The organism is Streptomyces sp. NPDC007896 (assembly GCF_042959425.1).
Classification (GTDB): domain Bacteria; phylum Actinomycetota; class Actinomycetes; order Streptomycetales; family Streptomycetaceae; genus Streptomyces.
Genome location: NZ_JBIBKX010000018.1, coordinates 1 through 57,671, shown reverse-complemented (window position 1 = coordinate 57,671; position 57,671 = coordinate 1). Strand labels below are relative to the sequence as shown.

Annotated in this window: 46 protein-coding genes (1 of these 46 running past the window's edge); 12 read left to right on the top strand and 34 right to left on the bottom strand. The window is 70.6% G+C overall.

From position 1 onward, the window contains the following. The 6 genes from ACFZDJ_RS42525 to ACFZDJ_RS42500 form a co-directional block, all read left to right on the top strand. Nucleotides 1–862 carry the 3' portion of an alginate lyase family protein gene (locus tag ACFZDJ_RS42525; RefSeq protein WP_168511954.1) on the top strand. It extends 317 nt beyond the left edge of the window, so 862 of the gene's 1,179 nt are visible here — the last part of the coding sequence; its start codon lies beyond the left edge, outside the window; the stop codon is at nucleotides 860–862. An 86-nt stretch (nucleotides 863–948) separates the two neighbouring features. Further along, nucleotides 949–1,647: an ABC transporter ATP-binding protein gene (locus ACFZDJ_RS42520; protein ID WP_168511956.1), complete on the top strand. Its 699-nt coding sequence runs from the start codon at nucleotides 949–951 to the stop codon at nucleotides 1,645–1,647. 171 nt (nucleotides 1,648–1,818) lie between these two features. Then, on the top strand, nucleotides 1,819–4,356 hold the full coding sequence (locus tag ACFZDJ_RS42515) for an ATP-binding protein (RefSeq protein ID WP_384915849.1): 2,538 nt from the start codon (nucleotides 1,819–1,821) through the stop codon (nucleotides 4,354–4,356). After that, nucleotides 4,353–5,036, top strand: a complete 684-nt coding sequence (locus ACFZDJ_RS42510) for a response regulator (RefSeq protein ID WP_384915852.1) — start codon at nucleotides 4,353–4,355, stop codon at nucleotides 5,034–5,036. The genes ACFZDJ_RS42515 and ACFZDJ_RS42510 overlap by 4 nt, the downstream gene beginning before the upstream one ends. A gap of 117 nt (nucleotides 5,037–5,153) precedes the next feature. Continuing rightward, nucleotides 5,154–5,552 (top strand): OB-fold nucleic acid binding domain-containing protein, encoded by a 399-nt coding sequence (locus ACFZDJ_RS42505; RefSeq protein ID WP_079090087.1) that lies wholly within the window; start codon nucleotides 5,154–5,156, stop codon nucleotides 5,550–5,552. 3 nt (nucleotides 5,553–5,555) lie between these two features. Next, on the top strand, nucleotides 5,556–6,323 hold the full coding sequence (locus ACFZDJ_RS42500; protein ID WP_391067383.1) for a DUF3159 domain-containing protein: 768 nt from the start codon (nucleotides 5,556–5,558) through the stop codon (nucleotides 6,321–6,323). Between the two features lie 128 nt (nucleotides 6,324–6,451). Here ACFZDJ_RS42500 and ACFZDJ_RS42495 read toward each other — a convergent pair whose 3' ends face one another. After that, nucleotides 6,452–7,129, bottom strand: coding sequence for a TrkA family potassium uptake protein (locus ACFZDJ_RS42495; protein WP_054237132.1), 678 nt, complete (start codon nucleotides 7,127–7,129; stop codon nucleotides 6,452–6,454). Next, entirely contained in the window at nucleotides 7,129–7,800 is a 672-nt protein-coding gene (locus ACFZDJ_RS42490) for a TrkA family potassium uptake protein (RefSeq protein ID WP_054237133.1), read from the bottom strand. The genes ACFZDJ_RS42495 and ACFZDJ_RS42490 overlap by 1 nt, the downstream gene beginning before the upstream one ends. A gap of 381 nt (nucleotides 7,801–8,181) precedes the next feature. On the opposite strand from ACFZDJ_RS42490, the gene ACFZDJ_RS42485 reads away from it, so the two are divergent. Further along, complete coding sequence (locus ACFZDJ_RS42485) at nucleotides 8,182–10,233, top strand: APC family permease (RefSeq protein ID WP_190172397.1); 2,052 nt, start codon at nucleotides 8,182–8,184, stop codon at nucleotides 10,231–10,233. Between the two features lie 139 nt (nucleotides 10,234–10,372). After that, a complete protein-coding gene (locus ACFZDJ_RS42480) occupies nucleotides 10,373–11,701 on the top strand; it encodes a TRAM domain-containing protein (RefSeq protein ID WP_391067381.1) in 1,329 nt (442 codons plus the stop codon). Between the two features lie 27 nt (nucleotides 11,702–11,728). Here the strand turns inward: ACFZDJ_RS42480 and ACFZDJ_RS42475 are convergent, their stop codons facing one another. The 8 genes from ACFZDJ_RS42475 to ACFZDJ_RS42440 all read right to left on the bottom strand — a co-directional run bounded on the left by ACFZDJ_RS42475 (nucleotide 11,729) and on the right by ACFZDJ_RS42440 (nucleotide 20,786). Continuing rightward, nucleotides 11,729–12,127, bottom strand: coding sequence for a MarR family transcriptional regulator (locus tag ACFZDJ_RS42475; RefSeq protein WP_390936299.1), 399 nt, complete (start codon nucleotides 12,125–12,127; stop codon nucleotides 11,729–11,731). 153 nt (nucleotides 12,128–12,280) lie between these two features. After that, nucleotides 12,281–14,269 (bottom strand): acetoacetate--CoA ligase, encoded by a 1,989-nt coding sequence (locus ACFZDJ_RS42470; protein WP_391067378.1) that lies wholly within the window; start codon nucleotides 14,267–14,269, stop codon nucleotides 12,281–12,283. 38 nt (nucleotides 14,270–14,307) lie between these two features. Beyond that, a complete protein-coding gene (locus tag ACFZDJ_RS42465) occupies nucleotides 14,308–14,898 on the bottom strand; it encodes an alpha/beta hydrolase (protein ID WP_391067375.1) in 591 nt (196 codons plus the stop codon). Continuing rightward, nucleotides 14,895–16,178 carry an MFS transporter gene (locus ACFZDJ_RS42460; RefSeq protein WP_390936293.1) on the bottom strand — a complete coding sequence of 428 codons (1,284 nt, stop codon included), beginning with the start codon at nucleotides 16,176–16,178 and terminating at the stop codon, nucleotides 14,895–14,897. Before ACFZDJ_RS42460 ends, ACFZDJ_RS42465 begins: the two co-directional genes overlap by 4 nt. Nucleotides 16,179–16,276: 98 nt before the next feature. Then, the gene (locus ACFZDJ_RS42455; RefSeq protein WP_054237141.1) at nucleotides 16,277–17,191 is read right to left on the bottom strand and encodes a TauD/TfdA family dioxygenase; all 915 of its coding nucleotides are present in this window, start codon (nucleotides 17,189–17,191) and stop codon (nucleotides 16,277–16,279) included. Between the two features lie 47 nt (nucleotides 17,192–17,238). Beyond that, a complete protein-coding gene (locus ACFZDJ_RS42450) occupies nucleotides 17,239–18,213 on the bottom strand; it encodes a quinone oxidoreductase (protein ID WP_054237142.1) in 975 nt (324 codons plus the stop codon). A 155-nt stretch (nucleotides 18,214–18,368) separates the two neighbouring features. Next, nucleotides 18,369–19,421, bottom strand: a complete 1,053-nt coding sequence (locus ACFZDJ_RS42445; protein WP_391067372.1) for a 3-keto-5-aminohexanoate cleavage protein — start codon at nucleotides 19,419–19,421, stop codon at nucleotides 18,369–18,371. Between the two features lie 345 nt (nucleotides 19,422–19,766). Continuing rightward, complete coding sequence (locus ACFZDJ_RS42440; protein WP_054237144.1) at nucleotides 19,767–20,786, bottom strand: AraC family transcriptional regulator; 1,020 nt, start codon at nucleotides 20,784–20,786, stop codon at nucleotides 19,767–19,769. Between the two features lie 172 nt (nucleotides 20,787–20,958). Here ACFZDJ_RS42440 and ACFZDJ_RS42435 point away from each other — a divergent pair, with 172 nt between their 5' ends. From ACFZDJ_RS42435 to ACFZDJ_RS42425, 3 genes are all read left to right on the top strand, one after another. Continuing rightward, complete coding sequence (locus tag ACFZDJ_RS42435; RefSeq protein ID WP_391067369.1) at nucleotides 20,959–22,023, top strand: TauD/TfdA family dioxygenase; 1,065 nt, start codon at nucleotides 20,959–20,961, stop codon at nucleotides 22,021–22,023. After that, nucleotides 22,020–23,513 (top strand): long-chain-fatty-acid--CoA ligase, encoded by a 1,494-nt coding sequence (locus tag ACFZDJ_RS42430; RefSeq protein ID WP_391067366.1) that lies wholly within the window; start codon nucleotides 22,020–22,022, stop codon nucleotides 23,511–23,513. The genes ACFZDJ_RS42435 and ACFZDJ_RS42430 overlap by 4 nt, the downstream gene beginning before the upstream one ends. Nucleotides 23,514–24,255: 742 nt before the next feature. Then, entirely contained in the window at nucleotides 24,256–24,939 is a 684-nt protein-coding gene (locus ACFZDJ_RS42425) for a phosphatase PAP2 family protein (RefSeq protein WP_391067363.1), read from the top strand. Nucleotides 24,940–24,946: 7 nt separating this feature from the next. On the opposite strand, the gene ACFZDJ_RS42420 is transcribed toward ACFZDJ_RS42425, so the two are convergent. From ACFZDJ_RS42420 to ACFZDJ_RS42315, 22 genes are all read right to left on the bottom strand, one after another. Continuing rightward, nucleotides 24,947–26,281 carry a glutamate-1-semialdehyde 2,1-aminomutase gene (locus ACFZDJ_RS42420; protein ID WP_391067360.1) on the bottom strand — a complete coding sequence of 445 codons (1,335 nt, stop codon included), beginning with the start codon at nucleotides 26,279–26,281 and terminating at the stop codon, nucleotides 24,947–24,949. A gap of 7 nt (nucleotides 26,282–26,288) precedes the next feature. Then, nucleotides 26,289–26,840 carry a dTDP-4-dehydrorhamnose 3,5-epimerase family protein gene (locus tag ACFZDJ_RS42415; RefSeq protein WP_390936278.1) on the bottom strand — a complete coding sequence of 184 codons (552 nt, stop codon included), beginning with the start codon at nucleotides 26,838–26,840 and terminating at the stop codon, nucleotides 26,289–26,291. Continuing rightward, the gene (locus ACFZDJ_RS42410; RefSeq protein WP_391067357.1) at nucleotides 26,837–28,069 is read right to left on the bottom strand and encodes a polysaccharide pyruvyl transferase family protein; all 1,233 of its coding nucleotides are present in this window, start codon (nucleotides 28,067–28,069) and stop codon (nucleotides 26,837–26,839) included. The genes ACFZDJ_RS42415 and ACFZDJ_RS42410 overlap by 4 nt, the downstream gene beginning before the upstream one ends. Beyond that, nucleotides 28,066–29,013, bottom strand: coding sequence for a glycosyltransferase (locus tag ACFZDJ_RS42405; RefSeq protein WP_391067354.1), 948 nt, complete (start codon nucleotides 29,011–29,013; stop codon nucleotides 28,066–28,068). Before ACFZDJ_RS42405 ends, ACFZDJ_RS42410 begins: the two co-directional genes overlap by 4 nt. Further along, nucleotides 29,010–30,329, bottom strand: a complete 1,320-nt coding sequence (locus ACFZDJ_RS42400; protein WP_391067352.1) for a hypothetical protein — start codon at nucleotides 30,327–30,329, stop codon at nucleotides 29,010–29,012. The genes ACFZDJ_RS42405 and ACFZDJ_RS42400 overlap by 4 nt, the downstream gene beginning before the upstream one ends. After that, nucleotides 30,326–31,609 (bottom strand): DUF4910 domain-containing protein, encoded by a 1,284-nt coding sequence (locus ACFZDJ_RS42395; RefSeq protein ID WP_391067349.1) that lies wholly within the window; start codon nucleotides 31,607–31,609, stop codon nucleotides 30,326–30,328. Before ACFZDJ_RS42395 ends, ACFZDJ_RS42400 begins: the two co-directional genes overlap by 4 nt. Beyond that, nucleotides 31,597–32,622, bottom strand: coding sequence for an NAD-dependent epimerase/dehydratase family protein (locus ACFZDJ_RS42390; protein WP_390936266.1), 1,026 nt, complete (start codon nucleotides 32,620–32,622; stop codon nucleotides 31,597–31,599). The genes ACFZDJ_RS42395 and ACFZDJ_RS42390 overlap by 13 nt, the downstream gene beginning before the upstream one ends. Nucleotides 32,623–32,625: 3 nt before the next feature. Then, the gene (locus ACFZDJ_RS42385) at nucleotides 32,626–33,273 is read right to left on the bottom strand and encodes a PIG-L family deacetylase (RefSeq protein WP_391067346.1); all 648 of its coding nucleotides are present in this window, start codon (nucleotides 33,271–33,273) and stop codon (nucleotides 32,626–32,628) included. After that, a complete protein-coding gene (locus ACFZDJ_RS42380) occupies nucleotides 33,270–34,064 on the bottom strand; it encodes a glucose-1-phosphate cytidylyltransferase (RefSeq protein WP_390936262.1) in 795 nt (264 codons plus the stop codon). Before ACFZDJ_RS42380 ends, ACFZDJ_RS42385 begins: the two co-directional genes overlap by 4 nt. Then, nucleotides 34,061–35,296 carry a methyltransferase domain-containing protein gene (locus tag ACFZDJ_RS42375; protein WP_391067343.1) on the bottom strand — a complete coding sequence of 412 codons (1,236 nt, stop codon included), beginning with the start codon at nucleotides 35,294–35,296 and terminating at the stop codon, nucleotides 34,061–34,063. Before ACFZDJ_RS42375 ends, ACFZDJ_RS42380 begins: the two co-directional genes overlap by 4 nt. Further along, a complete protein-coding gene (locus ACFZDJ_RS42370) occupies nucleotides 35,293–36,534 on the bottom strand; it encodes a glycosyltransferase (RefSeq protein WP_391067340.1) in 1,242 nt (413 codons plus the stop codon). The genes ACFZDJ_RS42375 and ACFZDJ_RS42370 overlap by 4 nt, the downstream gene beginning before the upstream one ends. Before the next feature lie 2 nt (nucleotides 36,535–36,536). Then, nucleotides 36,537–37,826 (bottom strand): O-antigen ligase domain-containing protein, encoded by a 1,290-nt coding sequence (locus tag ACFZDJ_RS42365; protein WP_391067337.1) that lies wholly within the window; start codon nucleotides 37,824–37,826, stop codon nucleotides 36,537–36,539. A 1-nt stretch (nucleotide 37,827) separates the two neighbouring features. Beyond that, on the bottom strand, nucleotides 37,828–39,372 hold the full coding sequence (locus ACFZDJ_RS42360) for a right-handed parallel beta-helix repeat-containing protein (RefSeq protein ID WP_391067334.1): 1,545 nt from the start codon (nucleotides 39,370–39,372) through the stop codon (nucleotides 37,828–37,830). 7 nt (nucleotides 39,373–39,379) lie between these two features. Further along, nucleotides 39,380–41,326, bottom strand: coding sequence for a heparinase II/III family protein (locus ACFZDJ_RS42355; protein WP_391067331.1), 1,947 nt, complete (start codon nucleotides 41,324–41,326; stop codon nucleotides 39,380–39,382). Further along, nucleotides 41,323–43,509, bottom strand: a complete 2,187-nt coding sequence (locus ACFZDJ_RS42350) for a Gfo/Idh/MocA family oxidoreductase (RefSeq protein ID WP_391067328.1) — start codon at nucleotides 43,507–43,509, stop codon at nucleotides 41,323–41,325. Before ACFZDJ_RS42350 ends, ACFZDJ_RS42355 begins: the two co-directional genes overlap by 4 nt. Before the next feature lie 15 nt (nucleotides 43,510–43,524). After that, complete coding sequence (gene asnB / locus ACFZDJ_RS42345; protein WP_390936248.1) at nucleotides 43,525–45,459, bottom strand: asparagine synthase (glutamine-hydrolyzing); 1,935 nt, start codon at nucleotides 45,457–45,459, stop codon at nucleotides 43,525–43,527. Between the two features lie 3 nt (nucleotides 45,460–45,462). Further along, the gene (locus tag ACFZDJ_RS42340) at nucleotides 45,463–46,983 is read right to left on the bottom strand and encodes a Wzz/FepE/Etk N-terminal domain-containing protein (protein ID WP_390936246.1); all 1,521 of its coding nucleotides are present in this window, start codon (nucleotides 46,981–46,983) and stop codon (nucleotides 45,463–45,465) included. After that, the gene (locus ACFZDJ_RS42335) at nucleotides 46,980–48,350 is read right to left on the bottom strand and encodes a Wzz/FepE/Etk N-terminal domain-containing protein (protein ID WP_391067325.1); all 1,371 of its coding nucleotides are present in this window, start codon (nucleotides 48,348–48,350) and stop codon (nucleotides 46,980–46,982) included. Before ACFZDJ_RS42335 ends, ACFZDJ_RS42340 begins: the two co-directional genes overlap by 4 nt. Beyond that, nucleotides 48,347–49,612, bottom strand: coding sequence for a glycosyltransferase family 4 protein (locus ACFZDJ_RS42330; protein ID WP_385374144.1), 1,266 nt, complete (start codon nucleotides 49,610–49,612; stop codon nucleotides 48,347–48,349). Before ACFZDJ_RS42330 ends, ACFZDJ_RS42335 begins: the two co-directional genes overlap by 4 nt. After that, on the bottom strand, nucleotides 49,602–50,918 hold the full coding sequence (locus tag ACFZDJ_RS42325) for a nucleotide sugar dehydrogenase (protein WP_391067321.1): 1,317 nt from the start codon (nucleotides 50,916–50,918) through the stop codon (nucleotides 49,602–49,604). The genes ACFZDJ_RS42330 and ACFZDJ_RS42325 overlap by 11 nt, the downstream gene beginning before the upstream one ends. Nucleotides 50,919–50,991: 73 nt before the next feature. Then, the gene (locus tag ACFZDJ_RS42320) at nucleotides 50,992–52,491 is read right to left on the bottom strand and encodes an exopolysaccharide biosynthesis polyprenyl glycosylphosphotransferase (RefSeq protein WP_390936238.1); all 1,500 of its coding nucleotides are present in this window, start codon (nucleotides 52,489–52,491) and stop codon (nucleotides 50,992–50,994) included. 791 nt (nucleotides 52,492–53,282) lie between these two features. After that, the gene (locus ACFZDJ_RS42315; RefSeq protein ID WP_391067318.1) at nucleotides 53,283–54,035 is read right to left on the bottom strand and encodes a hypothetical protein; all 753 of its coding nucleotides are present in this window, start codon (nucleotides 54,033–54,035) and stop codon (nucleotides 53,283–53,285) included. A gap of 124 nt (nucleotides 54,036–54,159) precedes the next feature. Here ACFZDJ_RS42315 and ACFZDJ_RS42310 point away from each other — a divergent pair, with 124 nt between their 5' ends. Next, nucleotides 54,160–55,626 carry a WGR domain-containing protein gene (locus tag ACFZDJ_RS42310; protein ID WP_391067315.1) on the top strand — a complete coding sequence of 489 codons (1,467 nt, stop codon included), beginning with the start codon at nucleotides 54,160–54,162 and terminating at the stop codon, nucleotides 55,624–55,626. Between the two features lie 10 nt (nucleotides 55,627–55,636). Here ACFZDJ_RS42310 and ACFZDJ_RS42305 read toward each other — a convergent pair whose 3' ends face one another. Both ACFZDJ_RS42305 and ACFZDJ_RS42300 read right to left on the bottom strand, forming a co-directional pair. Continuing rightward, nucleotides 55,637–56,071, bottom strand: coding sequence for a hypothetical protein (locus ACFZDJ_RS42305; RefSeq protein WP_391067312.1), 435 nt, complete (start codon nucleotides 56,069–56,071; stop codon nucleotides 55,637–55,639). Nucleotides 56,072–56,347: 276 nt separating this feature from the next. Then, complete coding sequence (locus ACFZDJ_RS42300; protein ID WP_391067309.1) at nucleotides 56,348–57,526, bottom strand: histidine kinase; 1,179 nt, start codon at nucleotides 57,524–57,526, stop codon at nucleotides 56,348–56,350. Nucleotides 57,527–57,671: the final 145 nt, after the last annotated feature.

Genomic DNA, 57,671 nt, shown 5'->3' with positions numbered 1-57,671 from the left:
GTACACGGACGCCCTCGCCTGGTACATCACCCGCGACGACCGGTACGCGCAGAAGTCCATCGCCCTGATGGACGCCTGGTCGGCCGTGATCAAGGAGCACACCAACAGCAACGCGCCCCTGCAGACCGGCTGGGCCGGTTCCTCCTGGCCCAAGGCCGCCGAGCTCATCAAGTACACCTACACCGGCACCTGGGCCAACTCCGGCCGCTTCGCGACCATGCTGCGCACCGTCTACCTCCCTGAGGTCATCAACGGCTCGAACTCCAACGGGAACTGGGAACTGTCGATGATGGAGGCCGCCGTCGGCATCTCCGTCTTCCTCGAGGACCGGACGTCGTACGACAAGGCCATGGCGAAGTTCCGGACCCGTACGGCCGCGTACGTCTATCTCTCCTCCGACGGCGCGCTGCCCAAGACCGTGCCGAGCCAGAACCTCGACACCACGGCGAAGATCGTCAACTACTGGCAGGGGCAGTCCACCTTCGTCACCGGGCTCACTCAGGAGACCTGCCGCGACTTCACGCACACCGGGTACGGCATCTCGGCCATCTCGCACATCGCCGAGACCAGCCGGATCCAGGGCGAGGACCTGTACGGCACCGACGTCGGCGAGCGGCTGCGGCAGGCGCTCGGATTCCAGGCGAAGTACCAGCTGGGCGAGGCGGTGCCGAGCTGGCTGTGCGGCGGTTCCCTCACCCTCGGGCTGGGTCCCGTGACCGAGACCGGCTACAACGCCCTGCACAACCGCCTGGGCATCGCCATGACCAACACCCAGAAGCTGACCGAGCAGAACCGGCCGTCCGGCAGCAACAACCTCTTCGTCGCCTGGGAGACTCTCACCGACGGGGACAACCCCAACTGACGCCCTCTCCGGCCGGGCGCCCCGGTGTCGCCACCGAGGCGCCCGAACGGCGGGGGAGTGAATCGCCCGGCTGACCGGGGAGGGACATGAGCCAGGTCGAGGTCGCCACGAAGACCATGGTGCGCGTCGAGAACGTGCATCGCTGGTACGGCGGTGGAGCCGCCGTCGTACCCGCCCTGCGCGGCGTCTCCTTCGATGTGCCACGCGGCGAACTCGTCGCCCTCACCGGCCGCCCCGGGTCCGGCAGGACCACGCTTCTCAACCTGGTCGGCGGGCTCGACGAACCGGACGCGGGGCGGATCACCGTCGACGGGCTCGCACTGGACGGGCTCGGCGAGGACGGCCTGCTGGAACTGCGCCGGGACCGGATCGGCTTCGTCTTCCAGCCCCTCGGGCTCATCCCGCTGCTCACGGTCGCCGAGAACGTCGGTGTGCCGCTGCGGCTGCGCGGGGGCGCGCAGCACGCGCGCGAGGAGCGGATCGCGCGGCTGCTCTCGCTCGTCGGGCTCACCGACCACGCGGCGCGCCGGCCCGGGGAGCTCACCGGCGGGCAGCAACAGCGCGTGGCGATCGCGCGCGCCCTCGCGGGCGAACCCGCGCTCCTTGTCGCCGACGAGTTCGCGGCCGGGCTCGACGCCGGGACCGGCCGTGCCCTGATGGAGCTGCTGCACGTGATCGTCCGCGGCGAACAGGTGACGGCCCTGGTCGCCCCCTCCGGGGCGACCCCGCTCGACCCGGCCGATCGGATCCTGGAGCTGCGCGACGGAGGAATCGTCGAGCACTGAGCCGACCGCCGGGCCCAGCAGGGCCCGGACCAGCGCATCAGGGTTGTGCCGACCGGCGCATCAGGGTTGCGTCAAAGACGGCCGTCGGCCGACTCCCCGCCCCATTTGTCGAGATTGTTGGCCGTAAGGTCGACGCTGCGTATACAGCGGTGACAGGAAGACAATGGGGCCATGGGACGCGGCAAGCTTCGGATCTACCTCGGCGCGGCACCGGGGGTCGGCAAGACGTACGCGATGCTCTCCGAGGCGCACCGCCGCGTGGAGCGGGGCACCGACTGTGTCGTCGCCTTCGTGGAGCACCACAACCGGCCGCGCACCGAGGTGATGCTGCACGGTCTGGAGCAGGTCCCGCGCAGACAGCTCGACTACCGGGGCTCCGTCTTCACCGAGATGGACGTGGACGCCGTACTGCTCCGCGCCCCGGCCGTCGCCCTGGTGGACGAACTCGCGCACACCAATGTCCCCGGCTCCCGCAACGCCAAGCGCTGGCAGGACGTCGAGGAACTCCTCGCCGCCGGGATCGACGTCGTCTCCACCGTCAACATCCAGCACCTGGAGTCGCTGGGCGATGTCGTGGAGTCCATCACGGGCGTGCGGCAGCGCGAGACCGTACCCGACGAGGTCGTACGGCGGGCGGACCAGATCGAACTGGTCGACATGTCACCGCCCGCGCTGCGCCGCCGTATGGCGCACGGCAACATCTACAAGTCCGACAAGGTCGACGCGGCCCTGTCCAACTACTTCCGCCCCGGCAACCTCACCGCGCTGCGCGAGCTCGCCCTGCTGTGGGTGGCCGACCGGGTCGACGAGTACCTGACCGAGTACCGCAGCGAGCACCGGGTCTCGAAGATCTGGGGGTCGCGCGAGCGGATCGTGGTCGGGCTGACCGGCGGTCCCGAGGGGCGCACGCTGATCCGCCGGGCCGCCCGGCTCGCGGAGAAGGGCGCGGGCGGCGAGGTCATGGCCGTCTACATAGCCCGCAGCGACGGACTGACCTCCGCCTCGCCCAAGGAACTCGCCGTCCAGCGCACCCTGGCCGAGGACCTCGGCGGCACCTTCCACCACGTCGTCGGCGACGACATACCGGTCGCGCTGCTCGACTTCGCGCGCGGGGTGAACGCCACCCAGATCGTGCTCGGCTCCTCGCGCCGCAAGACCTGGCAGTACGTCTTCGGGCCCGGCGTCGGCGCCACCGTCGCCCGCGAGTCGGGTCCCGACCTGGACGTCCACATCGTCACCCACGACGAGGTCGCCAAGGGGCGCGGACTGCCGGTCGCCCGGGGCGCACGGCTCGGCCGCTCCCGGATCATCTGGGGCTGGCTGGTAGGCGTGGGCGGCCCGGTGGTGCTGGCTCTGCTGCTGAACACCATCGACCTCGGCCTCGCCAACGACATGCTGCTGTTCCTGACGGTGACGGTCGCGGCGGCGCTGCTCGGCGGCCTCTTCCCGGCCCTCGCCTCGGCGGCCTTCGGCTCGCTGCTGCTGAACTACTTCTACACGCCGCCGCTGCACCGGCTGACGATCGCCGACCCGAAGAACATCGTCGCCATCGCGATCTTCGTCGGGGTCGCCGTCTCCGTGGCCTCCGTCGTGGACCTCGCCGCCCGGCGTACGCACCAGGCGGCCCGGCTGCGCGCCGAGTCGGAGATCCTCTCCTTCCTCGCGGGCAGTGTGCTGCGCGGCGAGACCAGTCTGGAGGCCCTGCTGGAGCGGGTCCGGGAGACCTTCGGCATGGAGTCGGTCGCCCTGCTGGAGCGGGCCGGCGACGTCGCCCCCTGGACGTGCGCGGGCAGCGTGGGCCCCCAGTCACCGAAGCGCCCCGAGGACGCGGACGTGGACATGCCGGTCGGCGACCACATGGCGCTCGCGCTCTCCGGACGCGTGCTGCCCGCCTCCGACCGCCGGGTGCTCGCCGCCTTCGCCGCCCAGGCCGCGGTGGTCCTGGACCGCCAGCGCCTCCAGCACGAGGCCGACCAGGCCAAGGAGCTGGCCGAGGGCAACCGCATCCGTACCGCGCTGCTCGCTGCCGTCAGCCACGACCTGCGGACCCCGCTGGCCGCGATCAAGGCCGCCGTGTCCTCGCTGCGGTCCGACGACGTGGCCTGGTCGCAGGAGGACCAGGCGGAGCTCCTGGAGGCGATCGAGGAGGGCGCCGACCGCCTCGACCACCTCGTGGGCAACCTGCTCGACATGTCCCGCCTGCAGACCGGCACGGTCACCCCGCTGATCCGCGAGATCGACCTCGACGAGGTGGTCCCGATGGCGCTGGGCGGCGTACCCGAGGGCAGTGCCGAGCTGGACGTCCCCGAGACGCTGCCCATGGTCGCCGTCGACCCCGGTCTGCTGGAGCGCGCGGTCGCCAACCTCGTCGAGAACGCCGTCAAGTACAGCCCCGCCGACGAACCGGTCCTGGTGTCCGCGAGCGCCATGGCGAACCGGGTGGAGGTACGGGTGGTGGATCGCGGCCCCGGGGTCCCCGACGAGGCCAAGGACCGCATTTTCGCGCCCTTCCAGCGCTACGGCGACGCTCCCCGCGGCGCGGGCGTCGGCCTCGGCCTCGCGGTCGCCCGCGGCTTCGCCGAGGCGATGGGCGGCACACTGAACGCCGAGGACACGCCTGGCGGCGGACTCACCATGGTGCTCACGGTTCGGGCGGTGGACAGTCTGCCCGACCTGGCCACGGCAACAGCAGAAAGGCAGGCTTCATGACCAGGGTGCTCGTGGTCGATGACGAGCCGCAGATCGTACGTGCCCTCGTGATCAACCTGAAGGCACGGCACTACGAGGTCGACGCGGCGGCCGACGGCGCCGGCGCGCTCCAGCTCGCCGCCGCCCGCCATCCCGACGTCGTCGTCCTCGACCTCGGGCTGCCCGACATGGACGGCGTAGAGGTGATCAAGGGGCTGCGCGGCTGGACCCGGGTGCCGATCCTGGTGCTCTCGGCCCGGCACTCCTCGGACGAGAAGGTCGAGGCGCTCGACGCGGGCGCCGACGACTACGTCACCAAGCCCTTCGGCATGGACGAACTGCTGGCCCGGCTGCGCGCCGCCGTGCGCCGCGCGGAGCCGACCGGGGGCGGCGAGGACGACGTCGTCGTCGACACCGAGGACTTCACGGTCGATCTGGTCGCCAAGAAGGTCAACCGGGAGGGACGGGACGTACGGCTCACCCCCACGGAGTGGCACCTGCTGGAGGTGCTGGTGCGCAACACCGGCCGCCTGGTCAGCCAGAAGCAGCTGCTCCAGGAGGTGTGGGGACCGTCGTACGGCACCGAGACGAACTACCTGCGGGTCTACATGGCACAGCTGCGCCGCAAGCTGGAGGTGGACCCCTCGCATCCTCGGCACTTCATCACGGAGCCGGGGATGGGATACCGGTTCGAGAAGTAGTCCCTGCGGGAAGGGGTACAGGGCAAGCAGGGACGCAGAAAGGGCACGGGTGCGCGAAAGAGCACTGGTGGGCGCACTCGTTCATGCGACGTCAGCGCTCCCCGGTACGCTTTCGGTATGAGTGCTGTTCCTCGTTCCGAAAAGCCGGCGGGCCGGTTCCGGCGCATGATCGACCGGCTCTCCTCGTCCCAGGAGGACCTGGAGTCCGAGGAGCTGCGCGAGGACTCCGAGACCGCGGGCTGTACGCGGATCGGTGACTGCCACGACCGACAGATCGTCACGGTTACTGGTACCTTGCGCACGGTCACTCTGCGCCCACGGGCCGGAGTCCCGGCCCTGGAGGCCGAGCTGTTCGACGGTTCGGCCGCCCTGGACGTGGTCTGGCTCGGCAGACGCTCCATCGTGGGCATAGAACCGGGACGCAAGTTGATCGCCTCGGGCCGGATTTCGATGAGCCGGGGCCGTAGGGTGCTGTTCAATCCGAAGTACGAACTCAGACCCCTTGGACGGGAGTAGCCGGTGACGTCGCTCGACAAGCCGACCGAAGACGCCCAGGCCGCCCAGCAGAATGCGCGGGCGGTGACCGAGGCCGCACTCTTCGAGGCGTTCGGCGGCGTGCGGGGCATGGTCGAGACGGTGGTGCCCGGCCTGCTCTTCGTCACCATCTTCACGATCAACAAGAACCTGCACTGGTCGGCGATCGCCGCCCTCGGGGTGTCCCTGCTGCTGGTCGTGGTCCGCCTCGCGATGCGCGACACCGTCAAGCACGCCTTCAGCGGCGTCTTCGGCGTCGCCTTCGGTGTGGTCTTCGCGATGATGACGGGCAACGCCAAGGACTTCTATCTGCCGGGCATGCTCTACACGCTCGGCCTGGCCATCGCGTACATCGTCACGACCCTCGCGGGCGTGCCTCTGATCGGTCTGATCCTCGGCCCGGTCTTCAAGGAGAACCTCTCCTGGCGCACCCGCAACCCCGGCCGCAAGAAGGCGTACGCGAAGGCCAGTTGGGCCTGGGGCCTGATCCTGCTCGCCAAGTGTGCGATCCTCTTCCCGCTCTACTGGTGGGCCAACACCGCGCAACTGGGCTGGATCCTGATCGCGTTGAAGATCCCGCCCTTCCTGCTTGCCGTCTGGCTCACCTGGGTGTTCCTGGCAAAGGCCCCTGCCCCCATCGACGTGTTCGCCGAGATGGAGGCGGAGGAGCAGGCCGAGAAGGAGCGCAAGGCCGCCCGCGCGAACGAGTCCGGTGACGAGGCCACGGCCGGCCGTCACCGCCGCGACGCGTAGCGGTTTCCCGTACGACGTAGTTCCCGGTACCTCGTGGTTCCCGGTAGCACGTAGTTCCCCGTACGACGTCGGGGGCGCCCGGAGATCTCCGGGCGCCCCCGACGTCGTATCGCAGCTGTCGGAGCCGACTAGCTCGTCGCGTCGTCGCGGCGGACCGAGAGCAGGTCCTCGAGCTGTTCCTCGCGGGCCTGGGCGGCGACGAAGAGGAGCTCGTCGCCCGCCTCCAGGGAGTCCTCCTGGGAGGGCGTGAGGACGCGGGTGCCGCGGATGATCGTGACCAGGGAGGTGTCCTCGGGCCACTCCACGTCACCGACCTGCGTGCCGGCCAGGGCCGACTCCGGCGGGAGGGTCAGCTCGACCAGGTTCGCGTCGCCGTGGCTGAAGCGCAGCAGCCGGACCAGGTCGCCGACGCTCACCGCCTCCTCGACCAGGGCCGACATCAGACGCGGGGTGGAGACCGCCACGTCCACGCCCCAGGCCTCGTTGAACAGCCACTCGTTCTTGGGGTTGTTCACACGGGCGACGACGCGCGGGACGCCGTACTCGGTCTTCGCGAGCAGCGAGACGACCAGGTTGACCTTGTCGTCACCGGTGGCCGCGATGACCACGTTGCAGCGCTGCAGCGCCGCCTCGTCCAGCGAGGTGATCTCGCAGGCGTCGGCGAGCAGCCACTCCGCCTGCGGGACGCGCTCGACCGAGATGGCGGTCGGCGCCTTGTCGATCAGCAGAATCTCGTGCCCGTTCTCCAGGAGCTCGCCCGCGATGGAGCGACCGACGGCACCGGCACCGGCAATGGCGACCCTCATCAGTGACCGCTCTCCTCTTCGGGGCCCTCGGCGAACGACGCCTCGACCTTCTCGACGTCGTCCGTGCGCATCATCACGTGCACGAGGTCGCCCTCCTGCAGCACCGTCTGCGAGGTGGGCAGGATCGCCTCGCCCAGTCGCGTGAGGAAGGCCACACGCACCCCGGTCTCGTCCTGGAGGCGGCTGATCTTGTGGCCGACCCAGGCGGCGGAGGCGTGCACCTCGGCGAGCTGCACCCCGCCGGTGGGGTCGCGCCACAGCGGCTCGGCACCCGAGGGGAGCAGCCGCCGCAGCATCTGGTCGGCCGTCCAGCGGACGGTGGCGACGGTCGGGATGCCCAGGCGCTGGTAGACCTCGGCGCGGCGCGGGTCGTAGATGCGTGCCGCGACGTTCTCGATGCCGAACATCTCGCGGGCCACCCGGGCGGCGATGATGTTCGAGTTGTCACCGCTGGAGACAGCGGCGAAGGCGCCGGCCTCCTCGATGCCCGCTTCGCGCAGGGTGTCCTGGTCGAAGCCGACTCCGGTGACACGACGGCCGCCGAAGCCGGAGCCCAGTCGTCGGAAGGCGGTGGGGTCCTGATCGATCACAGCGACCGTGTGCCCCTGTTGCTCCAGGGTCTGGGCCAAAGCGGAACCCACTCTTCCGCAGCCCATGATGACGATGTGCACGACCGTCCTTCCGAATGTAAATGGTTACGGCTCAGGCTAAACAGGGTCTCAGACCGCCGCCCAAGCTACACACGCGCGGTCGATCAGGGGCACCCCTGTGCACGTTCGCCCGCGCGTTCCCGGCGATCAGCGGCGGTTGAAGCTGCGCACGCTGAGAAGAGTCAGGATTCCGAGGCCGACGAGTCCTGCGGTGGCGCCGATGAGCTCAGCGGTCGCGTGCATGGAACCTCCATAGTGGGATAAACAGGGGCTTTGTCATATAGGCATGCGGAAGTGTGCGGCCGCGGAATCCGCAACGGAGCCCCTCCCCGTTTTCACTCGGAGAGCAGATGTCGAGCGGCGGGTGGGCGACCCCCCGTTCGAACGCTTACGATCCTCTGCGTGTCCAAACTGACCGACGTGCCCAAACGGATCCTGATCGGGCGCGCACTGCGCAGTGATCGGCTGGGGGAAACCCTCCTGCCGAAGCGCATCGCACTCCCCGTCTTCGCATCCGACCCGCTCTCCTCCGTGGCCTACGCACCCGGGGAAGTGCTTCTGGTCCTCTCCATCGCGGGCGTGTCGGCCTACCACTTCAGCCCCTGGATCGCGCTCGCGGTCGTCGTGCTGATGTTCACGGTGGTCGCTTCCTACCGGCAGAACGTGCACGCCTACCCCAGTGGTGGCGGCGACTACGAGGTGGCCAACACCAACCTCGGCCCCAGGGCCGGCCTCACCGTCGCCAGCGCGCTGCTCGTCGACTACGTCCTCACCGTCGCCGTGTCGATCTCGTCCGGCATCGAGAACCTCGGCTCCGCCGTCCCCTTCGTCGTCGAGCACAAGGTGCTGTGCGCCGTCGTCGTCATCGTGCTGCTCACGCTGATGAACCTGCGCGGAGTGAAGGAGTCCGGAAAGCTCTTCGCGATTCCGACGTACGTCTTCGTCGCGGGCGTCTTCATCATGATCGCGTGGGGCGCCTTCCGTGGGCTCGTCCTGAACGACACCATGCGCGCGCCGACCGCCGACTACCACATCAAGGCCGAGCACCAGGGGCTCGCGGGCTTCGCGCTCGTCTTCCTGCTGCTGCGCGCCTTCTCCTCCGGCTGCGCGGCGCTCACCGGCGTCGAGGCCATCTCCAACGGCGTCCCCGCCTTCCGCAAGCCCAAGTCGAAGAACGCCGCGACCACTCTCGCGGCGATGGGCCTGCTGGCCGTCACCATGTTCTGCGGCATCATCGCCCTGGCCATGTCGACCAAGGTCCGGATGGCCGAGAACCCGGCCACCGACCTGATCCACAACGGCGTGCCGATCGGCTCCGGCTACGTCCAGAACCCGGTGATCTCGCAGGTCGCCGAGGCGGTTTTCGGCAAGGGCAGCTTCCTGTTCATCGTGCTCGCCGCCGCCACCGCGCTGGTCCTGTTCCTCGCGGCCAACACCGCGTACAACGGCTTCCCGCTGCTCGGCTCGATCCTCGCCCAGGACCGCTATCTGCCGCGCCAGCTGCACACCCGCGGCGACCGCCTCGCCTTCTCGAACGGCATCGTCCTGCTCGCGGGCGCGGCCACGCTCCTGGTCGTCATCTACGGCGCCGACTCGACCCGGCTGATCCAGCTCTACATCGTCGGCGTCTTCGTCTCCTTCACGCTCAGCCAGACCGGCATGGTCCGGCACTGGAACCGCCACCTGCGCACCGAGAAGGACCCGGCCAAGCGCAGCCACATGATCCGCTCCCGCGCGATCAACGCCTTCGGCGCCTTCTTCACCGGCCTGGTGCTGGTCGTCGTCCTCGTCACCAAGTTCACGCACGGCGCCTGGGTCGCCCTGCTCGGCATGGTGATCTTCTACGCGACGATGAGCGCGATCCGTAAGCACTACGACCGCGTCGCCGAGGAGATCGCCGCCCCCGAGGGGCCCTCCGACGACAGCGTCCGCCCCTCCCGGGTCCACTCCGTGGTCCTGATCTCCAAGATCCACCGCCCGACCCTGCGTGCCCTCGCCTACGCCAAGCTGATGCGCTCCGACACCCTCGAGGCGCTCAGCGTCAACGTCGACCCGGCCGAGACCAAGGCACTGCGCGAGGAGTGGGAGCGGCGCGGCATCGACGTACCGCTGAAGGTCCTCGACTCGCCGTACCGCGAGATCACCCGGCCCGTCATCGAGTACGTGAAGGGCCTGCGCCGGGAGTCCCCGCGCGACGCGGTCTCGGTCATCATCCCCGAGTACGTGGTCGGCCACTGGTACGAGCACCTGCTGCACAACCAGAGCGCGCTGCGGCTCAAGGGCCGGCTGCTGTTCACGCCCGGTGTGATGGTCACCTCAGTGCCCTACCAGCTGGAGTCCTCGGAGGTCGCGAGGAACCGGGCCCGCAAGCGGCAGGAGTGGAACGCGCCGGGTGCGGTGCGCCGTGGTCCGGCGGAGGAGCGCCCGAAGGAGTCCTCGAACACCAAGGGCTGACGGCCTTGCGACCGCGAGGGCCGACGGCTTCGTGGTGAGCGGCCGGGCAACGTCCACGTAGACTGGTGGGCTGTTGTCCGGCCGTTCGCGGTTCCGCGACCCCTTCCTCATCCCCTTTCGCATCTGGAGTCACCCCGCCATGCAGGCAGAACCGAAGAAATCGCTGGTGGGGGAGGAGTACGAGGTCGAGATCGGCCCCGTGGCCCATGGCGGGCACTGCATCGCCCGTACGGCCGAGGGCCAGGTCCTCTTCGTCCGGCACGCCCTGCCCGGCGAGCGCGTCGTCGCGCGTGTCACGGAGGGCGAGGAGGGCGCGCGCTTCCTGCGCGCGGACGCGGTGACGATCCTCTCGGCGTCCAAGGACCGCGTCGAAGCCCCCTGCCCCTACGCCGGCCCCGGACGGTGCGGTGGCTGCGACTGGCAGCACGCCAAGCCGGGCGCGCAGCGCCGCCTCAAGGGCGAGGTCATCGCCGAGCAGCTGCAGCGGCTCGCGGGCCTCACGCCCGAGGAGGCGGGCTGGGACGGCACGGTGATGCCCGCCGAGGGCGACAAGCTGCCCGCCGGCGAGGTCCCGGCCTGGCGCACGCGCGTGCAGTACGCCGTGGACGCGGACGGCAACGCCGGACTGCGCCGCCACCGCTCGCACGAGGTCGAGCCGATCGAGCACTGCATGATCGCGGCGACGGGCGTGAGCGAACTCGGTATCGAGGAGCGCGACTGGTCCGGCATGGCCTCGGTCGACGCGATCGCCGCGATCGGCTCCCAGGACCGCATGGTCATCCTGGAGCCCCGCCCCGGCGCCCGACTGCCCCTCGTGGAGCTCGACAAGCCCGTCTCCGTGATGCGCGTCGAGGAGCACGACGGCGGCATCCACCGCGTCCACGGCCGCGCGTTCGTGCGCGAGCGGGCCGACGGCCGTACGTACCGCGTCGGCAGCGGCGGCTTCTGGCAGGTCCACCCGATGGCGGCAGACACCCTGGTCAAGGCCGTCATGCAGGGCCTGATGCCGCGCAAGGGCGAGATGGCGCTCGACCTGTACTGCGGCGTCGGCCTCTTCGCGGGCGCCCTCGCGGACCGCCTCGGCGACAAGGGCGCGGTCCTCGGCATCGAGTCCGGCAAGCGCGCGGTCGAGGACGCCCGGCACAACCTCGCCGCCTTCGAGCGGGTCCGCATCGAACAGGGCAAGGTCGAGTCGGTCCTCCCGCGCACCGGCATCACCGAGGTCGACCTGATCGTCCTCGACCCGCCCCGCGCCGGCGCCGGCAAGAAGACGGTCGAGCAACTCTCCTCCCTGGGCGCCCGCCGCATCGCGTACGTCGCCTGCGACCCGGCGGCGCTCGCCCGCGACCTCGGGTACTTCCGCGACGGCGGGTACAAGGTACGGACGCTGCGGGCGTTCGATCTCTTTCCGATGACGCATCACGTGGAGTGCGTCGCGATCCTTGAGCCCGCTGAAAAGGGCCTCTGACCACTCTGACGCGTAAATAGGCGCAGGTCAGGGCGGTGGTGGGCTGGTCTGGGTGCCCGGTGACCGTTGTGGTCGCCGGGCTGCTTCGCTGTGTCGGGCGGCGGAATCGCGCAAGGTGGCGAGGGCGGGCGCGAGGTGGGCGAGCGCGCTCTGGGAGAGGGGTTTGCGCAGGTGGGTGTCGAGTTCTCGGTCGAACACGGAGCTGGCGGTCTCCAGCAGCCGCTTGCCGCTGGGGGAGAGGTCGACGAGTGAGGAGCGCCGGTCCGCTGGGTTGGGACGGCGCAGACAGTGGCCCAGTTTCTCCAGTCGGTCGACGGCCTGGCTCGCTCCGCCGACCGTGATCGCCAGTGCGCCTGCGATGTCCTGCACGCGGCAGGAGGGCGTGGTCGAGACGGCCAGCAGCACGCTCAGGCTCCCCAGGGGCACCCCGCACTCCTGGCGCAGGCGCGCGTCCAGCGTGTTCCATAAGATCGCCCGTATGCAGCCCGCCAGTTCCGCGTCCCGGCGTTGGTGCTCGGTGCGGCTGTCGGCGGCGGCGTTGCGAGGCAGCCGGTATCGCTGCGGCGGGTGCCAGTGCGCTCACCTGTCCGGCGCCGAACGGGCCGCGAAGTCCGCGAACCAGGCGAGCATCTCGGAGTGGGTGACTGATCCTTCGCTGCTGACGTCGATGACAGGGGAACCCTGCAGGATGCGCTTGACGGGTACTTCGAGCTTCTTGCCGGTGAGCGTGCGCGGGACGGCGGGGATCGGCACGATCACGTCGGGCACGTGGCGCGGGGACAATCGGCGTTTGATGACTGTGGCGATGTGCTCGCGCAGCGCGTCGTCGAGGGCGATGCCGCCTGCCGTCACGACGAAGAGTGGCATGAAGTAGCCGCCGTCCGGCTGTTCTACACCGATGACGAGGCTGTCGGCGACTTCGGGGAGCTGTTCGACGACGGCGTAGATGTCGGCGGAGCCCATCCGTACGCCCATGCGGTTGAGGGTGGAGTCGGAGCGGCCGGCGACGACGACCGACAGGTCTTCGTCGACGGTGACCCAGTCGCCGTGCCGCCAGATGCCGGGGTAGGTGTCGAAGTAGCTGGCCCGGTAGCGGGCGCCGTCGGGGTCGCCGACGAAGCGGAGGGGCATGGACGGCAGCGGCGCGGTCACCACCAACTCGCCCTGTTCACCTGTCAGGGGGAGCCCGTCGGGATCCCACGAGGCCAGCGCGACGCCGAGCGAGGGGCATGGGATACGGCCCACGCGTACGGGCAGCAGGGCAGAACCGCCGGCGAGCACCGAGCAGACGTCGGTACCGCCACAGATCGATTGCAGCCAGACGTTCGGTGCGAGCCGGTCGTAGACCCAACGCCATGTGCTGGGCGGTAGGGACGATCCGGTCTGGAGTATGGAGCGCAGCCGTCCGAGACCGAACTCGGCCACGGGATGCGTATCCGATTTCTCCACGGCGGCGAGATAGGCCGCGCCCACGCCGACCATGGTGGCGCCGGTCTGTTCGGCGATCCGCCAGGCCCCGTTGACGTCCGGAAAGGTGGGGCTGCCGTCGTACAGGATGATCGTGCTGCCATGCAGCAGGCCGCCGACCAGGAAGTTCCAGACCATCCAGCTCGTGGAGGTGAGGAAGAGGTAGCGGTCGGCGGCGCGCAGATCCGAGCCCAGGCCGAGTGCCTTGAGCAGTTCGACCACGATGCCGCCGTGACCTTGAACGATCCCCTTGGGTACTCCGGTGGTCCCCGATGACCACAGGATCCACAACGGGTGGTCGAAGGGCACGTCGGCGAATTCCAGTGGCGATTCGGCGGCCGGCAGCGCGGACCAGACGTGCTGTTCGATCCCGGGCCGCGCCGACCACGGCTCGGTCGGGGGCGTGAAGAGGTTGTCGACCGCGAGGATGTGACGGAGGGTGGGAAGCCCGTCCGCGAGCTCGGCGACCTGCGGGCGTCTGTCGTACGTCTTGCCGCCGTAGCGGTATCCGTCCGCGGCCACCAGGACGGCCGGCCGCGCCTGCCGCAGGCGGGCGAGCACGCTGGGCGTGCCGAAGTCCGGTGAGCACGCTGTCCACACGGCGCCGACGGCGGCCGTGGCCAGCAGGGCGACGACGGCCTGCGGGAGGTTGGGAAGGTATCCGGCCACGCAGTCGCCGGGCCCCACGCCCATCCGGCGCAGGGCCGCCGCGACGTCCCCGACCTGGATGCGCAGTTCCTGCCACGCGGTCTCCACGGGCAGGCCACCCTCGGTCACGCCGACCAGCGCCGGGCGGGCGTCAGTGGCCTGGGCGAAGCACCGCTCGGCGAAGTTCAGCCGGGCGCCGGGAAACCACTTGGCGCCCGGCATCGACGCATCGCCCAGTACCTCGTCGTACTGGGTGACCGCGTCCAGCCCGTAGAACTCCCACACCGCCGACCAGAAGCCGGGCAGGTCGGTGGAGCTCCACCGCCACAGCTCGGCGTAGTCGGAGAAGTGCAGCCCCCGCACCTCGCTCACCCATTCCATGAAGCAGGCGACGTTGGAGTCCTCCAGCTCACGGTGAGTGGGAGACCACAGCAGGTCGGAGTCGGTGTTCATCGTTGCCTTTCGCGGGGGCTGCATGGGGGGGGCGGGGCTCAGCCGAGCCCGGTTTCGATTTCGAGTTCGCTGAGCAGTTCGTCCGCGCGCGGCCAGGGGCCGTAGCCGGAGGCGGGGTTGAGGTGGCCGACCTCGCCGAGTTCCACCAGGCGTCCGCCCCAGCTGCGGGCCAGCTCGGCTACGCTCTCGACGCTGCCCAGGGGGTCGTTCGAGCTGGCCGCGACGATGGTGGGGAAGGGCAGCGGCGAGCGGGGCACCGGTGTCCAGCCGTTCTCGTCGAGCACCTCGGGAGTGGGGTAGCCCTCTGGCAGCGGTTTCTCGAAGTCCGGCGGCGTCACCAGCAGCGCCCCCTGTACCTGGGTTTCGTGCCACTGGGCCCAGTGGACGGTGGTGATCACACCGGCGCTGTGGGCGACCAGCACGACGGGCCCCGCGATCTCCGTGATCACCTTGTCCAGTGCGGCCACACGGGCCTCGCGGCTGAGCTGGTCCTGCGTCAGCGGGGGAACTGTGCGGACGGTACGCCCGCTCTCGGCGAGCCGGTTGGCCAGCAGGGTCTGCCAGTGCTTTTCGACGTGGTCGCGCAGGCCGGGAACGATCACGAGGACCGCCTCGGTGGTACGGCTCATGAGGACGGCTCCGGTTCCTTGGGCCGCGCCACGGGGGCGAGCCCGGTCAGGCGGCGCAGATCACGGTCGTAGTAGCGGCGGCCGATCAGGAATGCCACGGTGGCCGCGAGCGCCGTCAGCGGGACGATCCGCAGCGCGCCGAGCAGGCCCATGCTGTCCGCGAGCGCGCCGGTGGCCGCGGGCCCGGGAGCCAGTCCGAGCAGGCTGTTGGCCAGAGTGAGCGTGGCGAAGGCCGTCGCGGAGATGGACGCGGGGGTCAGATTGGCCACCATGGCGGCGGCGGGACCGGCCGTCCCGGCCGACAGCAGGGCTCCGGCCGCCAGCGCCAGCAACTGCGGCGGGCCGGCCGGCAGCCGGAACGCGGCCATGAGCAGGACGAACGAGCCGATGCTGCAGGCGATGGCGACGGCCCACTTCCGGATGGGGAACGCCCGCGCGATCCGGTCCGAGGCGATCCCGCCGGCAATCATGCCTATGCCGATGATCAGGACGAAGACTCCGGCGGTCGCGCCGGCCTTCGCGGTGGGCATGTCGTAGTAGCGGTTGAAGTAGCTGGGCAGCCAGGCCATGAGCGCGGCGGCGATGAACAGCTGGAGTCCGCTGCCGACGTAGGCGCTGATCACCGAGACCGAGGAGAACAGCTGCGGCAGGAGCGTGCGCAGGCCGCCGCGTCGGCCGGCGTCGCTCTTGACGTCGGAGGAACTCGCCTGCGGCGCCAGCCTCTTCTCCGTGACCACGCAGCCGTAGACCGCGGCCAGCACGAGGCCGAAGATGCCCATGGCACCGAACGCCCAGCGCCAGCCGAACTGCTGGGCCAGGGCACCGCCGACCGACACGCCCAGCACCGAGCCGAAGGCCCCGCCTGCGATGAAGGCACCGGAGAGAGTGGCCCGCAGGGTGAGCGGGAAGACGCTCAGGACGACGGCGATGCCGACGCTGCCGTATGCCGCCTCACCGATGCCGACGAAGAGGCGGCCGGTGAACATCTGGCCGTAGCTCGCCGACACCGCGCAGCCGAGGGTGGCCACGCTCCACAGCGTCGCCGCGAGCAGCAGGCTCCGCACTCTGCCCCAGCGGTCGGCCATGAGCGACATGGGGAAGGTGAGCAGGCCGACCATGAGGGCCACGATGCCGCTGAGCGAGCCCAGCCGGGCGTCGGAGAGCAGCCATTCGGCCTTCAGCATCGGGAAGACGGCGTTGAGCACCTGCCGGGACATGTAGTCGGACAGCAGCAGGCCGAAACTCAGGGCGAAGACCACCCAGGCATAGCGTCGGGACACGGGCCATCCGGACGAGACCTTCGTCTCTGTGTCCGGGATGGGCTCAGCAGTGGTGTGCAACTCCATTGTCATCACCTCACGTGCTTCTGAAGGAATGGTCAGAACGGTCTGTCGCCGACGATCCCGGCGCGCTCCATACGGCGGACGGCGGGCCAGTAGTCCTGGACGGCGTAGTGCTGGGTGGAGCGGTTGTCCCAGATGGCGACGCTGTTCGGCGTCCAGCGCCAGCGCACCTGGTACTCGGGGATCGCGGCCTGGCTGATCAGGTAGTTCAGCAGCAGGCCCGCACCGGGGGCGAAGTCCTGCCCGAAGCGCACGTTCTCGGGCGTGTGGTAGTTGACGAAGTGCGTGGTGAAGGCGTTGACGAAGAGGATCTGCTCGCCGGTCTCGGGGTGGGTGCGCACCACCGGGTGCTCCGCGTCGGGGAACTGTGCCTTCAGCGCGTGACGCTTCTCCTGCGGCATGACGGCGCCGAAGGTGGCCTCGATGCTGTGCCGCGCCCGCAGCCCCTGGATCAGGGTCTTGGTGTGCTCCGGCAGTCGGCGGTGGGCCTCGGCCATGTTGACCCAGATCGTGTCGCCGCCCACCGGGGGCGACACGACGCAGCGCAGTACGGCGCCCATGGACGGGTTCGCACGCCAGGTGCCGTCGGTGTGCAGCGCGTTCTCGTAGTGCTCCGGCGCGCTGTCCAGGTCCTTGTAGATGCGTACCAGGCCGGGGTGGTCGGGGTCGCTGCCGGCCACCGGGTGGTCCTCCAGCGGGCCGAAGCGCTCGGCGAAGGCGACGTGTTCGGCGCGCGTGATGTCCTGGTCCCGCAGGAACAGGACCTTGTACTGCAGGAGCAGGGCCTTGATCTCGGCGAACAGGTCGTCGTCGCGCGAGGCGTCGCCGAGGTTCACGCCGGCGAGTTCGGCGCCGATGGTGCAGGTCAGTGGTTCGACCTTGATCGAGCCGCGGGAGTGGGCGCGCACCAACGCGGGCGCGCCCTGCGCAGCAGCGAGAGTCTTTTCCATGGTGCTTCCTCCTGGAGAGGGTGGTGATGCGCGTGATCCAGCGGGACTCAGAGGACGAAGACGGACGAACCCGTGGTCCGTCCCCCCTCCAGCTCGCGGTGCGCCTGTACGGCGTCCTCGAGCGCGTACCGCTGGTTGATCTCGATGGCGATGCGTCCGGAGGCGACGTGGTCGAAGAGCTCGCCCGCGAGCTCTGCCCGCTCCGCGGGGTCGGCGATGTAGTCGGCGAGCGCCGGCCGGGTGACGAACAGGGAGCCCTTGACGGCCAGTTGCATGGCGTCGATGGGAGGGACCGGTCCGGAGGCCGTACCGAAGCAGACCAGCAGACCGCGGCGCCGGAGCGAGGCCAGCGAGGCGGCGTAGGTGGTCTGGCCGACGCTGTCGAAGGCGACCGGGACCCCGGCGCCGTCGGTCAGTTCGCGCACCCGCTCGGCCACGTTCTCGCGCTGGTAGTGGATGACGTGGTCGCAGCCGTGGGCGCGGGCGAGCTCGGCCTTCTCCTCGGTGGAGACGGTGCCGATGACGGTCAGCCCGAGCAGCTTGGCCCACTGGCAGACGATGAGGCCGACACCGCCCGCCGCCGCGGTCAGCAGGATCGTGTCCCCGGCCTTCAGCGGATGGATCCTGCGCAACAAGTAGGCGGAGGTGAGACCGCGCATGGTCATCGCGGCGGCGGTCTCGAAGCCGATGCCGTCGGGCAGCCGGATCAGGGAGTCGGCGGGCATGACCCGTTCCGTGCTGTGGGCACCGAGCGGGCTTCCGGTGTACGTGACCCGGTCGCCCTCGGCGACGTGGGTGACGCCCTCGCCCACCGCCTCGACCACACCCGCGGCCTCGACGCCCAGTCCGGCGGGCAGCGGCGCGGGATACAGGCCGCTGCGGAAGTAGGTGTCGGCGAAGTTGAGTCCTACGGCTTCGTGCCGGATCCGTACCTCGCCCGGGCCGGGGTCGCCGACGACGACCTCTTCCCAGCGCAGGACGTCGGGTCCGCCGGGCTCCTTGAAGCGAATGGCGTGAGCCATGGGTGTGCTCCGTTGTTCGTGGGAGGTGAGGAGGAGAGTTCGTGGGAGGAGAGGAGGGGGCCGCCGGTGCCGGGGGGTGTGGTCCCGGCGGCCCCGTGGGTGCGCGCGGATGCGCGGCGGCGCGGTGGCCCCGTGCCGTGATCGGACGTCGCGGATCAGACGTCGCGCAGCATGAAGCCGCGCTGACCGGCACGGCGGTTCGGCACCATGCCGAGGCGGGCCAGCGTCTCGTCGGCGCCCGAGTAGTACTTGCCGAGCTTGTAGATCTTCTTGGCCTCGGCGCCGGTCGCGATGTCGCGGCCGAGCGCCTCGGAGATCCGCACCATCTGCTCGACCTGCTCGACGGTGGTCATGCGCTCGCCCTTGCGCCGCCACAGGTTGTCCTCGTTGCCCACGCGCACGTGCACGCCGAGCGCGATGCCGATCGCGTTCATCGGCGCCACGGCCCGCATGGAGCTCTCGATGGTGAGGACGGCGCCGTCCGGGGTGCGGCGGACGAACTCGATCAGGTCGGCCGGGTGACGGCCCGCGAAACCGCCGCCGATGGCCACGTAGTTGAGGATCAGCGGACCGGTGTGGACACCGGCTCGGATGAGCCGCTCCACGGTTTCGAGCTGGGCCAGCGTGGCGAGCTGGAAGTGCGGCTGGATGCCGTTCGCGTGCAGGCGCTTGAGGTGCTCCAGGTAGAAGTCCGGGCCCGCCTCGACGACCATGTCGCGGTAGGCCCTGTAGTACTCGGGCTTCGCGATCGAGGTGCCCTCCAAGTCGTCGTCGGTCATGATCTCGACGATGTTCATCTGGCTGGTGTTGATCGCGATCGTCACCTGGTCCGGCGCGGGGGTGAGGTCGGCCAGCAGGTGGCGGGTGTCGTAGCTCAGCCACTTCGCCTCGCTGCCCTCGTCCTCCGGGGCGAACGAGATCGAGCCGCCGATCTGCAGAACCATGTCCGGCACGGCCTCACGCAGCAGGCCCAACAGCTCGTTGAACTTGGACATCCGCTTGGAGCCCTTGCCGTCGAGCTCGCGCACGTGGATGTGGAGCACGGTGGCGCCGGCGTTGTAGCAGTCGACGGCCGCCTGTACGTGCTCGTCCATGGTCAGGGGAAGGTCGTCGGCGTCCCCGGGAAGCCACTCCGGCCCGTAGGGAGCGGCCTGGATCACCAGCTTCTCCTGGTTCTCCGGGAGTAGTGAGTCGTCGTGGAAGTGCACGGTCCGTCTCCTTCGTCGGATCGGTGATCACTCGCCGGGGCATCGCCAAGTGCGATGCGAGGGCCTGGGATGTGCGGCGAGGATCGATGCGGGTCACCGGGGGAACAGCGGGCGCATGGGCAACCCCGGTACGCTCGGCCGGTCCGGAGGGAGCGTGCACAGGGGGAGTACCACGGCTCTCCTCCGGCGGCCGACCGCGTCTGTCTGCGGTGCTGCCAAGGTAGGGCCGCGTATCAGGCGCTGCTTGACGCTCAGGGACGGTTGACTTGTCATTTGGGGACATCGCCCCTGGCCGTGCAGCATGAGCCGGCACAGCACGGCCCGCCGTCGGCGCCGCTCGCGGTATCAGTCCCGGTCGGTCGGCCGTCGGCTCCCGCGGCTGCGCCACGCCCTCGGGCTGCACCCGAACTGCTCACGGAACCAGCGCGAGAACGCGCTCAGCGACGAGAAGCCCAGCAGGTCGGAGATCTCCGTCAGTGAGCGCCGCGGGTTCGCCACGAACTGCTCGGCGAGATGCCTGCGGGTGGCGTTGAGGAGCGAGGAGAACGTCTCGCCCGAGGAGGCCAGGTGCCGGTGGACGGTGCGCCGGTCGACCCCGAGGCTGCGTGCGACCTGCTCGATCGAGCAGCGCCCGGTCGGCAGCAGGACCTCGATCAGCTCTCGCACCCGGTCCGCGACCGTGGTGTCCCTGGGGACTGCGATCGCCTCGAAGTAGTGGCGGGCGTACTCCCGCAGAAGTGGGTCCGCCATCGCGTTGGGCGCGTCGAGGCCGTCGGCGTAGAAGACGATGCCGTCGAACTCGCGGCCGAACTCCACGATGGGGCCGAACACGCGCCGGTGCGTTCTGGCATCCGACGGGGCAGGGCGCCTGAACCATACGGAGAGCGGCTGCCACCGGGGGGGCAGGAACTCGCACAGGACCCGGTGGTAGGCGGCGACTGCCAGCTCCGTCGCCTGCCGGGCTTCCATCACCTCGCCGAGCCGCAGGTCGACCTTCAGCGTGGCCAGCCCGTTTCCCTCGGACAGTCGGGTGTGCAGGACCTCGTTGTACATGTGCTCATGCCGCATCAAGATCCCCAAAGCGCTCCGCACGTCGGGTTCCTCGCGGACGACCAGGCTGATGGGGCCGAGATTGGAAAAACGTCGGAACCCCGCGAGGAGCACTCCGAAGTCCTCGTGACCCGAGGCGGCCGCCGACAGTTCCAGCACCTGGACCGCGGCCGCGCCGGAGATCCACCGGTCCTGGACCGAGAGGGCGGCGGTGTCCAGCCCCACGCGCTTCATCAGCGCCTGCGGATCGATGCCGAGCGAGCGGCACAGTTCGACATACCCGCTGAGGGCTGCGGTGCGGACCAGGGGCCTCATGGGCACGCTCCAAGGCTGTGTCGCCGCTGTGTCCCGAGAAGATAAGTCTCATGTCACGCCAGGACAAGCATGGGCGTGGGTGGGCAACCTAGCATGGCGCCCGTTCACCGGCCCGGTCCGTTCGTGGCGACCGCCCCGGGTCGGTGAACCCGTGACGGTTACGGAGGCGCACATGACCAGTACGACGGACGAAGGTGAGGCGCTGCACGCGCCCTGCTCGGGCCCCTGGGTGTGGCAGGGCGGCGATCTGACGAACTGCGAGGAGTGGATTCTGCGGTTCTCGTCGCACCAGCTCGCCGAGATCGACTCCGCCTTGCGCGAGGCGCGCAGGCGCGACCTCACGCTGCTGAAGCTGAGAGCTGCCGACTTCCCGCTCCCCACGCTCGCCGGCGAGTTGGAACGCATCGGCGACGTACTCGAGCACGGCCGGGGGTTCGCGCTCGTCAAGGGCATCCCGGTCGAGCAGCTGGGCGAAGTGGCCGCCGGCGCGGTGTTCTGGGGCCTCGGTCAGTACCTGGGGCGTCCCGTCCCGCAGAACGCGGACGGGCACATGCTCGGCCACGTCCGGGACACCGGCCGCAACCTGGCCGATCCGGCAACACGCGGCTACGAGACCCGGGCGGCGCTGCCGTTCCACACCGACGAGGCCGATCTGCTCGCGCTACTGCCCCTGCGGACGCCCCGCACCGGGGGGCTCACCTCCCTGGTCAGCTCGGCGGCGGTCCACAACGCGGTGCTGGACCTACGCCCCGATCTGGCCGAGCGCCTGTACCGCACGTACTTCTTCGACCATCGGCAGGAGCATCCTCCCGAGGAGCCGCCATACGTGGCCGCCCCGCTCGCCACCCGGCAGGGAGGGGCACTGAGCATGCGCTACAACCGGTGCTCCCTGGAATCCGCCCAGCGCTTCCCTCAGGTGCCCCGCCTGGAACCGGCGGACGTGGAGCTGTTCGACCTCATCGACGAAGTGGCCGGCTCCCCGGAGTTCCGACTCGACATCGACCTCCAGGCCGGCGATCTGCTGCTGCTCAACAGCCACACGGTCATGTATGCGCGATCGGAGTTCGAGGACCACGATCAGCCCGAACTCAAGCGCCATCTCCTGCGACTGTGGCTGGCCTTCCCACACCGCCCCCGTATCGACGGCGCGCGCAACGGGGTCACCCCGCGCGATGTGATCCGACCCCGCAGCGCCGCGTCGCAGGCCGAGACGACCTCAAGGAGATTGCCCTCATGACCAACCTCGCCTCGTTCCTGGTGGACTCCGCCGCGGCCCAGGGCGACCGCATTGCCGTGCGCCACGACGACAGCACGCTCACCTACGCCGAGTTGGACGACGCGAGTGCCAGAGTCGCCGCCCTCCTGCGCGACCGCGGCCTGCGGCCCGGCGACCGCGTCACGCTGACCATGCCCAACGTCCCGCTGTTCCCGGTCCTCTACTACGGCATCCTGCGGGCCGGCGGTGTGGTCGTGCCGATGAATCCGCTCCTCAAAGCCCGCGAGGTGGCCTTCACGCTGCGCGACTGCGGGGCCCAGATCGCGCTGGTGTTCCCCTTGTTCGCGGACGAGGTGGCGAAGGCCGCCGCCGAGACCGGAACCGAATGCCTGATGACCGAGCCCTTGGCCTTCGACCGTTTGCTGCGGGCCCGCGCACCGATGCCCGGCATCGTCGACCGGACCGATGACGACCCGGCCCTGATCCTCTACACCTCGGGCACGACCGGGACGCCGAAGGGGGCCGAACTGTCACACCGGAACCTGGCCACCAACACCGCCACCACGGCCGAGACACTGCTTCAGGTCGGACCTGACGACGTGCTCTTCGGCGGCCTGCCCCTCTTCCACGCCTTCGGCCAGACCTGCGCGCTCAACACGGCCGTCGCGGCCGGCGCCACACTGACCCTGCTGCCGCGGTTCGAGCCGCAGCGCGCCTTGGAGATCACGGCCCGTGACGGGGTCACCGTTCTTCTCGGCGTGCCGACGATGTACGCGGCGCTGCTCCACGCCGAGCTCCCCGAAGGCTTCGACGCCGGCCGGCTGCGCCTGGCCGTCTCGGGCGGCGCCGCGCTTCCGGTCGAGGTGCTGCACGGCTTCGAGCGGCGCTTCGGCGCCACCGTACTGGAGGGATACGGACTCTCCGAGACATCGCCGGTCGCAGCGTTCAACCACCCTGACCGCCCGCGCAAGGCGGGCTCGATCGGGCTGCCTGTCCGCGGGGTCGAGATGAGGCTTGTCGCCGAGGGCGGCGCCGCGGTGCCCCCTGGCGAGGTCGGCGAGATCGCGATCCGCGGCGAGAACGTGATGACCGGTTACTGGAACCGCCCGGAGGCCACGGCGGGAGCGATCCGCGACGGATGGTTCCACAGCGGTGATCTGGCGCGTGTCGACGAGGACGGCTTCTACTTCATCGTCGACCGCAAGAAGGATCTGATCATCCGCGGCGGCTACAACGTCTACCCGCGCGAGGTCGAGGAGGTGCTGTACGAGCACCCGGCCGTCGCCGAGGCCGCCGTCGTCGGCGTGCCGCACTCGGTCCACGGCGAGGAGATCGCAGCGGTGATCACGCTCCGGCCCGGTGCCCATGCCACGGCCGAGGAGATCCGTGACCACGTCAAGGACCGGGTGGCCGCGTACAAGTATCCCCGGATCGTCACCTTCACAGCCGACCTCCCCAAGGGACCCACCGGCAAGATCCTCAAGCGCGAGATCGTGGTCACCGGCCGGTGAACCACGCGCTGACGGACCGCCGTAGCTCTCCTGGTCTGCTCCAGCGACAGGGATTCGAAGGGGCCGACGTGCGTCGGTCGTGACGTTCATTTGACGCTCCGGGCGTCCCGCGGCCTGTCTATCGGGCCGGGAAAACCTGTCTGACCTGCGGGCTTTCCCGGTCGCGGGGCGAGCGACGTGTTTCCGATGACGCATCATGTGGAGCGTCGCCATTCTTGAGCCGGTCCGACAGGCCGTCTGACCTGCGGCTTCTCGGGAATGGGCATAGGTTCGACCTGTTTCCGGTGGATGCGACAGGTGGATGCGGAGAACCATCCAGAAGCAAAATTCGCGCAGTGTTGACACGCGGACCTTCCGACGGCGGTTTGCCGCGACCGCGTTGTTGGTTAGGGTGCCAAGTGGACGACGGGGGCTCGTTGGTGGGGAGTTGGCACCGGGAGAAGCCGAAGGCCACGTCGACCGGCGGCAGCGGGTAGTTCTCGGGGGCGCGGCATCGCGGTAGCGGCGGGTGACATGGCGTCGGCCCCGACGGGAGGGGGAAGGTGCATCGCATCTGCCGGATGGTCTGCGACGGTGTGCGGGCTTCCACGGGAGCCGAGGTACTGACCGGACACATGGGCCGTGGCGTGCCCGGACTTACGGTCACCGGAGTCGTCCGGAAACAACGCCCCGCCGTCGTGGGGCGCGGTCGCCGGCGCGGGCATCAGCGGAGCACCGCAGGTCGACCGGACGCGGTGGGCGTGTGACCGGCCGGTCGGCGCCCGCGGTGCTTCCCCCATCGCTGCGCGTGTGGCTCGGGCCGATCGCGGCCCTCGCCGCTCTGGTGGTCGTCGTGCTCGGGGTCCTGTACGCCGGCCACAGCGAGCCCGGCATGGTGGACGCGCGGATCTGGGCGCCGACGGCGGACAGTGCGCGGCCGCCGTGGCGGTACGTCGCTCTGGCCATGGACTTCTTGGGGGAGCCCGCAGGATCGGTGATGCTGGTCGTGGCCGCCGTGACGGGCTGCCTGCTGCTTCGGCGTCCTCGCGCGGCGGTGCTCGTCGTTGCCGGCGTCGGCATGACCGTGGCGACGACGACGCTGCTCAAGTCCTTGGTGGGGCGCACCATCCACGGCGACAACCTGTCCTATCCGAGCGGGCACACCGCCTTCGCCACCGCGCTCGCCCTCATGGCGGCGCTGCTCGCGACCGGTCGGCTCGGCCTCGGCAGGACGGCCGGCACGTCACTCGTGCTCGCCACGGCGCTGGTTGCCGGCGCCGTCATGGGCTGGGCGCAGGTCGTCCTGGGCGCGCACTACCCGACCGACGTCCTCGGCGGCTGGTGCACCGCGCTGGCGGTGATACCGGCGACCGCGTGGCTGGTCGACCGGATGGCCGACCGGCTGGTCGATCGGATGGCCGACGCCGGTCGGCGGGAGCGTCGCTGACGCCACGTCACACCAAGCGGCGGAATACGGGCTTCACCGGTCGTCCGGCCAGCCAGGGGGTGGGGTCAGCGGCGTCCAGTGCCTTCCGGTACACCGCACACGCCTGGGCCACCACGTCGACGGTGTGATCGATGTCGGCGTCGCTGAGCGCGCTGCTCACCACGAACGATGGAGCCAGCACCCCGCCCGCGAGGAGTCGGCGCAGGAACAGGGTGCGGTACTGCTGTGACGGCTGCAGGTTCTCGTCGAGGGTGGCGAAGACCAGGTTGCTGGCCCGGCCCCGGACGGCGATGTGGTCGCCGACGCCCATGCCGGCCGCGGCGTCGCGGAGACCGGCGGCCAACCGCTCGCCGAGGGCGTGCAGCCGCGCGGTGACGCCCTCTTCGACGTAGATGGTCTGCACGGCCATCGCGGCTGCCAGGGAGTGCGTTTCCGCACCGTGCGTGGTGGACAGCAGGAACACCCGGTCTCCGGAGTGACGCAGCCCGCCCCGCTCCATCAGATCGCGGCGCCCGGCGAGCGCGGAGACGGCGAATCCGTTGCCCAGCGCCTTGCCGAACGTGGAGAGGTCGGGGACGACGCCGTACAGGCCCTGGGCGCCCGCCTCGGACCAGCGGAAGCCGGTGATCATCTCGTCGAAGATCAGTACGCAGCCGTGCCGGTCGGCCAGCTCGCGCAGGCCGGCGAGGTACCCGGGCGGCGGCTCGGTGTGGGTGGCGGGTTCGAGGATCAGGCAGGCGACCTCGTCCTGGTACCGGGTGAGCAGCTCCTCCGTTGCGGCCAGGTCCCCGTAAGGGAACGCCACGGTGAGCTCGTTGGTCGCCGCCGGAATGCCGGCGGACATCGGCGTGGTGCCGATGAACCAGTCGTCGACGGAGAAGAACGGATGGTCGGCGCAGAGGGCCACCCGAGGGCGCCCGGTGGCGGCGCGGGCGAGGCGCACCGCGGCGGTGGTGGCGTCGGAGCCGTTCTTCGCGAACTTCACCATCTCGGCGGTCGGCACCGTGGCCAGGAAGCGTTCCGCGGCTTCGACCTCCACGATGGACGGCCGGACGAAGTTGCTGCCGCGGTCGAGTTCCCGTCGCACCGCCTCGATCACGCGTGGGTGGGCGTGGCCGAGGCTGACCGACCGCAGGCCGGAGCCGTACTCGATGTAGCGGTTGCCGTCGATGTCCCACACGTGGGCACCGCGGCCGTGGCTGATGACCGGGGCCAGGTTCTCGGGGTACTGGTCGTCGCCCTTGGCGTAGGTGTGGGCACCCCCGGGGATCATGGCGTGCAGCCGCTCGTTCGCCATCCGCGAGCGGGGCAGGAGGAGTTCTTGGGTGTCTTCGGTGGGCACGCCGACCTCAACTTTCCTTGTGCTGCAGGACCTTGGCGAGACTCGGCGCCTCCCGGTCCCGCCTGGACATCGATGCGACCGGCAGCGGCCAGGGGATGGCGAGCTCGGGGTCGTCGAAGGCGATCGTCACGTCCTCGGCCGGATCGTGCGGGCGGTCGATCCGGTACGAGGTGTCGGCGGTCTCGGTCAGCGCCTGGAAGCCGTGCGCGCACCCCGCCGGGATGTACAAGGTCACCTGCGTCTCGCCGGAGAGCTCGAAGAAGGCCCGGTTGCGGTACGTCGGCGAGTCCGGCCGCAGGTCCACGACGACGTCGAAGATCGACCCGTACGAGCACCGCACCAGCTTGGCCTCGCCTGCGCCGGAGCGCAGGTGCAGGCCGCGCAGCACGCCCCGGACCGAGCGGGAGAGGCTGTCCTGGACGAAGGCGTCCGGGTCGAGGCCCACCGAGCGGACCACGTCGGCGTCGAAGGTGCGGCAGAAGAAGCCGCGTTCGTCGGCGTACGGTGTCGGCTCGAAGAGGTACGCGCCGGTGATCTCCGGGACTTCGATCGCCTTCATGAAGCCTTCCGCAAGGTGTGGGCGTGGTCGGTCGCAGGGAACAGGGCCGCGGTCAAGGAGTTGAACTGGTGCTCGAGTCGCCGGGCGGCGGCCAGGTTCCGCTCGGCGAGGGTCTGCCGCAGCTCGGCCGAACGCTTCTCCAGCGCACGGAACTGCTGGAGCAGCCGGTCGGCGTCGACCTCGCGCGCCGGGTGGCAGTACGCGCCGAGGCCCATCTCCGCCATGAGCGCGTCGCTCTTCGCCGCGTAGCTAAGAGCGAGCACCGGCGTACCGGTCTTCAGCGCGCAGATCAGGTTGTGGTACCGGACCGCCACCACGGTGTCGGCAGCCGCCATCTCCTTCATCAGGTCGGCCAGTGAGGACGGTTCGGCAGCGGTGACCAGCGGCGAGTCCACCGCGTCGAGGATCGCGGCGACCACCGACGCGTCGCACTCGTCACCGGTGAGCAGCCGGACAGCCCTGCCCTCCTCGACCAGCGCGCCGACGAACCGGACCGTCCCGTCGAGGTAGCGCCGGTATATCTCATCGGCGCGGGCGCGGTCGTCGTTGCCGCCGTGGAAGTCCATGACGCCGACGCAGACCGGGCCGGGCGAGCCGGACGGGGCGCTCGCCCGCGGCGTCGGCAGGGCGAACGCGAGGTCCGGGTAGACCTCGTCGCGCGCGGTGTCCACGCCCATCGCCCGCATCGCGTCGCGGGACTGCGCGTCCCGGTACGACCGGTATGCGGCCAGCCGCGCCGACCAGCGCACCAGGGCCCGGGTCGGCCGGTTGCGAATCTCGGCGGCGCCGACGCTGACGAGCGCGACCCGGGTGCCCAGCAGCCGGCCGCTCGCGCAGAGCAGGAACAACGAGTACGGGAAGCCCCACGGCCGCAGCGGCAGGGTCGCCTCCAGGACGCCCATGCCCGGCACGATCACCACGTCGTGCCGGCGCACCCAGGCGGCGGTGCGGAAGACGTCGACGAGTTTGCCGAGTCCCTTCGCGGCGATCGCGCCCGCACGTGACGCGGTCCGGTATTCCGCGCGGTTCCAGTGCAGCCGCGTGGCGGGGATCCCGAACCGGATCGTCACGGCCTCGGGCCCGCCGCACAGCGCGTCCACGACCGCCTCCGGGTGCTCGGCGCGGAGGTACCCGAGCACGGCTTCGAGCGATCCGTCGTTGCCGAGGTTGCCGGAGCCGAGCAGGCCGAACACCCCGACGCGCACCGGGGTTTTGTCCGCGGCCGTCATACCTGCCTCCCCTCACGGCCGGCGACGAGGGCGTCGACGGAGACCGTGAGCAGGGCCGGGTCGACCGGGGCACGGTCCTCGACCCGCTCGCCGGCACCCGGCCGGACCCGGCTGGTCATCCACGATGCCAGGTGGCCGTAGCACGCGCGCCGGTCGGCCGGGGACAGCGGCGCCCGCCGGATCGCCGAGGCGAAGCCCCAGACGTACTCGGCCAGCAGCCGGGGCGTCGGGTGCAGCAGGCCTGCCCGGCGCGGGTCCAGGTTGACGCACCGGGAGCGCTTGGACGGGTTCGCCCGCTCGGCGCGGGTGGGGTGGTCGCGGCGGAAGTACAGCAGCTCCGGCACCTGGTGGAAGCGCCCGTGCAGGGTGATCTCGGCGACGAAGGTGCGGTCCGCGTGGTGGTAGCTGTCCATCGGTTTCACCCGGCGCAGCATGTCGGCCCGCATCACCCCGTAGAAGTCGTCGCCGCCCGGCTCGAACAGCAGACTGCGGAAGCGCTCCGGCGCGTGCGGCGAGCCGGTGGCGAGCGTGTACTCGTAGGGGACCGTCACCTGGCCGTCGCCGTCGATGACCGCCTGGTCGGTGTGCGCGAGGATGACGTCCGGCCGCTCGTCCAGCGCTTCCACGCAGCGCCGCAGCAGGTCGCGGCCGTAGAGGTCGTCGTGCGAGGCCCACTTGAACAGCTCGCCGCGGGACTCGGCGAACACATGGTTGTGGTTCGGCGTGGCGCCGATGTTCCGGGGCAGCCGGTGGTACCGGATGCGGGAGTCCTGCGCGGCGTACTTGCGGCAGATGTCCTCGGTCCCGTCGGTCGAGGCGTTGTCGGAGACGACCAGTTCGAAGTCCTCGTAGGTCTGGCCGAGCAGGGCGTCGAACGACTCGGCCAGGTACTCCTCGCCGTTGTACACGGGCAGGCCGATGCTCAGCCTGGGTCGGTCGGTCATGCGGTCCTCACTTCGGGAAGGGGATTGCGGTGGCGCTCGCGCAGGGCGGACCGCAGTTGCAGCCACCACACGGCCGAGCCGCTGATGGTCGCGGCGGCGACTCCCCAGGCCGAGCCTGCCGTGCCGGCGGCGGCCGCCCCGCCGAGCCCGCCGCCGACGTAGCAGGCGGAGGCGAACAGCTGGCAGCGCAGGCTGCGCCGGGCCGCGCCGAGCGCGCGCAGTCCGGCCGCCGCGCCGGTGCCGAGGCCCGCTCCCGCGACGCTGAGGGTGATCTGCACGATGAGCTGCGAGGAGGAGTGCCAGACGCCGCCGAGCACCATCTCGCCGAGCGGGCCCGGCATCAGCAGCAGCGCCGAGCCCCAGAGCAGCGCTCCGGCGGCCTGCCCCCCGCCGAGGAGGAGGCAGAACCTGCCCAGTTGATGCGGGGCCTGCCGCAGCACCCGGGCCGCCTCCGGGACGGTGACCAGCGAAAGACCCATCAGCACGGAGAGGAACGGGCCCATCAGGAGCTCGGCGCCCCGCACCGCACCCACCGCGCTCACCCCGACGATCGCGCCGAGCCCGTACGCCCGCAGCTGGCTCGCGCCACTGAGGCTGACGTTCTCCACCAGGTACCGGTAGCCGAGATCACGCTGCTCGCGAAGCCACCCGCGTGCCTCGGTCATCAGGGGCCGGATGCCGGACTGGATGTAGCCGTACCCCGCCGCCACCGTGGCGGACGCGCCCCAGGCGAGCACGAAAGCGGCCACGCTGCCCACACGGGCTGCCACCACCATGGCCGGGACGAGTGCGGCACCCCACACGACGTCGTTGACGAACGCCTTCCGCCCGGTGCCGGCGGCGAAGAACGAGAACCGCCAGGCGTCCTGGAGCAGCAGCCCCGGCATCATGACACCCAGGGCGGCGAACGCGGGCCCCACGCGGCCGCCGAGGCCGAGCCCGGCCATCAGACACACCGCGCCGAGGGCGGTACCGACAACGAGTGCGGTACCCGTCGACCGGCCCACCGCCCCGCGCCAGGACGCGCCCGGCACGCCGCTGAAGCGCACCACGAGCGGATCGGTGGCCAGCCCGCGGGAGACGTTGAGCACCACGCCGTACGTCACCCAGGCGAGGCTGAACACGCCGAACGCGGTCACCCCCAGCGAGCGGGCCACGTAGATGCCCACCGCGAAGTTGCTCACGCTGGAGGCCGCCTGGTCGGCCAGTCCCCAGGACAGCCGGCCGACCATGGCCCGCTTGGCGGTTTGCCGGGCGGGTCCTGCCGGGGCCGCCGATGCCGTCGCCTTCTCCCCCTCGGTGGTCATCGGCGTCATGCCTTGATCAGTTCGGCGCCGCACAGGGCGTCGGCCGCGGCGGCGACGGTGTCGAACGGCAGCCCGGACCGCTCGGCGACGTCCAGCAGACTGTGCTCGCCGTCGGAGAGGCTGAGCACCCAGAGCATGGCCATCTGGGCCTGCTTGGTGTCGCTGCGTCCGCCGAGCGCGTCGTACAACCCGCGTCGGCCCAGCTGGGGTTCGCCGTAGGGGCTGAGGTTGAGGTACCGCCGGTTGCGGTCGAGGACGGTGAACGCCTCGCGGCAGAGGGCGAGTGTGTCCGCCATCGCCTCCGGGGAGACGAAGCCCGGGTTGTCCGCCGAGGTGTGGTACTCGGGGTAGCCGGCGTACGGGGTCCGGCTGAGCGAGCCCACGCCGAGATTGAACCCGGGTGAGCAGTACTGCCGCTCGTCGTAGCCGTACGGAGTGAACTCGGTGACGTGGTGCGGGCGTTCGGAGGCGTCCAGCACATGCCGCATCACCCGGTCGATCTCCGCGTCGCCGCGCCTGCTCTGTTTGTACGTCAGCCGGCCCGGGTCGCCGGCGCAGGCCAGCACAAGGCCGTGCTTGACCCGTTCCACCCGCTCCGCGTTGCGGGCCAGCCAGGTGATCGCCCCGATGGTGCCGGGTGCGTAGATGAACCGGTAGGTGTAATACGGCGTTTCCTGCGCCAGCGCCCGGGCCAGGAATGTGGCCACCGCGATGCCGGCCAGATTGTCGTTGGCCAGTGACGGGTGGCAGACGTGGCAGGAGACGATCACCTCGTCGGCGACCTGCCCGGGGACCACGTGCTCGGCGTAGGTGAGGTGGCCGTCGGCGAGCGTGGAGTCGATGCGCACCTCGTACTCGCCCTCGGGCAGCGCGTCCAGGGTCTCCTGCGCCAGGCAGAACCCCCATTCCGGCTTGTAGTAGCTGGTGCGGTACGGCACCCAGGACGGGTGGTCCGGCAGGGTGTGCAGATGTCCGCGCAGCTCGGCCAGCGGCATGGTCGCCGACACCGGCACGCTGTAGCCGAGCACGTGCAGGCTGGACGCGGCGAAGTCGACGACGCGGTTGCCGGCGGTGTCGGCGATGTACGCGTCCCGGATGTTCCACTCCTGCGGCACCGTCCAGTCGAGCACCTGAGTCCCGGTCGGCACCTCGTGCACCCGCAGCGGGACGTACTCGCCGACGATCTCCAGGGTGGCGCGCACACCGTCACCGGTGATGCTCCGGCAGAGCGGGTACAGCCGCTCCACCAGCGCGTGCATCTCTTCGCCCGCGTCGGTCATCGGCGCCACCGCAGGGTGTCGTCGACGGTGCCGGCGTCGGAGGCCGCGCGCAGCACGGCAAGGCGGGTGAAACGCTGCTCGAAGTCCTCTCGGGTCAGGTCGAACTTCCGGTATGCGTCGGCGAGTTCGAGTGCGCCCTGCTTCACCGTCCACTCGCAGTCGAAGCCGGGTATCGCGGCGCGGAACCGGGAGAAGTCCACCCGGTACGACCGCGGATCGGCACCGTTCTCCCCGGTGATCACCACCTTCGCGCCGGACACCGCCTCGGCGACCTGCTCGGCGATCTCGGCGACCGTGACGTTGTTGATCTCGCTGCCGATGTTGAACGCCCGGTCGTGCACCGATTCCCGCGGCGCGGTCAGCGCGGCCGCGAAGGCCCGTGCGATGTCGGCGGCGTGCACCAGCGGGCGCCAGGGGGTGCCGTCGGAGAGCACCAGCACCTCGCCGGACAGGAGCGCGTGGCCCACCAGGTTGTTCAGCACGATGTCGGCGCGCAGCCGGGGCGAGTAACCGAAGGCGGTGGCGTTGCGCATGAACACCGGGGTGAAGTCGCCGTCGGCCAGCGCGTGCAGGTCGTCCTCCACCCGCACCTTCGACTCCGCGTACGGCGTCACCGGGCGCAGCGGGGCGTCCTCCGCGACCAGGTCGTCGCCGCCGGAGGCGCCGTAGACCGAGCAGGTCGACGCGTACAGGAAGCGCCGCACTCCGGCGTCGCGGGCCAGCCGTGCGAGGCGTACGGACGCGTGGTGGTTGATGTCGTAGGTGAGCTCCGGTGCCAGCGATCCCAGCGGGTCGTTGGACAGCGCGGCCAGGTGGATCACGGCGTCCACCCCGGCCACGTGGTCGGCCGTGACGTCGCGGAGGTCCACCCGATGCCCCGGCGGGTCCGCGGGCGCGGGGCCGAGGACGCAGTCGGCGAACAGGCCGGCGTCGAGGCCGACGACCTCGTGTCCGGCGGCCGCGAGGACCGGGGCCATCACAGTGCCCAGATAGCCCTGGTGTCCGGTCAGTAGTACGCGCAAGGTTCAGTCCCCCAGATTGAGCGTGAGTTTGGTGACGGCGAACGCCTCGGCGTAGCGCGCGTGGCATTCGATGCCGCGGATCCGGGCGAGGCCGAGGAATGCCTCCCGGTCGTACCAGGGCCGGTGCCGCTGCGAGGGGTAGTGCTCCTGCAGCAGTTGCACCTTTCGTTCGGCGATCTCGGGTGACAGCGGCTGGTACGCCGCTGGTCGGCCGAGGTCGCCGTCCCACTTGACGATCTCGTAGCCGAGCACGAGGTGGTCACGGAACGCGGTGGGCAGCAGTTGTGCCAGGCCGCGGTGGTCCTGGTGCGCGTCATCGGTGCGCGGGGCGAGGAGCAGATCCGGCTCGGTTCGCTCGCGCAGTTCCTCGACCGCGGCCTTGGCCTCCTCCCAGTACGCGGGCATCCGGCCGTCCGGCAGCTTGAGCACGGTCAGCCGCAGGTCGGCGCCCGGGCAGAAGGCGGCGAGCGCGGCCCGCTCCTCCTGCTCCCGCTCGCTGCCGCCGCCGGAGAGCACCAGCGCGTCGACGCGGATGCCCGGCCGCGCCTGGCACAGCGTCAGCAGCGTGCCGCCGGCGCCGATGGCGATGTCGTCGCAGTGCGCGCCGACCGCGACGATCCGGTCCAGGGGTCCGGCCCCGAGCCGGATCACGCTCTTACTCCGGCGCTGTCCGGCTCCCACACGGCCCACGGGCGGTCGCCCCTGGCGTAGGCCTCGTCGAGCGCGGCCCGCTCCTTCACGGTGTCCGTCGGCTTCCAGAAGCCGCGGTGCTGATGCGCCACCAGCCGCCCCCGCTTGGCGAGTTGGGCGCATCCGTCGGCGACCAGGTCCCCGTTCTCCGGTAGGTGGTCGAAGACCTCCTGGCGGAGCACGAAGTAGCCGCCGTTCTCCCACAGCGGCATATCGCTCACCGCGGTGATGCCCCCCACCAGGCCGTCCTCGCCCAACTCCACACAGTGGAACGAGGACTGCGGCGGCACCACCATCATCGACGCCCCGGCGTCGCGCGCGGCGAACCGGTCGATCATCTCCGGCAGCGGGGCGTCGGTGAGCACGTCGGCGTAGTTGGCGAGGAACATCTCGTCGCCGTCCAGGTGGTGCCGCACCCGGCGCAGCCGCTCCCCGATGGGTGACTCGATGCCGGTCTGCGCCAACGTGATCGTCCAGTCCGCGATGTCGGTGGACAGCAGCTCGGTCCGCCCGCCCCGCAGCACGAAGTCGTTGGACGCGGTCTCCTCGTAGTTGAGGAAGAAGTTCTTGATGTGGTGGGCGCCGTAGCCGAGGCACAGGATGAACTCCTTGTGCCCGAAGTGCGCGTAGTAGCGCATGACGTGCCAGATCAGCGGTCTCGGCCCGACCATCGCCATCGGCTTGGGGACGTCGTCGGAGGTTCCGTTGCGCATGCGCATGCCGTAACCGCCGCAGAACAGAACGACCTTCATGACTTGACCTCGACAATGCTCAGTTCCGGGATCGGGAAGACCAGCCGGCCGCCCCAGTCGTGGACGAAGGACAGCTGCTCGACCAGTTCGGCCCGCAGGTTCCACGGGAGGACGAGGACGTAGTCGGGCTTGTCGGCGGCTATCTGTTCGGGCGGCAGGATCGGGATGCGGGTGCCGGGGGTGAACCGGCCGTGCTTGTACGGGTTGCGGTCGACCGTGTAGACGAGCAGGTCGGGGCGGATGCCGCAGTGGTTGAGCAGGGTGTTGCCCTTGCCCGGGGCGCCGTAGCCGACGACCGTCTCGCCGCGCTCGGCCGCGTCGATGAGGAACCGCAGCAGGTCCCGGCGCACCTTTGCCACCCGGGCGGAGAACTCGGCGTACCCGGACAGCTCCTGCAGCCCGGCGGCCTTCTCCCGGGCCAGCACGTCGGTCACCCGCTGCGTCGGCTCGCCGGCCGCCTCGGCAGGCCGGGCCCACAGCCGGATGGAGCCGCCGTGCGTGGGCAGCAACTCGACGTCCACGAGCGTGAGTCCGCCGCTCGCGAGGGCTCGTATCGCGGACGCGACCGTGTAGTACTGGAAGTGTTCGTGGTAGATCGTGTCGTACTGGTTCTCCTCGATCAGGGTGAGCAGGTGCTGCACCTCGATGGAGACCCAGCCGTCGTCGGCGACCAGGGCGCGCAGCCCCTGGGTGAACCCGACCACATCGGGGATGTGCGCGTAGACGTTGTTGGCCACGACCAGGTCCGCCGGGCCGTGCTCGGCGCGGACGGCCGAGCCGGTGTCGGGGCTCAGGAACTGCGTGAGCGTGGGCACACCCGCCTCTCGCGCCGTGGCACCGACGTTCACCGAGGGCTCGATGCCGAGGCAGCGGATCCCGCGGTCCACCACATGCCTCAGCAGGTACCCGTCGTTGCTCGCGACCTCGACCACGAAGGCGTCGGTGCCGAGATCCAGCCGCTGGACGGCGCTGTCGACGAACGTGCGCGCGTGCTCCACCCAGGAGGTCGAGTAGGAGGAGAAGTATGCGTACTCCTTGAACGTCTCCTCCGGCGTGATCAGCGGCGGGATCTGCGCGAGCCAGCAGTCGGTGCAGACCCGCAGATGCAGCGGGTACGCCGGCTCCGGCTGATCCAGTTGGTCCGCGGCGAGAAAGCTCTCACACGGCGGCGTCGCCCCGAGGTCGACGACGCTCGCCATCGCTTCCGAGCCGCAGAGTCGGCATCGTGTCATCTGCTGTCCCCATCCCCCCTGCTCGCGCGGGTGTCCCCAACGTGAGCCTGTGCTGACCGACCCGCGATCGCGGTGCGGTACTCCTCCACCAGGCGCTCCAGGCCGACGGCCGGGCTGAAGCCCTGCTCGTAACGGCGGCGGGCCGCCTGGCCCATCTCCCGGTTGCGGGCCGGCTCGGCCGCGATCCGGCGTATGCAGGACGCGAGCGAGGCGGAGTCGCCCGGCCGGTGCAGCAGCCCGGTGACGCCGTCCTCGACGAGTTCGACGAAGGCGCCGTGGCCGGCGGCGACGGTCGGGACCCCGGCCGCCATCGCCTCCACGACCACCAGGCCGAACGCCTCCAGCCACGTCGAGGGAGCCACCACGGCGACCGAGCGCGCGATGGCCTCTTGGCACTCCGCCGGGTCCAACAGGCCGACGTAGCGCACGTCGTCGCGGCCCGCCGCCCAGGCGGTCACCTCTTTCTCCAGTGGCCCGGTGCCGGCGATCACGAGCGGGACGCCCACGCCACCGCTCGCCGCGACCTCGTCCCACGCGGCCATGAGCAGTCGTACGCCCTTGGCCTCCGCGAGCCGGCCGAGATAGAGCACCTGCTCGCCCCCGCCGTCCCGGCGGATGTCGGGTTCCGGGACGAAGTTGTGCTTCACCGCCAGGCGTCCGGCCGGCATGCCGGAGCGCACCAGGACGTCGCGCTGCGCCGCCGAGATGCAGAGGAAGCGCTCCACGCCGGTCCACCAGCGCCGCCGGTTGACCGACAGGCTGACCGCGAGCGGCACGGTCGCGAGGCGGGAGTTGCGGTAGCAGCCGTGCCGGACGGCGGGCAGCGGCGTCGAGCCGACGCACTCGGTGCACGGTCGGCCGTCCCGCTGGAGTGTGCCGGGCGGGCAGACCTGGGTGTAGTTGTGCAGCGTGGCGACGGCGGGCACCCCGGCGTCGGCGCAGGCGGCGAGGACCGCGGGCGACAGGAGCGGGAACACGTTGTGGACGTGCACCACGTCCGGCCGCTCGGCGCGCAGTGTGGCGGCGAGCTCCGTGCGCACCCCCGGATTCCACGGCACCAGGAGCGGTACCGCGACCTTGCCGAGGAGGGAGCGGCCGCCGATGTCGTCGCTGCGCCGCTCGAACACCTCGACCCGGTGGCCGGCCGCGCGCAGCAGCTCCACCTCCTGGTCGACGACCTTGTTCTCCCCGCTCGGCTGCGCCGAGGCGTAGCGGTTGTGCACCACGAGAACGTGCATGCTCAGTTCACCTCCGATCTACGGGCCCAGCGCGGGACGTGCCGTCGAGGGGCTTCGGGCAGGGCGAGCGGAGCGGCCTGGGCGGGTGCCGCCAACAGCGAGGCGGCCAGGGCCAGATGGAGCAGATACGGCGAGGCGTCGCCGAGGCCTGCCTCGGTGTACGAGGCGATCGCGCAGTAGCTGATCAGGAAGATCGCGCAGGCCCGCTGCAGGGACGGCGGGCGCAGCAGCGCGACGCCGCCCAGCACGACGATGATCGCGGCGACGAGGGTGACGCCGATCAGACCCTGTTCGTTGTAGACGGCCAGCCAGCTGTTGTCGATCGGCAGGCCGCCGAACGACTTGTCGCCCAGGCCCACGCCGAACAGCTTCTCCGAGGTCGACCGGGGCGCGGCCAGCAGGGCGTTCCAGACCTTGGCCCGTCCGGTGAGACTGGAGAAGTTCTCCTGGTTCTGTCCGCGCAGGAACCAGGTCTGCAGCGCGGAGGCGAAGCCGACCGCGGCCACCACGGAGATCAGCACCGCCCAGGTGAAGAAGCGGCGGGCCGCGGCACTGGTCAGGATGAGCGATCCGATCGCGAGCGCCAGCCCGAGGAGCAGGCCGAGTGTGGCCGTCCGGGTGTGGGTCAGCGCGAGCAGCACCAGCGACGGCACGATGACCAGCACGGCGCTGGTCCGGTCGGTCCGCTTGCCGATGACGAGCAGCACGGTGAGCCCGATGATGACCGCCGCGTACTGCCCGATCTGCGGCGGGGTGAGCGGCCACAGCGCGCCGACGAGGCGTCCGCCGTAGAGGTCGGGCAGGGCCTTGCCCGGGGAGACGACCAGGCCGAGGGTCACCGAGCCGAGAACCGCGAAGTACGCCCGGATGTGGTACCGGACGAACGTGAGGCTGCCGTCCCACCAGCGGCTGAGCAGCCACAGGGTGCCGACGAAGAGAGTCAGCCGGAAGCAGCGGAACAGCGCGCCCATCCCGGACTCCAGGCTCGCGCTGGCGATCACGCTGGACACCAGCAGCAGGGTGAGCAGCAGCACGTAGGCGCTGGACCTGACGCGCACCCGCGGGTTGACCACGAGCGCCAGCGCGAACGCGGCGACCAGCGAGCCCATGGTGACCATCTGGATGAGGGAGCGGGGCAGCGGGACGATGGTCTTCGCCCCGGCGGAGCCGAGGGTGTTGAGGACCAGCAGCCCCCAGACGATCCCGACGATCTTCGGTGTGCCGGCCGGGCGCGGTGCGGCGCCGGGCAGCGTCCCCGCCGTGTCCGGTCCGCGCGTCAGGTTCTCTCTCATCTCAACCACCGGCCTGTAGGTCGAGGGTGCTGCCCTGGTCCTGCTGGTACGGCGTCGCCTGCCACTGGCCGAAGTCGAGCACCCGGCTCTGGTCCTCGGCGACGAACTTCCACGGCCCGACGTAGACGTTGTCGTGCCAGCGGTTGTGCTGCTTCTCGGTGATGGCGTCGGCCACCCCTTCGCCGTGGTAAGGCGACCAGTCCGGATAGGTGCCGTAGTTGGAGAGCACCGCCATGCGGTCACACATCTCCGTGCACTTGACGACGGACTCGTCCAGCACGAAGCGGTTGTCGTGGATGTCCACCCGCTGGGTCTTCCACCGGCAGTCGGAGTAGAGCGGTGCCTTGGCGATCGCCGGTCTCACACAACTGCTCGTCTTCTTCACCAGCAGCGTGCAGTCACCGGACGAGGTGTTGGCCGGGCTGTTGCAGAACCGGTCGGCGTTCTCCCACAGGGTGATCCCGGACCAGTTGTTCTCCAGTACGTTCCGGTAGATCTCGATCTTGTCGGTGCGGGCCGGGACCCGTGGTTCGCCGCCGGACTCGGACAGGTAGACGGTCGCGTACGGGAAGTTGTCGCCGCTGTCGGCCGCCTTGCGGCCCTCGACCCAGTTGTTCCGCCGGATCGTGTTGTCCCGGATGACCGCGTTGTAGCTCGTCTCGTAGATCAGTGCGGCACCGTCGTTGGCCTCGATCACGTTGTTCTCGATACGGAAGTCGTTGTTGTTGGTGTCCGCCCACAGCCCGGCGCCACGGTTGTCGTGCACCCAATTGCCGCTGATGTCGGCGCCGTTGACCTTCCAGAACTTGATGCCTCCGGTGCAGCCGCAGCCCTTCCGCTTCCGCTCCCAGTCACCGGTGTTGTTGCCCACGATCTCGTTGCCCTGGACCACCAGGCCGGTGATACGGCCGTTGCCCTTGTAGGCGTTCATGCCGTACTGGCCGTTGTCGCGCAGGCAGTCGGCGCGGACCTGCTGGCGGGCACCGGCCATCAGCCCGGCGCCGGAGTTGTCCTTGATCGTGGTGTGTTCGATGACCCACCCGTCGGCCGAGTCGTGGTTGACCACGCCCTCGTCCTGGGGCGCGACGAATCCCTGCACGGTGAGATAGCTGATGGTGACGTCGGCGGCGTTGCCGGTGAAGGCGTACTGGTTGACCTTCCGGCCGTCGAGCACCGCGCCCGGCGCGCCGAGGTAGCGGTCCCCCTTCTTGGGGATGACCTGGGCGTAGCGGTCCCGCTCAAGCCTGTGCGTGCCCGGCTTGAGCCAGAACGTGGTGTTCGGGGGGCTCTTCTTGGTCTTCGCCGCCAGATCGCCGACCACGGCGGGGTCCACGGTCACCGCGCCCGCCGGCGCCTTCGCCGGTCCGGCGGCGGGGTTGGCGCACACCCGGGCCACGGACCGGGCGGCGGACGTGGCCGTGGACGGCGCGGCGTTCGGCTTCGTCGCGGCCGGGGCGCTCGACGTGCTGTCGCAGCCGGTCGCCGTCAGCAGGGCCAGCGCCAGCGGTGCCGCCGCCAACGCCCAGTGCCGCCTCTTGATCACCACGTGCCCCCTAGCCGCCGAACCTGAGCACGGTGGTGAACCCGTCCGTGCCGTCGGCGGAGCCGGTGCCGACCAGCGTGGTGGTGGGTTCCTTGCGCCCGAATCCGGCGGAGTACCAGCCCAGCGGCGGGTCGGTCTCGCCGCGGTGCGCCCGCCAGGACAACTGCTCTGGCAGTTCGAGCACAGCGGAACGCCCCTCGCCGTCCCGGGTCCAGGTGAGCACCGCCCGGTTCCCCACCAGGTCCGCGGCGATCGCCGGGCCGAGGTGGAACGCCAGCTGTACGGCCCGGCGCGGGCCGCGCACCTCGTCGACAACGCGCAGCTCCTGGCTCGCGGCCGTCAGTTCCACCCGGCGGCGGTGCACCGATCCCTGGTAGCCGTCGTGCTCGGCGGCCCAGCGGGCCACCCCTTCACGGGAGGTGTCCACGTCCAGGACGCGGGTGCGGGCATGCCGGGTCCACAGGAACGGGCCGCCGGAGACGGACTGGTCAGCGCCGTCCACTTGCAGGGTGTTGTGACCGAGGGTCGACCGGAAGTACTGCCGCCACTCGGGCTGCCCGTGGTAGCAGTACGTCCCCGGGTCGGCGAGCACGTCGATCCCGTCGTGCCGGACCTCCACGGACAGCGCGTCCGCGTGGGCGTGCGCGGCGATGGACAGGAAGCCGTGCGGACCACCGTCGCAGCGGCACCAGATCTCTCCCGGACCGCGCAGGACGGTGAGCCCCGCGTCGGCGAAGTGGGCCGGCCGGCTCGCCGGGCGGGCGGTTCCGTCCTTCGCGTACGGCCGGATGAGCGCGGCCAGCAACGGCGTACGTACATCGGTGCCGGTCACCTCCGGCCACCAGTCGAGCCGGCCGAACACGGCGCCGCCGGTGGTCAGCAGCGAGCCCCAGCGGTCAGTGCCCTCGCCGTCCACGATCAGGCCGTAGCCGTCGTCCGCGTCACCCTGGCGAGGCGGTCGCAGCCGGTTGTCCACTACGGCGGCGAGCGCGTCGGTCATCCGCAGTAGCACCAGCCGGAGCGACTCGGGGACCGGCACGTCGGCGGCATCCGCCTCGGCCACCGCGGCCAGGCCGAGTTCCAGCACCAGTCCGTGGTACTCGGTGGCCAGCTCGCGGTTGAGGCCGGAGTCGAAGGTGTTGGCGCGCAGCTGCCGCTCCAGCGACCGCAGCGCGTCGGCCCGCCAGCGCGCCGAGGAGGGGAACCATCCGAACGCGCAGGCCGCGGCGGACTGCCCGGCGGCCTCGGCGATGACGTGGTTGTTCGCCGAGGACCCCCGGCTGGGAAAGGCGGCCAGCCAGCGCTGGTGGTGCCAGATCTGGTTCAGCGCCACCGGGTTGCCCTCGAACAGCTCGGCCGCGCCCGGCCAGCCGTCGAGCAGCCGGCGGATCCACACCCAGGACAGCAGCCGGATGCCCAGCTCGATGCCGCTGATCCAGTGCACGCCGCGCAGCGGTGGGTTGGCCGCCCACCACGACCGCAGGTGTTCGGCCACGCGCTCGGCGTACCGCTCGTTCCCGGTGATCGCGTAGGCGGCGGCGAGCACGGTGAGGTACTGATGCCGGGACAGCTCCCAGATCTGCTTGATGTCCCCGACCGCGTCCTCGTTCCGGTACGGCACGTCGAACGCGTAGCCCCACGGAGCCCGGCGCCCCGTCTTGGGGTCGCACCACCAGTCCGGGTCGGTCAGGTCGTCGCGGACCACCCCGAAATACTCGACGTGCCCGTACATCAGCCGGTCCGCCTCGGCGATGAGACGTTTCGCGGCGTCCGGAGGTATGGCGGCGATCGTCCCGGCGGGCAGCACCGCGGTGAACCGGGCGCCGGTCACGCTCGGGCAGTCCGGCCGCGCCGACCGCCACCGCCGCCTGCGCACCGCGTCGCCCGCCCGGCCACCGACCTCCCGCGGTCCCATCCGGGACAGCCGCCGCAGGTACCAGCCCGCGCTCATGGTCATCGCGTCCTCGCCAGCGTCACCGGCGCGCCGCCGACCAGGCCGGCCTGCACGGCGAGGGTGGCCGACGTGGTGGCGACCAGCGACTCCAGCGGCACCGGCATCGGCCCGCCGGTCCGCACGGCCTTGATGAACGCGGCCAGCTCGGCGTTCTGGCCCTTGTCCCGGGCCTTGGGCAGCCGTGAACTGACCCACTTCTTGCGGCCGTACACCGAGGCACGGACGAAGTCGTCGAGCCGCAGCACCTTGCCGTCCGCGACCAGGTCCAGCGTCTCCTTGGGGAAGCCGGGCGCGCCGGTGGTGACGTAGCTGATGGTGGCGGTGGACCCGTCCGCGTAGCGCAGGACGACCTGCAGGTCCTCGTTGCCGGGCGCGGCCGTCGCGTACACCGATACCGGGTCGGCCTCCAGCAGCCAGCTGGCCGTGTCGATGAAGTGTCCGCCCTCGCCGGCGAACCGCGAGCCCTCGGTGCCTTGTTGGAGGTACCAGCTGCCGTGCTGCAGCCGGCCCGCGTTGACCAGGTAGCGCAGGCTCGCCGGACCGGTCCGGGCGCCGAACCGCTTCCTGGCCTCCTGGAGCAGCGGCGCGAACCGGCGGTTGAAGCCCACCTGCAGCCGGTCGTTGCCGGACTCCTCCACCGCCGCGAGTACGCCGGCCAGGTCGTCCTCGGTGAGCGCCAGGGGCTTCTCCACGAAGACCGTCTTGCCGGCCAGCAGCGCTTTTCGGGTCAGTTCGGCGTGCGAGCTGTGCCGGGTGACCACGAACACGGCGTCGATGGACTTGTCACCGAGGACGGCGTCGAGATCGGTGGTCGCCTCGGCGAAGCCGAACTTCCGCTGCGCGTTGGCCGCGGACAGCGCCGTCGTGGTGACGACCGTGGACAGCTCGACGCCCTCGCGCTGTGCCAGGTGCGGCAGCAGCATCGACGTCGCGTAGTTTCCCGCGCCCACGAACGCGAGGCGCACCGGTGACTTGGCGGCCCGGGCCGGGGCGGACGCTCCGCCGCTGCGGCGCACCGCGGGCACGGCCATCGACGGGGCCTCCGCCTCCGCTTCCGCCGCCTGTTCGGGGTACCGGAACAGCACGGCCACGGCCTTCAGGTCGCCGTCCTTCAGGGACTGGTACGTCTCCACCGCGTCGTCGAAGTCGGCGATGTGGGAGACCAGGGGCTCCACGTCGACGCTGCCGCGGGCGAGGAGGTCGAGGAAGCACGCCAGGTTGCGGCGCTCGGTCCAGCGCACGTAGCCGATCGGGTAGTCCCGCCCGTCGAGTTCGTACTCCGGGTCGTAGCGCCCGGGGCCGTAACTGCGCGAGAACCGGACGTCGAGCTCTTTCTCGTAGTACGCGTTCCACGGCAGGTCCAGGCGGCACTTGCCGATGTCGACGACCCGGCCGCGGTCCCGGCAGAGCCGGGCGGCCAGCTCGACGGGCTGGTTGCTGCCGCCGCCGGCGGCCAGGTACACCTGGTCCACGCCGTGACCGTCGGTGAGTTCGGCGACGGCGGCCTCCACGGCCGCGGACGCGGGATCGCCGCAGGCCGCGGCGCCCAGGCGCTCGGCGAGTTCGCAACGCGTCGGGTCGGGGTCGGCTCCGACCACGCGGACCCCCGAGGCGGTGAGCAGCTGCACCACCAGCTGCCCGATCAGCCCGAGGCCGATGACCAGCGCCACCTCGCCGAGCTGCGGCTCGCCCTGGCGGACGCCCTGCATCGCGATCGACCCGACGGTACCGAAGGCCGCGTGCCGCGGCGCGAGGCCGTCGGGGACCGGGGCGTAGAGGTTCTTCGGCACCCAGTTCAGCTCGGCGTGCAGCGCGTGCTCGTTGCCGGCGCAGGCCACGAGGTCGCCGACCTTCACGTCGTCGATCCCGGCGCCGACCTGCTCGACCACGCCGCACAGCGAGTAGCCCAGCGGCGTGTAGGAGTCCAGCTTGCCCATCACCTTGCGGTAGGTGGCGGGCACCCCGTTGGTGGCCACGCTCTGCATGACCTTGGCCACCTGGTCCGGCCGGGACCGGGCCTTGCCCAGCATCGACATGCCGGCCTCGGAGACCTTCATGAGCTCGGTCCCGGTGGATATCAGCGAGAAGGCACTGCGGACCAGCGCACCACCCGGCTTGCACCCCGGAACCGGAACGTCGAGCACCGCCAGCTCGCCGCTCTTGTAGTTCTGTACGACCTGCTTCACCCGAACTCCTGATTCCTAAGCCGTCAACCGAGTGCTCTGACGGGACCCGGAGGTCGCGTCGCGATACCAGTACTCGAGGGTCAGTACGTGCCACAGATGCTTGGAGAAGTCCCGCTGCCCGGCGGCGTCCTCGGCGACCATCCGCGCCAGCGCGTCGCGGCGCAGGAGCCCGGAACGGACGAGTTCGCCGTCGTTGACCACCTCGCGCACCAGCGGTGCCAGGTCCCGGCTCATCCAGGCGCGCAGCGGGGCGCTGAACAGGCCCTTGGGCCGGTACACGATCTCCCTGGGCAGGACCGAGGTGGCCGCCTCCTTGAGGACGGCCTTGCCCTGTCGTCCGACGATCTTGCGATCACCGGGCACGGCGAACGCCGCCTTCACCACCTCGACGTCCACGTACGGCACCCGTACCTCGGTCGACGCGGCCATGCTCGACCGGTCCGTGTACGCGAGGTTCAGGCCCGGCAGGAACATCCGGGCGTCGGTCAGGCACATCCGGTTGACGAAGTCGTCGAGGTCGTTGTCCTGGTAGACGTCCGCGTGTTCGGTCAGCACGTCGTCGACCGTCCCGGCCAGGTCCGGATCGAGCAGCGCGAGCAGTTCCTCCTGGTCGTACATGGTGTAGCTGCGCCGGAACGCGGTCTCCTCCGGCAGTTCGGCGAAGGAGAGGAACCGCTTCGCGAAGCGCACCGACCGGTACCCCCGGCGGGCCGTGGCGACCGGCAGCCGGTCCACGACCCCGGACACCGCGTGCCGCAGGGGTCGCGGGACACGCTGGTAGCGCAGCGCGATCAGGTTGGCCAGGTGCTTGCGGTACCCCGCGAACAGCTCGTCGGCACCCATCCCCGAGAGCATCACCTTGACCCCGGCCTCCCGGGCGGCCTCGCAGATCAGGTACGTGTTGATCGCGGCGGGATCGCCGATCGGCTCGTCCAGGCTGTACGTCATCTGCGGCAGCAGGTCGAGCACGTTCGGGGCGATCTCGATCTCGTGCAGGTCGACGCCGTACCGCTGGGCCACCTGCCGGGCGTAGCGCAGGTCGTCCGGCATCGCCTCGAACTTGGCGTCCTCGGCCCGGAAGCCGATCGTGTAGGCGGAGATCCCGGGTTGGTGGCGGGCCGCCAGCGCGGTCAGGTAGCTGGAGTCGAGGCCGCCGGAGAGGAAGGTCGCCACGGGTACGTCGGAGAGCAGGTGGCGCCGGGTCGACTCCTCGACGACGGCGGCGAGATCCGGCTGCTCACCGGCCAGGGCCCGCTCCCGGCCCTCGGCGGCGACGTCCTTCAGCTTCCAGAACAGGCCGCGCTCCACCCGGCCGTCGGGCCGGCACCTCAGCCAGCTCCCCGGCGGCAGCTTCTCCGCCTCGCGGAACGCGCAGCGCGAGTCCGGCACCCAGTAGTACAGCAGTGAGGCCACCAGCGCCGCGTGGTCCACCTCCAGCGACCCGCCGGTCGCGGCGGCGAGCGCCTTGAGCTCGGAGGCGAACATCAGGCCCTCGCCGCGCCGGAGCAGGAAGAGCGGTTTGATGCCGAGTTGGTCGCGGGCGAGCACCAGGTCACCGGTGCGTTCGTCGAAGATGCCGAACGCGAACATGCCGCGCAGCCGGGGCAGGCAGTCCGTGCCCCAGCGCCGCCAGGCCTCGAGGAGTACCTCGGTGTCGGAGGTACCGCGGAAGCGCACCCCGGTGGCCGCCAACTCGGCACGCAGTTCGGGCGCGTTGTACAGCTCGCCGTTGTACGTCAGGGCGAGGCCGTCCGAGACCATCGGCTGGGCGCCGGTCTCGGACAGGTCGATGATGGCCAGCCGACGGTGCCCGAGCTGTACTTCGCCGTCACCCAGGGGGTGGCCGTAGCGGCCCGCGCCGTCCGGGCCGCGGTGGGCGAGGGTGTCGGTGAGCCGGTCGGTCACGACCTTTCCGTCCGGCCATCGGTAAGTGCCTGCGATGCCACACATGTCCTACCGCACCTCCTGGTCGTTGTCCGGGACGCGTGCGGCCCGTATCGGCTGCCGTTCCGTGAGTCGCCGGCCCGGCGCGTTCTGCCGGGCGGGCCGCTCGCTCCGGCCGCGCAGCGCGGTGTGCAGCCCGTCCCACAGCGTGCCGTCGGTGCGGTCGCGCGGATCGGGGTCGATCAGCACCACACCGATCACCGGGATGCGCTGGTCCGCGAGCTGCCGCGCCACCGTGTGCAGCCATGCGGCGTTGCCGTGCCCGGCACGCACGACGAGCACGGTCTGGGTGCCGAGGTACTGGAGGTCGGTCCACGCCGTGCCGGGTGCCACCGAGCCGACGCCGATCCGCTGGTCCTGGGGCGACACGGCCGCGGCATGTTCGCCGCCGACCACGGTGGGGTCTCCTGGTTTCGGGCGGCGCCTTGCGAGCTGCGGGCCGGGGAGACCGTCGACGACGACCACCGGCCCGTCCGCCGCCAGGGCCCGGGCGACGCTCAGGGCGATCACGCTCGTGCTGCGCGCACAGCCCAATTCCAGCAGCGACAGCGGTTCCGCCGAGCCGCGCACGGTGCGGGACAGCGTCGTGGTGAGCCGTTCGCGTGCCACCCGGGTCCGTCGGCGCTGCCACAGCCTGCCCGAACGGCGGGGCAGTTCGGCGATGACGGAGGCGCCGAGGTTCGCCGCGATGTCCCGGCGCAGCACGGGGCGGTCTCCCACCACCACGCCGACCGCGGCCAGCGCGAGCCCGAGGAAGAGCCCGAGGACGAGTCCGATCACGGCGTTGGTGACGAGGGCCTTGGGCAGGGAGTGCCGCACCGCGCGCGGGGCGTCCACGATCTGCGTGCCGGCGATGAGCTGGGGCGCGCCGACGCGCGCCTCCTCGGCGCGTTGGCCGAACCCGGAGATCTGTGAGGTGAGTTCGGCCCGCCGGGCGAAGAGCGACTCGATGTTCGCCGAGTCCTTCGGGTCGGTGCTGGGCGACCGGCCGCCGATCGCCTTGTTGACGTCGGCGAGCTCCGCCTGCATGCGGTCACGCTGGTCGAGCAGGCCTTTGGCGTTGGCGTTGGCGATGTCCTGTATGCGCTTGGCATGGTCCGCGACGAACGCCTCGGCCAGTGCCTTGGCCCGGGCCACCGCTTCCGCGTCGGTCTTGCCTGTCACATCGATCTGGAGGACGTTGTTGGTCAATCCGGTGCCCCGGTAGTCCGGCATGAAGTCCGCCGGTTTTTCCGGGGACTTGAGGATCCGCAGGGCCTGGTCGGCGATCCGCGAGGTGCCCAGCAGCTGGGCGTCGGTGCGGATCAGCGTTCCGGTGTCGTTCGGCTGGTCCTCCTGATGCGCGACCAGCACCTTGGTCACGGCGGCCGGTGCCGGCGGCAGCAGGACCGCCACGGCCGCGCCGATCAGCAGTCCGAGCAGCGCCATGGCGCTCCACAGGCGGCGGCGTCTGCGGACCGCGACCACCAGCCCCTGCAGGTCGAGGAGCGGAGTGGCGCCCGACGACTCCGAAGTCGTGCTCGTCGTCACGCTGAATCTCCCGTCGCGTGGCCGTGAACCGCAAGCGCCGCAGTGGCCTCGTCCGAAGGACGGTCGGCAGTCCGCGTCGGGCGGGTGCGGACCGTGCCGGCGACGACGACGCCGACGACCTCGTGCCCGCCGTCCGCACACGCCTCGGCGATGCCGGCGAGTTCCTCGGCGGTCCAGCTGCCCGCGCTGAGGACGGCCAGGGCACCGGACTCGGTGTCGCGGTCCGGCACGATCGGCCGGTCCACCGAGACCTCCACCACCCGCAGCAGCGGATCGCCGGTGGCTTCGGTGACGAGCTGCCCGGCGGCCCGGCGGGCGACCTCGTCGCCTTCCGGTACGACGACCAGCAGCCGCCGGGGGGAGGGCAGTTGGTCCCGGAGGCGAGCGCACACCCGCCGGTAGCGGATCCGCCTCTCGGCCTCGTCGCCGGATCTCTGCGGGGCAGGTATGTCCCACCGGGTGTCGATGCCGAGAAGTCGGCGGAGCCGGGCCCGTGAGCCACGGCTTTCGGGCCGGTGCCCGCGCTGTTCACCGGGCACGTCGACAGTGCCGAGGAACGGCGAGCCGAGCGCCGCGGCGATCTCCGTTTCGGTGCGCAGCCGGCGGCTCACCCGTGCGGCGGCGAGATGGCCGACGACCGCGAGCAGGACGAACAGCAGCGCCCCGGCGACGATGAGCTGCATCCTCGTCGGCGCCGCCGCGCCGGTGGGTCGGGGCGCCGGCCCCATGACGACCATGCTGGCCTTGGTGGTCGCCGGGTTGGCCTCCTCCAGCTTCTTCATGGCGTCCTGCAGCCCGGTGCGCAGACCCTCGAGCTCGGTGCGGGCCTGCACGCCCTCCACGGTCTGCCCCGGATCTGCCGAGTTGGCCAGGTCGGTGATGCGGCGGTTGGTCTCCGCCACCTGCTTGCGCAGCGCCTCTGTCGCCGTAGCCGCCTGGGGGTCGGTGCTGCCGCCCGCGATGCGGGTGGCGAAGGTGACGAACTGCTGGGCCAGCTGGTCGGAGAGCCGCTGCGCGCGCTCCGGGGTGTCGGCCGTACCCGAGATCTTGATGATGTTCCCGTCGTCCGCCTTGGCGCTCACTTGATCCCGCAGTTCGGTGCCGTTGACGCCCTGCCAGCCGAGCGTGGCGGCCGCGCGGTCGACCACCGCCGAACTGGTCGCGATGTCCGCCTGGGTCAGCAGTTCGCGCTCTTCCCACTGCCCCGGCAGCAGTACCGATGCCTCTGCCGTGTACCGCGGCGGAAGCAGCAGCACCGAGGTGCCGAAGCCGACGAGCGCACCCACTACGGCGAGGACGGCGAGAAGCCGCCACCGCCGACGGAGAATCCGTCCGATCGTGACCAGGCGGATCGTGTCGTCATTCAATGGTGCGGCCTCTTCCCCGTACGGACCGGCCCACCCGCCGACACCGGGGCATGGTCCCGGCAGGCGGCGGCGTAGGCGGCGAGCAGTGACGCTTGCGAGTTCCGCCAGGACAGCGGCCCGCTGATCCGCTCCTGGCCGATCTTGCCCATCCGGGCCCGCTTCTCGGGATCGTCGAGGAGCAGCGCGATGAGCTTGGCGAACTGGGCCTCGTCGTTGGCAGGCGCGTAGACGGCGGCGTCACCGGCGGAGACGCGCGCCTCCCGGAGGTCGAACGAGACGATCGGCCGTCCCATCGCCATGTACTCCAGGACCTTGTTCATGGTCGACACGTCGTTGAGCGGATTGTGCGGGTCGGGAGAGAGACACACGTCCGCGGTGCACAGGTAGCGCACCAGGTCGGCGTCCGGGATGCGCCCGGTGAACTGCACCTGCTCGGAGAGACCGAGCCGCCCGGACAGCTCCACCATCGCGTCGAAGGCGTCGCCGGCGCCGACGAAGACCGCGTGCCAGTCGGTCCGGCCGACCTCGTCGCGCAGCTTCGCCAGGGCCCGCAGGGCGTAGTCGACGCCGTCCTGAGGGCCCATGACGCCGAGGTAGCACAGCAGATGGGGCTTGCCGCGCTTCAACTCCGGCTCCGGCGGCACCGGTTGGAACCGGTCGGTCGCGGGCGCGCTGCGCACCACGAAGACGTCCTCCGGCCTCCGGCCGCCACGGCTCAGCGCGACATCCCGGTAGCTCTCGTTCGTGGCGAGCACGATGTCCGCGGCCCGGTAGGTCCGCCGTTCCAGCGCGCACACGGCGCGGTAGAGCAGGTCTTCGCCGCGGTCGAACCGGGAGAGGTACAGCTCGGGTACCAGGTCGTGCTGGTCGAAGACGAACCGCGCGCCGCGCCGCTTCAGCCACAGGGCCGGCAGGAACAGCAGGTCGGGCGGGTTGCAGGCGTGGACCACGTCGACCGGGCCGACCTTCCTGGCCAGCCGGACCGTGTGCCACAACGCCGATCCGTACTCCCGCAGGTAGCCGGCCGGCCCTCCGGTGGCCGCGCGCAACGGGTAGCGGTGGATCCGCACCCCGTCGATCACCGCCTCCGGCTCCGTGTCCCGCTTCTCCCCCCGGGGACAGATGACGTGCACCTCCCAGCCCGCGTCGCGCAGCGTGGTGCACTCCTGCCACACGCGCCGGTCGAACGGCACCGAGAGGTTCTCCACCAGGATCAGCGCGCGACGGTTCGTCCCGTCGCCGCTGGTCGCGTTACCAAGCAAGGCCCATGTACCCCGGTTCGGCCCGGCGCGCCTCGGCGTCGGGAAGGCGGATGAGGTCGACGATCGCCGGTCCGCCCGCATGGGGCAGCGCCGACACCACGGCCGGGTCCTTGGTCCCCACCAGGCACACCTCGGCGTGCTCCAGCACCTCTTCGACGGAGTCCGCGAGCAGCTGCGCGAGATGCGGAAGCCGGCTCTCGATGTACTCGCGGTTCGCGCCGAGCAGCCGGGAGAGGCTCACGTTGGCGTCGTAGATCTTGAGGTCGTACCCCTTGCCGAAGAGCCGCTCCGCCAGTTCGACGAGCGGGCTCTCGCGGAGGTCGTCGGTGCCGGGTTTGAAGGACAGCCCGAACAGGCCCACCCGGCGCTTGCCGGTGCGCTCGACCAGGCCCACCGCGCGCTGCAGATGGTCGGAGTTGGAGGCCAGCACGTGGGAGAGGATGGGGACGGAGACGTCTGCCCGCTGTGCCGCGTGGACCAGGCTGCGCAGGTCCTTGGGCAGGCAGGAGCCGCCGAAGGCGAAGCCGGGCCGCAGGTAGGCGGGGCTGATGTTCAGCTTGCGGTCGGCCAGGAACACGTCCATCACCTGGTGCGAGTCCACGCCGAGGGCCTGGCACACCGCGCCCAGCTCGTTCGCAAAGCCGATCTTGAGGCCGTGGAACGCGTTGTCCGCGTATTTGATCGCCTCGGCCGTCGGGACCGGCACCCGGAACACCTCGCCGGGCAAGCCGTCGTACAGCGCCGTCACCGCATCGCCGCTTACCGCATCGAGCTCGCCGATGACGGTCTTGGGCGGGTCGAAGAAGTCCCGCACGCTCGTGCCCTCGCGCAGGAACTCCGGGTTGACCGCGACCCCGAAGTCCACCCCGGCCGTGCCGCCGACGTGCTTCTCCAGGATCGGCACCAGCAGGTTCAGACAGGTGCCGGGGAGCATGGTGCTGCGGAACACGACGGTCTGCCGCCCACCCCGCTCGGCCAGCGCGGCGCCGATCTCCTCGGTGACCCGCTCCAAGTACGTGGTGCACAGGCTGCCGTTGGGCTCCGACGGCGTGCCCACGCAGACCAGCGATATCTCGCTGCCCATGATCGCCTCGTGGACGTCGCCGGTGGCGCGCAGCGCTCCGGTCCGCACGACCTCGGCGATGAGCTCGCCGATCCGCTCCTCGACCACCGGGGCTTTGCCGTCGTTGACCAGGTCGACCTTCACCTGGTTGACGTCCACCCCGATGACCTCGTGACCCATGCTGGCCAGGCACGCGGCCGACACGCAGCCCACGTAACCGAGCCCGAAAACGCTGACTCTCATGACCCGTTCCTCCCCCCGAGCAGGCCTTTTTGGCCTGCGGTCCGCGCGTCGGCCGGACGACGACACCTGCGCATCAGTAGGCCCCCTGCCCATAGAGCACCGCACGCAGCGTCTTCCACAAGATCACTGTGTCCAGGGCGAGCGACCAGTCCTCCACGTACCGCAGGTCCAGCCGGACCGCCTCCTCCCACGACAGGTCGCTGCGTCCGCTGATCTGCCACAGGCCGGTGAGTCCGGGCTTGACCAGCAGACGCCTTCGGATGTCCGGGCCGTACGCGGCGGACTCCTCCGGCAACGGCGGCCGCGGACCGACGAGCGACATCGATCCGGTGAGCACGTTGAAAAGCTGCGGGAGCTCGTCGAGCGAGTACCGGCGCAGCACCGCTCCCACTCGGGTCACCCGCGGATCCCGGCGGAGCTTGAACAGCAGGCCGGCGCCCTCGTTGCGGTCGGCCAGCTCGGCACGTGCCCTGTCAGCCCCGGCGACCATGGTGCGGAACTTGAGAATGGTGAACTCGCGGCCGTCCTTGCCGACCCTGCGCTGGCGGTAGAACACCCCGCCCCGGCTGTCCGCCAGCACGAGCAGCCCTACGAAGACCATCAGCGGTGCGAACAGCACCAGCAGGATCGCCGCGCCCATCCGGTCGACGACCCCCTTGATCGCCCGGCGGCCTCCGGTGAAGGTCGGCATGCTGACCCGCAGCAGCGGTATCCCGAGCACCGCGTCGACGTGCAACCGCGGGCCGGCCACCTCCATCAGCACGGGGGCCACGACCATCTCGGCGTCGCTGCCCTCGAGGTTCCAGGCCAGCCGCTGCAGCCGGTCCGGCGACCAGTGCGGGTCGGGTGTGACGGCGACGACCCGGTAGCCGTCGTGGCGGACGTGCTTGGCGACGTCCTCCAGCAGGCCTATGACCGGCACTCCGTCCAACTGGTCGCCGTCGAGCCCGCCTTGGTCTCCGTCGAGCCCGCGGCCGTCCGTCGTGCACACCGCCTCCACGCGCCAGCCGAGGTGCGGGAACTTGCGGGTCCGGTTGATCAGGTCACGGACGGTGGCCGGGCTCCCGGCGGCGAGCACCGGTCTCAGGCATCGTCCTTCCTTGCGCTGCTTGTGCAGCCACAGGCGGAGCAGATACCGCTCGGTCATGGTGACGAGCGCGATCGCGGGGACCGCGACGAAGATCCAGAGTTTGATGTTGCGCGAGGTCAGGGCGATCCCACCGAGCGCCAGGACGACGGTCGCCGTGAACAGTGAACGTCCGAGCCGGCGGAACTCCTCGGCGCCCTGGCCGAGTACGGCCGGAGCCCACGACCGGCTCACCGCGAGCGCTCCCAGCACCAGCACGTGGGTGCCGAAGGCGAGAATGCCCCACTTCTCGTGCCAGTTGGCCGCGTCCCGGGCCCCGAAGAAGTTGCCGATCGACGCCACCACGAAGGCGGTGGCCACGGTATCGCTGGTGATCACGGCACGGCGGTACCGCTGCTCCCATTCGATCGCGGGCTGTCTGACTGCGCCGTTCGCCAGACGCTCGCGCGCCGACGGAAACGGTCTGACTAGTCCCCCTTGCCGCACAGAACCCCCCAGGTCCCCAGTGGTTCGACGTGTTCGCCTAACACTGTTCCGGGAGGCCCCCGCCTCCCGCGCCGCACTGTTCCTCCCCCCAGGAGGTCCCGCCTCCCGAGCCGCGCTGCTCCTCCTCCCAGGAGGTCCCGCCTCCCGCGCATGACATCCCGGCTATTTCATTGCAATTCGAACAACCCACCCATGCGGCAGCGGACTCGAACGTCCTGCCGGACTCTCAAGGTGCGCGGGAACCGTCGAAACCTCAGGGTGTTCCCCGCACCCAAGGCCCCCTCCCGGGCTCCAAGAACTGATCACCCCCACGTCTGGCGCCGGGGACGCGAATGCCTGCTTCCCGTAGCACTGGACCTATAGATCATTAGCGGTCGCCTCGTGTCCGAACAGCTGAAGCATGGTCAATCTAGACCATCGGGGCCAGTATGAAGAGAGGGAAGTATGTAATTTGTGCTCGAGTTGTGAGGCTGGATTCACCGATTGATGACCGCCTACGGGTGCCTTGACACCACCGTGCGCACCACGGCGTGCCGTTGGGGGTGCCCGAGGTGGGCGGGGTGATCGAACCGGACAACGGGGCGCACGACTTGGTCGTGACAAGAACGGCCGGTGCTCGAAGTGCGGGGGCAAGCCTGATCAAAATCTGTGACGCTCATCGACTCGTAGGGACTCTGACCTGCGTCCTCGTCATGTGACGACCTGCTCCGGGCCCGGGCCGAAGGTGACCCGGGTGGCTGAAGGTGACCCGGGTACCGGCCGAGGCCGCGTCCGAAGTCGTCGGCTGACCGTCACCGGTTCCCGTAGTCCTCGACCAGGTTCGCGATGAGTGAGAGCAGGACATCGGCCCGGTGCCGGTCCTCGCGCTGGTCGCGCAGGGCTTCGTCGACCGCACGGAGTCGGGCGAGGGCGGTCGGCTCGCGGTCCTCCACGTCGTAGATCACCGGCAGGGTGACCAGATCCAGGCACTCGGTGAGCAGTCGTCGGGTGGCGTCGGACGGCGGGCCGGGGTCGGGGGCGGCGAACGCGGTGGTCAGGTAGCGCGCGGGATCGGTGAGGCTCCACCCGACGACCGTGCCGTGCTGGACGAGGAGCGCTACATCGGGCGCGATGCCGACGCGGGCCTCCAGGGGCCTGTCGAGGACGTCGAGATCGCGCAGGCCGGTGAGCACGGCATCCCCGGGGGTGCGGCACAGCACCGCGCACATCTCCAGCCGGAAGTCCCGGACCTCGTCGGCGCGGAGCCCACCCGGGCGTACCGGGGGTGTGTCGGGAACACGGCCGGAGTCCTCGGCGGAAGCGGATTCTTTCGGCAGCTGGAATTCGGCCCCGACCAGCTTCCGGCCGGCCGGGCCGAACCGGAGGACGTCCGGGCTGTCCCACAGCCATTCCCGGCTGCCGAAGGTGTCCGCGAGGAACCGCTCACGTTCCTTCGCGTCCGCGTAGTGCGCCACGTCCACAGAGTTGCTTGTGAAGCGGGGGGTGATGTGCAGCGGATCGTCCGTCACCGTCGCCCGGCACTCGTTGTCGAAGGTCAGTTTCATGGTCAGTGCTGCCTCATGTGATCTGTACGCGGTCCCACCCCGGCGTTGTCAGTGGTGACCACTAGTTTGGAGTCACTGGAAGACGGCCGAACCGGCCGACCGGGCCTTTGGGGAGGGGTGTGCTGTGTCCGCTGCGCAGGCACGACAGTCGGGGAACACGACGTATCTGGAGCTGTCCCAGGAAAGCGGCGGTGCCCACAAGTTCTACGAGGTGACGGTCGAGGGGACCACCGTCTCCGTGCGGTACGGACGGATCGGTGTGGACGGGCAGCGTCAGACCTCCGCGTTCCCGACCGTGGAGAAGGCGAACGCGGCGGCGGCGAAGAAGATAGCGGAGAAGGTGCGAAAGGGGTACGCGCCCGCCGTTCAAGGGCAGCGCGTGGCCCGGCCCGTGACGCGCCGTCAGGTGACGTCCGCGCCGTCGACGGCGCGGGCGACGGCCCCGGTGCTGTGGCGGTTCCGTACGGGCGCCTCGGCGTTCGGCATCCATGTCGACGAGGACCGCTGCTGGGTCGGCAACCAGCAAGGCAGCGTCTACAACCTGAGCCACGACGGTGAGGTGTTGGCTCACTACTCCCTGCCGGACGGTGTGAAGTGCCTGGTGGCGGACGACTTCTGGATCTACGCGGGCTGTGACGACGGCCGGGTGTACGACCTCTCCTCGAAGGTGCCGTTCGCGGCCTACGAGATAGCGGCCGAGGTGGACATCTTCTGGCTGGACATCCACGCGGGCGTGCTGAACGTCTCCGACCGCAACGGCGGCCTGACGGTCATCGACCACGAGGACGAGCTCCAGTGGTCGCGCAACTCGTCCGGGGACAACGCGTGGATGGTGCGGGCCGACGACCACGCCGTGTACCACGGGCACAGCCGCGGTGTGACGGCCTACGCGGCGGACGGCACCAGCCAGCTCTGGCACACCGCGACCAACGGCAATGTGCTCTTCGGATGGCAGGAGGAGAACGCGGTCTACGCCGGGACGGGACGGCGGGTCGTCCAGCGGCTCGCCAAGTCCGACGGGCGGATCGAGGCCTCCTACGCGTGCGACGCCGCAGTGTACTCGTGTGCCACGTCCCCCGGCGGGCGGTACGTCTTCGCGGGCGACTCCGCCTCCTCCGTCTACTGCTTCACCGCCGACGGCACCCGGCTGTGGAAGCTCGGCACGGGCGGCGGCTCGGCGCTGTCCATGCAGTACCACGACGAAAGGCTGTACATCGTCTCCACGGACGGCTCGCTCGCCTGCATCGACGCGAGCGAGGCCGCGATCAACGCCGCCCAGTCGGGCACCGTCCCGGTCGCCGCGGACATCAAACTGGCGGCCGCGATGCCGACGTACGCACCGCTGACCACCGCCGCCTCCGTGGCCACGGTCAGCGCCGTCCCCGCACCGGGGAGCGGGGTCGTCGTGGAGTGCACTGAGGAAGGAGGCCGAGTGCGCGTGCACGTGGTCTCCGAGGGCTACGAGCCGAGTTGGAACGTCCAGTTCCCGCGTGCGATACGCCAGCCCGGCGCCCGCTATGTGGTGGACGCGCTGCACTCCTCATCGGGTGGCTTCTACCGGGTGCGTGGAGAGATCAGGCGTCTGGTGTGAGGGGCGGGCGTCATTTCGGGAGACCGCGGCGGCGGCGGTTGTAGGTGCTCATGGCCGCCAGTACGCCGATGACCCAGGCGGCGGAGGTGCCCAGGACGAACGCCCAGAAGCCGAAGCCGCCGTCCTGCTTGTCGCTCACCGACCAGAGCAGGAGGGCTGCCGGTCCGCCCGCGACCAGTGGGCCCAGGAGCCACCAGATCAGGTAGGTGCGGGCTATCTCGCGGCCTTGGAGGGGGGTCTCCTCGTGCACGGTGTACTGGGTGACCGATCTGCTGCCGTTGCCGGTGGCCTTGAACACCGTGCTGCCGACGGTCAGGCGGTGGCGGCGCAGCGGGATGACCGGCATGTCGAACAGGACCGCCCACTGGGTGGCGTGGTGACTGCCGTCGCGGTTCCGATAGCCGTACCCGAGGTACTTGGTTCCGATTCCATTCCAGGTCGACATCTTCTACGACTGCCTCCGCCGGGCCACGGACAGCCCGATCACGCCGACAAGGACCGGCGTTCTCCAGAGGGTCAAGCTCGTGCCCGTCTCCTGTGCCCGGCCCATGCCGTCTCCGCCCTGTCCGTGGGCAGCGTGCGCCGCCCGGTGCTCAGGTCGTGATTTTTCCGGGCGCACGGTCTGAAGTCGTCCGTGGAACTACGTAGATCGCTTACTTAAACGGGGCGTCAGGGGGAGTGGGGGTGCCTGCGGTACTCGGGCCGGGTTCTCGCCGGGTTCTCAGGGGTGAAGCGGCAGTTCGGTGGCGACGGTGAAACCGCCCTCCGGTCGCCGGTACGTCTGGATTCGGCCGCCCACCGAACTGGCGCGTTCGCGCATGCCGATGACGCCGAAGCCACTGCCCGGGGCCGGCGGCACGGGAGCCTTGTCCCCGTCGTCGTCGATCGTGATCCGCACCTTGTCCTTGGAGTACGAGAGAAGGACGCGCGCCTCCCTCACAGCGGCGTGCTTGGTGACGTTGGTGAGCGCCTCCTGGACGATCCGGAAGGCGGTCAGGTCCACGCTCGGAGCCAGCGGTCGCGCCTCGCCCTCGGTGGTGACGACGACGTCGAGCCCCGTGGAGGCGAACGCGGCGGCCAGTTCGGAGAGCCGGCCGAGTCCGGGGGACGGTTCCAGGGGCGCGTCGGGATCGTTGGCCTGGCGCAACAGGCCGACGGTGGCCTTGAGTTCGCGTAGCGCCGAGGAGGTGGTGTCGGCGAGGTCGCCCAGGATCCGCCGCGTCTGGTCGGGGTGGCCCCGGGCGAGGTGCGCGGCGGTCCCGGCCAGGGCGTTGGCCAGCGCGAGGTGGTGGGCGACGACGTCGTGGAGGTCGCGCGCGATGCGCATGCGCTCCTCGGCGACCCGGTGCCGCGCCTCTTCGTCGCGGGTGCGCTCGGCGTGTTCGGCGCGCGCGTGGACGGCTTCGAGGTAGGCGCCGCGCAGCCGGGCCGTGGTGCCCCAGGCGACCGGCACCAGCAGCCAGAAGACGGGTCCGACCGTGCGGAAGAACAACGGGTGGTCGTAGTGGTCGGCGAGGACGGCCGTGGGCACCACCAGCGCCGAGACGCCGACGAGGCCGATGCGCGCGGTCGCCCGGCTGGTTCGGATGGCCAGCCAGTACAGCGCGATCATCACCGGTCCGAGCAGCAGCGGTGTGATCAGATAGCCCGCCACGGTGCCGGTGTTGACGCAGGCGGCGGTCACCGCGACGACCGTACGGGGGTGACTGCGACGCCACCACAGGGCGGCGCAGGCGACGCCCTCCAGGAGGACGGCCGGCCACCACTCGATCCGCTCGCCGGAGGGCTTCGGACTGCTCCATTCGCTGCCCACCACGCAGAGCGCGAAGACCGCCAGGATGACCATCGCGTTGACGGCGCGGGGATGGTCCTTGGCGAACCGCTGCCAGTTGGTGATCATCGGGAGGGTTTCCTGTCGGGTGTGGCGGCCCTGGTGGGTGACGTCGCCGGCGAACGGTCCGGAGGCCGCCCGTGCTTGGCGCGGGCGGCCTTGAGGTGTGTGGGGTGGTCAGATGCGGGCCGGTTCCCGTGTGGTCGGGTCGTTG

Coding starts and splice junctions, on each gene's coding strand:
- ACFZDJ_RS42520 (WP_168511956.1), top strand. CDS start 949: ATGAGCCAGGTCGAGGTCGCCACGAAGACCATGGTGCGCGTCGAGAAC.
- ACFZDJ_RS42515 (WP_384915849.1), top strand. CDS start 1,819: ATGGGACGCGGCAAGCTTCGGATCTACCTCGGCGCGGCACCGGGGGTC.
- ACFZDJ_RS42510 (WP_384915852.1), top strand. CDS start 4,353: ATGACCAGGGTGCTCGTGGTCGATGACGAGCCGCAGATCGTACGTGCC.
- ACFZDJ_RS42505 (WP_079090087.1), top strand. CDS start 5,154: ATGAGTGCTGTTCCTCGTTCCGAAAAGCCGGCGGGCCGGTTCCGGCGC.
- ACFZDJ_RS42495 (WP_054237132.1), bottom strand. CDS start 7,129: ATGAGGGTCGCCATTGCCGGTGCCGGTGCCGTCGGTCGCTCCATCGCG.
- ACFZDJ_RS42480 (WP_391067381.1), top strand. CDS start 10,373: ATGCAGGCAGAACCGAAGAAATCGCTGGTGGGGGAGGAGTACGAGGTC.
- ACFZDJ_RS42470 (WP_391067378.1), bottom strand. CDS start 14,269: ATGAACACCGACTCCGACCTGCTGTGGTCTCCCACTCACCGTGAGCTG.
- ACFZDJ_RS42465 (WP_391067375.1), bottom strand. CDS start 14,898: ATGAGCCGTACCACCGAGGCGGTCCTCGTGATCGTTCCCGGCCTGCGC.
- ACFZDJ_RS42455 (WP_054237141.1), bottom strand. CDS start 17,191: ATGGAAAAGACTCTCGCTGCTGCGCAGGGCGCGCCCGCGTTGGTGCGC.
- ACFZDJ_RS42450 (WP_054237142.1), bottom strand. CDS start 18,213: ATGGCTCACGCCATTCGCTTCAAGGAGCCCGGCGGACCCGACGTCCTG.
- ACFZDJ_RS42440 (WP_054237144.1), bottom strand. CDS start 20,786: ATGAGGCCCCTGGTCCGCACCGCAGCCCTCAGCGGGTATGTCGAACTG.
- ACFZDJ_RS42435 (WP_391067369.1), top strand. CDS start 20,959: ATGACCAGTACGACGGACGAAGGTGAGGCGCTGCACGCGCCCTGCTCG.
- ACFZDJ_RS42430 (WP_391067366.1), top strand. CDS start 22,020: ATGACCAACCTCGCCTCGTTCCTGGTGGACTCCGCCGCGGCCCAGGGC.
- ACFZDJ_RS42415 (WP_390936278.1), bottom strand. CDS start 26,840: ATGAAGGCGATCGAAGTCCCGGAGATCACCGGCGCGTACCTCTTCGAG.
- ACFZDJ_RS42410 (WP_391067357.1), bottom strand. CDS start 28,069: ATGACGGCCGCGGACAAAACCCCGGTGCGCGTCGGGGTGTTCGGCCTG.
- ACFZDJ_RS42405 (WP_391067354.1), bottom strand. CDS start 29,013: ATGACCGACCGACCCAGGCTGAGCATCGGCCTGCCCGTGTACAACGGC.
- ACFZDJ_RS42400 (WP_391067352.1), bottom strand. CDS start 30,329: ATGACGCCGATGACCACCGAGGGGGAGAAGGCGACGGCATCGGCGGCC.
- ACFZDJ_RS42380 (WP_390936262.1), bottom strand. CDS start 34,064: ATGAAGGTCGTTCTGTTCTGCGGCGGTTACGGCATGCGCATGCGCAAC.
- ACFZDJ_RS42375 (WP_391067343.1), bottom strand. CDS start 35,296: ATGACACGATGCCGACTCTGCGGCTCGGAAGCGATGGCGAGCGTCGTC.
- ACFZDJ_RS42370 (WP_391067340.1), bottom strand. CDS start 36,534: ATGCACGTTCTCGTGGTGCACAACCGCTACGCCTCGGCGCAGCCGAGC.
- ACFZDJ_RS42365 (WP_391067337.1), bottom strand. CDS start 37,826: ATGAGAGAGAACCTGACGCGCGGACCGGACACGGCGGGGACGCTGCCC.
- ACFZDJ_RS42355 (WP_391067331.1), bottom strand. CDS start 41,326: ATGACCATGAGCGCGGGCTGGTACCTGCGGCGGCTGTCCCGGATGGGA.
- asnB (WP_390936248.1), bottom strand. CDS start 45,459: ATGTGTGGCATCGCAGGCACTTACCGATGGCCGGACGGAAAGGTCGTG.
- ACFZDJ_RS42325 (WP_391067321.1), bottom strand. CDS start 50,918: ATGAGAGTCAGCGTTTTCGGGCTCGGTTACGTGGGCTGCGTGTCGGCC.
- ACFZDJ_RS42315 (WP_391067318.1), bottom strand. CDS start 54,035: ATGAAACTGACCTTCGACAACGAGTGCCGGGCGACGGTGACGGACGAT.
- ACFZDJ_RS42305 (WP_391067312.1), bottom strand. CDS start 56,071: ATGTCGACCTGGAATGGAATCGGAACCAAGTACCTCGGGTACGGCTAT.
- ACFZDJ_RS42300 (WP_391067309.1), bottom strand. CDS start 57,526: ATGATCACCAACTGGCAGCGGTTCGCCAAGGACCATCCCCGCGCCGTC.